This is a genomic window from Corynebacterium guangdongense (assembly GCF_030408915.1).
Taxonomy (GTDB): Bacteria; Actinomycetota; Actinomycetes; order Mycobacteriales; family Mycobacteriaceae; genus Corynebacterium; species Corynebacterium guangdongense.
The window spans coordinates 1,300,663-1,358,333 of record NZ_CP047654.1; the positions used below are offsets into that span (position 1 = coordinate 1,300,663).

Genomic DNA, 57,671 nt, shown 5'->3' on the forward strand with positions numbered 1-57,671 from the left:
GACGCCCAGGTTCAGGACCTCGTGGCGCGTATTCAGGGACTCTGAGAGTACCATTCGCAGAGCTTTAGAGGACAAGAGTTAACCTGAAAGGCCTCCAAATTTTACCTTGGTGATTTAACATGACCGGTCATGGGTACGTGGGATGTCGGGCCTTTCGACAATGACGCCGCGCGCGATCTGCTGACAGATCTGCGCGCCGGTCGCTTTTCCCTCGACCAGCTCCGCTTCGGAATGTCCGGCAACCGGATCGACGCCGACGACGCCGCCGTGGTGGTGGCGCTGTCCGCGCTGTCGAAGATGCCGGCCGCGGAGCTGCCGGCGGGACTGAACCGGGAGCACGTCTCGGAACTGTCCGCCCCCGGCGCCCGATCCTGGCTGCGCAGTCAGTTCAACCACATCCTCGACCGGGAAGCCTCGGCCATCTACGCGCTGTGGGAGCACACCGGTGAACTCGACCAGTGGATCTACCAGGTCGAATCAGTCAAACCCTGAGGCGCCGGGGTCAGTCGCGCCAGGTGTGGACGGGTTCTCCGGTGGCCTGGTTGGCCAGGTAGCGCTGCATCAGCTCCTTGAGGGCGTGGCGGCGCAGGGCCGTCGGGTTCTCCGTCCGGGAGCGCCCGCCCTCAATCCTGCTGAGCGTGCGCAGCTGCCAGGTCGCGCCGTTGATGCCGGTGCGGGCGCGTGCCTCGATGATGCCCATGTAGGTCTCGATGAGTTCGTCGTCGACGCTCAGCATCGCCAGCCCCTCCCGGGCCTGAGGCGCGAGATGGCGGTGGACGAGCTCCGCCACCCCGATACGGCCGATCGTCGGCCAGGTGATGCGGGCGTGGATGCCGTTGCGGGCCGCCTCGACGAAGTTCTCGTGGGCCTCGTGGAACTGGAGGCGCGACCACACCGGGCGGGTCTCCTCGGTGAGGTACTTGACCATCCCGTAGTAGAAGGCGGCGTCGGCGACGATGTCGACCGGCGTCGGCCCGGCGGGCAGCAGCCGTGACTCGACGCGCAGATGGGCGTGGACGGTGCCCGGATCGTAGATCGGCCGGGTCCAGCGCCACACCGTGCCGTTGTGCAGGTTGAGGTAGTGCAGCGAGGGGTTCTCCCCGTGCATTTCCGCGGTGCCGGCGGCCTCCTGGGACTCCGGCAGCAGGGGGGAGAAGTAGCGGACGTTCTCCTCGAAGAGGTCGAAAACGCTGGTGATCCAGCGCTCGCCGAACCACACACGCGGACGCACGCCCTGGGCGACGAGGTCCGGGGTGCGGGTGTCGATGGATTGGCGGAAGACCGGGATACGCGACTCGTGCCACAGCTTGCGGCCGAGGAACAACGGCGAATTGGCCCCCATGGCCACCTGGGCCGCCGCGATGGCCTGCGAGGCGTTCCAGCTGTCGGCGAAGGAGGTCGGCGGCACCTGCAGATGCAGCTGGACCGAGGTGCACGTCGCCTCCGGGGCGATGTCCGCGAACTGGTGGTGCAGGCTCTCGCGGCCCGAGAGCTCGATCCGGATGAGTTCACCGCGGCTGGCGATGACGGCCCTGGACAGCGCCTTGTAGCGGTTCTCCGGGGTCATCCACGAGGGATCCTCGAGCACCTGCTCCGTCATCGTCGGCAGGGTCCCGATCATCGCTATCCGGCATCCGGCGGCCCGCGCGGCGCCGTCGGCCTCCGCCAGGCGGGCGGTGATTCCCTGCTCCAGCGTCAGCAGCCCGTCACCCGAGACCTGGAGGGGTGGATGATTGATCTCGATGTTGAAGGCGCCGATTTCGGTCTGGAACTCGTCGCCCAGGCGCGCCAGCACGTCCGCGTTCTGCAGGGCGGGCGCCATCTGCTCGTCGACGAGGTTCAGTTCCAGTTCGAGTCCGATGCTGCTTCCCTCCTGGAACGGCTGCGTTCTCAGGTGGCGGTCGAAGCGCTCCAGATCCTCGTAGAGCCGTTCCCGGTAGGTGCTGCGTTCGTTCGGGGTGAAGGTGTCGGTTGAAACTGCGTCTCCCATGACTCCAGGGTAGTGCGGTGGGGCGGCGGGGGAGGGTGCGTGCCGGTGGACCAGCCCCTGCGTGGTGCGGCAACTAGGTTCCCCCCGAAACTGACAGTATAATGTCATTTCCATGAAAGTTGGATGGATGCTTGCCGCTGTGGCGGCGGTGGGAATCGGTACTGCGGTCGCCGTCAGCGCACCGGACCCCCTGTACACGGTGGAACGGGTCGTCGACGGCGACACCATCGTCGTGGCCGACCCGGACGGCGGCGAGGCGGTGCGGGTTCGGCTGCTCAACGTGGACACCCCCGAGATGGGCGCGAAGGGCACGCTGGAGGGCTGCTACGCGCAGGAGGCGACTGATTTCCTCACGCAGCGCCTGCCCGCCGGCACCCAGGTGCGGCTGGAACTCGACGAGGAGGAGACGGACAGGTACGGGCGCACGCTGGCCGGCGTCATCGATCCGGAGAGTGACTCGCTCATCAACGCCGACATCGCCCGGGGCGGGTATGGCGTCGCCATGCTCATCGAGCCCAACGGGAAGTTCTATCCGGAGGTGCTGGAGGCAGAGGAGGACGCCCGCCACCGCGGCAGGGGCATGCACGCCCCGTCCCTGGGCTGTTCGCTGTCCGCCCAGGCGGCCCTGGCCGAGCAGGCCCTGGACGACGAGGAGCCCGCAGCGCTCGCCGACGCCGCGGCGCCGGACCTGGATGTGCACCGCTCCCATGTCCGTACGGTGCGTGCGGACGTCGACCGACTGCGCACCCGACCGGGACCGGAGGAGGACGAGGACGGACACGCGGTTCGGCGCCATTACCTCGACGCGGGCCAGTCCCGGGTGGAGGCCTTCGACGCCGAGGCCTCCCGACTGCTCGATGAGATCGACGCGGAGGAGGATCGCCGGGCGGCCGAGGAACGGGAACGACTCGAGCGCGAGCTGGAGCGCCAGCGCGTCGAGCAGGAGCGTCGGGATCGGGAAGCGGCGCAAGCCGCGGAAGCCGCCGCCGCGGCGGAGCGCTCCCGTGTGCAGCGTGAGAGTCAGTACACGGCCCCGCCGGCCCCGCCAGCGCGGCCGGCTCCTCCAGCCCCCGCACCGGCACCGGCCAAGGACACCTACACAGGCTGCCGCGACTACGGCACCCGGACCGCGCCCAACGCCGTCGACGACAAGGGCCGCCCGTACACCCGGATCGACTGCACCACGAAACTGCCGATTTAGATGCCTAGGCTGGGGGCATGAGCATCGACAAGTCCGTACTGCACCCCAACATTGCCCCGGTGGCCTTCCTGATCGGTTCCTGGACCGGCGAGGGCCGCGGTTTTTACCCGACGATCGCCGACTTCACCTACACCGAAACAATCTCCTTCACCGCCACCCCGGGCAAGCCCTTCCTGCGCTACCTGCAGACCACCACGGGCCCGGACGGCGCCCCGATGCACCAGGAGTCCGGTTACCTGCGCCCGGACCCGGCCGGGGGCAGCGCGGAGTTCACCATCGCCCAGCCGACCGGGCAGACCGAGTTGTTGGAAGGTGCCCTGGTCATCGCCGCCGACGGCGCGGTCACGCTCGACCTGGGTCCGTCGTCGGTGCGGAACACCGCCTCGGCCAAGCAGGTCGATTCGACCCGCCGCACCTACGCGGTCACCGCCGGGCGGGCCGAGGTGGCCACCCGCTTCGATATGGCGGCCGTCGGACAGCCCATGCAGCAGCACCTGGCCTCGACCCTGCGAAAGCAGGCCGGATAGGCATTATCATGGGCAGCCATGAAGAAGTGGAACACCGGCCCATTCGACAATGAGGAGGCCCAGGGCCTGCTCGAGGACATCCGAGAGCACGCCGTGCCCCTGGAACAGATCCTGCCGACCAGCGGACAGCGCTACCTGGAGGCGGATCACGGGGCGCTGGTCGTGGCGATGGCGCACCTGGCGGTCGGTGAGCTGCCGGAGGGCGTCACCGCTGAGGACGTCGCTGTGCTGCGCGAGCCGGCCCACCGGGAGGTGCTGCGCCAGTCGCTGGAGGCCGTGCTCGTCGACGGCAGCGTCTCCGGCCTTTACGCCGAGTGGGAGGCGGAGGGCGTCGACAAGCTGCATGAATGGAAGGCGCAGTCCCACGTGTCGCTGAGCTGACCCGCGTCTTGACACGCCTGCCTATCATGGACCCATGGCATTTGCAGGCGAGCACCCGGTCATCCCGCACTCCGAGTTCCGACCCGTCGGAGACGTCGAACGCAGCGACGCGCGGTTCGAGGTCATCAGCGAGTTCCAGCCCTCGGGCGACCAGCCCGCGGCGATCAAGGAACTCGATGAACGGCTCAACCGCGGGGAGGAGGACGTCGTGCTGCTCGGTGCGACCGGCACCGGCAAATCGGCGACGGCGGCGTGGCTGATCGAGAAGCAGCAGCGCCCGACCCTGGTCATGGCGCCGAACAAGACGCTGGCCGCGCAGCTGGCCAACGAGCTGCGTGAGCTGCTGCCCAACAACGCGGTCGAGTACTTCGTCTCCTACTACGACTACTACCAGCCGGAGGCGTACATCGCGCAGACGGACACCTACATCGAGAAGGACTCCTCGATCAACGAGGACGTCGAGCGCCTGCGTCACTCGGCCACCAGCGCGCTGCTCTCGCGCCGCGACGTCGTCGTGGTCGCCTCCGTCTCCTGCATCTACGGCCTCGGCACCCCGCAGTCCTACCTGGATCGCTCCCTGGTGCTGCGGGTCGACGAGGAGATCGACCGCGACCGCTTCCTGCGCCTGCTCGTCGACATCCAGTACGAGCGCAACGACTACGAGTTCAAGCGCGGCACCTTCCGCGTCAAGGGCGACACCGTCGACATCATCCCGGCCTACGAGGAACTGGCGGTGCGCATCGAGTTCTTCGGTGACGACATCGACTCGCTCTACTACATCCACCCGCTGACCGGCGACAAGATCCGGGAGGTCGACGAGGTCCGCATCTTCCCGGCCACCCACTATGTCGCCACCGAGGAGCGCATGGGCAAGGCCATCGAGGGCATCAAGGCGGAGCTGGCGGATCGTCTGGCGGACCTGGAGAACCGCGGCAAGCTGCTGGAGGCCCAGCGCCTGCGGATGCGCACCGAGTACGACCTGGAGATGATTCAGCAGGTCGGCTTCTGCTCCGGAATCGAGAACTACTCGCTGCACATGGACGGCCGTGAACGCGGCTCCGCCCCGGCGACGCTCATCGACTACTTCCCCGAGGACTTCCTCACCATCATCGACGAGTCCCACGTCACCGTCCCGCAGGTCGGCGGCATGTTCGAGGGTGACATGTCCCGCAAGCGCAACCTCGTCGAGCACGGCTTCCGGCTGCCCTCGGCGATGGACAACCGCCCGCTGACCTTCGAGGAGTTCGAGGACCGCGTCGGCCAGACTGTCTACATGTCGGCGACGCCCGGCAACTACGAACTGGCGGCCTCCGGCGGCGAGTTCGTCGAGCAGGTGATCCGGCCGACCGGGCTGGTGGACCCGAAGGTCGTCGTCAAGCCCACCGAGGGCCAGATCGACGACCTCATCCACGAGATCCGCCAGCGCACCGCCCGGCAGGAGCGGGTGCTGGTCACGACCCTGACCAAGCGGATGGCCGAGGATCTGACCGACTACCTCGTCGAGCACGGCATCCGCGTGCGTTACCTGCACTCCGACATCGACACCCTGCAGCGTGTGGAACTGCTGCGCCAGCTGCGCCTGGGCGAGTACGACGTGCTCGTCGGCATCAACCTGCTGCGCGAGGGCCTCGATCTGCCGGAGGTCTCGCTGGTGGCGATCCTCGACGCCGACAAGGAGGGTTTCCTGCGCTCGGCGACCTCGCTGATCCAGACGATCGGCCGAGCGGCCCGCAACGTCTCCGGCGAGGTCATCATGTACGCCGACAAGATCACCGACTCCATGGCCCACGCCATCGACGAGACGGAGCGGCGCCGCGAGAAGCAGGTCGCCTACAACGAGGAGCACGGCATCGACCCCCAGCCGCTGCGCAAGAAGATCGCCGACATTCTCGACCAGGTCTACGAGAACGCCGAGGACGACTCCTACGGGGGCGGCCGGCGCACCGACAAGCCGCAGTCCTCCGCGGCCGGTGACGCGGCGCTCGTCGAGAAGCCCGACACCTCGTCCATGGCCGTCGACGAGGTCCAGCAGCTCATCGACGACATGACCGAACAGATGCGGGCCGCGGCCACCGAGCTCAAGTTCGAGCTGGCCGGGCGCCTGCGCGACGAAATCGCCGACCTGCGCAAGGAACTGCGTGGCCTCAAGGAGGCGGGCATCTGAGCGCCCTAGAGTAGGGGACAAGCCACCCCAAGGAGAATGATGCTCTCGTACACCAACATCGTCGTCGGCACGGACGGTTCCGCAACCTCCCTCAAGGCTGTCCGCACCGCCGCGAGCCTGGCCCGCGTCTACGCCGCGAGGCTGACCATCGTCAGCGCGTACCACGGTGATGGACATTCGCTTCTCGACGCCCGCCAGACCGACGTCTCCGCCCTGCCCGTCGTCAGCGAGACCCGCGCCCGGGAATACCTGGAGGAGGCGAGCCGCATCGCGCGCGACGAGGGGGCCGCCGACATTCAGCTGCGGGCGCGATCGGGCACCGCCGTGCAGATCCTCACCGAAGCGGTGGGCGAGACCGCCGCCAACCTCATCGTCATCGGCAACAAGGGTGTGAACACCATCACCGGCCGGGTGTTCGGCAACATCCCGACCGAGGTCGCCCGGCGCGCCGACGTCGACGTGATGCTGGTCAACACCCGCGAACCTCGCTCCTGAGCCGGCGAAGGTTGCTAACATGGTCCGCATAGGTTCACCTGGCCCAGACCCGGGACAAGACACAGTGGAGAGGCAGCACATGAGCGAGTACTACAAGAAGATCGTTGTCGGCACCGACGGCTCCAAGTCATCGATGCTCGCCGTCGAGCGCGCGGCAAAGATTGCCGCGGCGTTCGACGCGACGCTGATCATCGGTTGCGCCTACTACGAGAACAAGGATGACGCCTCTAAGACCCTCCGCCAGGACTCGGTGACCATCCTCGGTGACGAGCAGGCACAGCAGAACCTCGCCTCCGCGGAAGAGGCCGCCCGCGCAGCCGGCGCCGGGACCGTCGAGACCGCCGTCCGCCCGGGCACCCCGGTCCAGGCGCTCATGAGCATCGTCAACGACAACAACGCCGACCTGCTCGTCGTCGGCAACCGTGGGATCAACTCGCTGACCGGTCGCCTTCTCGGCTCCGTCCCGGCCGACGTCGCCCGCCAGTCCGACTGCGACGTCATGATCGTTCACACGGTCAAGTAGCCGTACCCGGCACAGAAGCGGCCGCCCCCGAACGAGGGGAAGGCCGCTCACCTGCTTTCAACGGGGGTCAGTCGGTCTCCGGAAGCGCGCCGATCACGGTCAGCGACTGTGTCGCCCGAGTGACCGCGACGTAGAGGTCCTGCCACCCCTGGGGGGAGCCCGCCACGATCTGGGCCGGCTCGACGACGATGACGTGGTCGAACTCGAGCCCCTTGATGGTGGCGACGTTGACTTGGTCGATGACCTGCACAAGACCCTCCTCGGCGGTCACGTCGTCGAACGCGAGCGAGGCCGGGTCGGTCCCGGACGGCAGGTAGCTGACCTCGACGCCGGACTCCCGGATCGCCTCGGCCGGGGTGGCGCCGGGGTCGATGACCGCGAGGATGCGGTTGGCCACCTCCATGATCTCGGCGGGAGTGCGGTAGTTCACCGTCAGCTCGTGGGTGCGGAAGCGCCCGCCGACGAAGGGGCCGAGCGACTCCGCCCAGCTGTCGACACCGGCCGGGGCTCCGGTCTGGGCGGTGTCGCCGACCAGCGTCATCCAGCGGGAGGGGGAGCGGCGGAAGACCATCCGCCATTCCATGGGCGTGAGTTCCTGCGCCTCGTCGACGATGACGTGTCCGAAGGCCCAGGTGTGGTCCGCGGCGGCGCGTTCGGCGGTGGTCCGGGCGTCCGTGACCTCCTGTCGGCGCGCCAGAGTGTCGGCGTCGATGACGTCGGAGGCGGAAAGAATCTCAGCCTCGAACTGGTCGTCGTCGAGGTCGGTGGATTCCGAGGAGGCGAGCACGTCAAGCGCGTCCTCGGCATCGGCGACCTGCTGCCGCCAGGCTTCGTTCTCGGCGCGGCGGACCTCCTCCGGATCGGGCAGGCCGATGAGCACCGCGAGCTCGTCGAGCAATGCCGCGTCCGAGGAGCCCCATCCGGAGCCCGGTTCCCGGTGGAGTGCGGCGCGCGTCTCCTCGTCGTAGTCGCCAGCGACGGCGTCGATGGCGTCGGCGTCCTCCAGCAGGGCGCGCAGCAGATCCGTGGGAGTGAGCTCGGGCCACCACCCCTCGACGAGCCTGCTCACCGTCGGATCCTCGGCGAGGTCGTCATGCAGCTGATCGACGTCGGCCTGGGAGAGCAGGTTGCTGCCGCCGAGCGGGTCCGCCCCGATCCGCTCCGCCAGCTGGGTGGCGAGAAGGCCGACGAGACGCTCGGTGAAAAAGACCGCGGCGTCGTTGTGCGGCTTGCGGGAGCGGCGCGCCCGGGTGCGCGCCTCGGCCACCATCTCCGGCGTGATGGTCAGCGTCAGGCTCTCGACGCGCACCTCGACCGGATCCTCCGGGATCTGCTGCTGATGCCGGACCCAGCGCCCGAGGATGGTGGTCATCTCCTCGGAACCCTTGATCTCGCGGGTGAGGAGTGATTCCTCAACCGTCGCCCTGACACCGGGGAAGAGATCACCGACGGTGGAGAGCACCACTCCCGTCTCGCCCAGTTCCGGCAGGACCCGGGAAATGTAGTCGAGGAAGGTCGGGTTCGGGCCGATGATGAGGACGCCGCTCTTGGCGAGCTGATCGCGGTGAGTGTAGAGCAGGTACGCCACCCGGTGCAGCGCCACGGCCGTCTTGCCGGTGCCGGGGCCGCCCTGGACCACCATCACGCCCCGGGAGGGATCGCGAATGATCTGGTCCTGCTCGCGCTGAATGGTCTCGACGATGGAACGCATGTGCCCGGTGCGGGCCCGCTGCATGGCGTGGTGGAGCGCCGATTCGGAACCGACGCCCTGGCGGGTGTGGACGTCGACGTCGCCGGCCAGCACCTCGTCGTCGACGCCGGTGACCGTGCGGCCCCGGGTGCGGATGTGTCGCCGCAGGGTGACGCCCTCGGGCTGGGCGGTCGTCGCCAGATAGAAGGGCCGCGCCATGGGGGCGCGCCAATCGAGCAGCAGAGTGCGGTAGTTGTCGGCGCGATCGTCGAGCCCCATCCGGCCGATGTAGCGACGCTCGAGATCCGGGCGCCCCGGGACCGGCGTCTCCACGTCGTCGGTGGCGATGTCGATGCGGCCGAAGACCAGGCCGAGCTGGGCCAGGTTCAGCCGGTCCAGTTTGGCGTTGAGCCCGTGGTACTCGGTCTCGCGGCGCACCAGGGCGTCGGCGTCCGGGTTCGCCGGGTCGACCTCCAACTGGACCTGGCGGAGGCGTTCGTTGGCCTGCGCCACTTCATCGTCGAGGCGATCGAACAGGCCGTCCACGTACTCCTGCTCGGCGGCAATCTCCCGCTGGAGCTCATCACTCACGAGTGGCCCTACCTTCCCGCCTGGTGTGGCAAAGTCCCTGAAAAGTCCTAGAAGATGACGTTCCACGATAGCAACCGGGAGCGGGTGCGGGGTATTCCGACGCCCACCGCAGCACAGGGGCGGAAACGGGGAAGCCCCGCCCGGCGTGAGCCGGACGGGGTGCGGGCTGACTCCCGACTAGTACTTGGCGACCTTGCGGACCGCGCGGTCGATGGCCTTGTCGGCCTGGTGCTGCAGCCTGGTGGCGCGCTTGGCGGCCCGGTCGTAGCTGCGGCCGGTCGTGGCGTCGGCCTTGTCAATGGCCTTCTCCGCGCGGGTCTGGGCCTTATCGGCGACCTTGACCGCCCGCTTGCCCGCCCCCTTGGCGTCGGCCTGGGCGGCGTCGAGCCAGTCGCGGCCGGTCTTCTCCGCGTCGTGGAACAGGTGGCTGCCGGTCTCCCGGGCCTGCTCCACCCAGGTCGGGGCCTCCTTGCGCACAGTCTCGATGGCCTCCTGCCCGACGGATTTCGCCTGGCCGTACCAGGTGCCGGCGGTGGCCGCGGCGGCCGCTGCGGTCTTCTGCCAGTCGTCCTTGTTCTCGTCGACGAAGGAGGCGACCGCGTCCTGCGCGTGGTGGGTCTTGTCGGAGATCCAGTCGGTGGCCTGGGCGGTGGCCTTTTCGGTCTCCGACTGGGTCGGGAGGGCGGCCTGGACCTTCTTGTTGACGTCATGGCCGGCCCGCTGCGCGCGCCACGCCAGGCCGGGCCTGCCGGCGGTGTCCATGGAGGTGATGCCCAGACCGCCCAGCAGGGCAATCGAGGTGAGGAACCCGTTGCGGCGGGTGGACTTCTCCTCCGTCGTCTCCGCCTCCCAGAAGTTGTGGCGGCCGATGATCGTCGGCACCGCCAGGATCGCCAGCGTGCCGGCAGACAGGCGCGGGGCCTTGCCGAGGGCGAGCAGGGAACCGGCGCCGACCTTGGTGGCGCCGACCGCGCGGGCGACCAGCTCCGGATCGTTGGGGACCTGACGGGCCCAGTCGGCGGGAAGCACGCCACGCAGCTTGGTCAGCACCGTTTCCGTGTTCTTGACATGGCCTTCGGTGTTGACGAGGGTGTCGACCCCGTCGGCGATGTAGACGGAGGCGAGCATGGGTCGGGCGATCTTGCGGATCATCTGAAGCTCCTTGACGTAACTGTTCGTGAGTGTTTCTCCCGCCCACTGTACTCAAGGGGACATGTCAGTACCCTGAACGTTCCTGAACTATTCACTGAGCGGGAGACAAGCGGCCCTGTCTACCAGCGGCGCTTGTGCCACTCCTCGAGGAACGGGCGCTCCGCGCCCAGGGTGGTGGGCTTGCCGTGTCCGGGCCGGACGATCGCCTCGTCCGGGTACTGGTCGAAGACGCGCTCCTTGACGTCGTTGAACAGCCTGAGAAAGTCGGCCTCCGATTCGGTCTTGCCAACTCCACCGGGGAAGAGGCTGTCGCCGACGAAGAGGTTGGTCTCCCCGTCGATCTCCACCGCGACACAGGCTCCGCCCGGGGTGTGGCCGCGCAGGATGAACACTGGCAGTTCGTGGCCGGCGAACTCGATGATCTCGCCCTGGTCGAGCTCCACGTCCACCGGCTGGGGCACGGCAGGCGAGTCGAGGAAGGAGGCAAGGTGCTTGGCTCCGGTGCACCTGAGCACCTCCTCCGTCGCGCGGGTGTGGTCCCAGTGACGGTGGGTGGTCAGGACCATCTCGATCTCGACCCCGGCTTTCTCGGCCATGGCCACAAGTGCGTCGGCGTCGTCGGCGGCGTCGATGAGCAGGCCCTTGCCGTCGGCGGCGAGCAGGTAGCAGTTGTTGTTCATTTCGGAGACGGTGATCTGGTGCAGCGTGATGGGGGTTGTGTCAGTCATGCGGCCATCCTAGTGACTTGGCGCCCGCTCGGATGGTGCCGCTGGCACCGATTCCGACCTCGCTGGTATGTTCGACTGGGTAACCGGGATCTGTCTGCGTTCGTGGAACGCTGGTACTTTGTCCTGCACGCATGCACTTCCCACCATCTGCAAACCGGAGGAACCACTAGTGGCCGACCGCGTCGTTGTCAAAGGTGCCCGCGAGCACAATCTGAAGGGCGTCGACGTCGACCTGCCCCGTGATCAGCTGGTCGTGTTCACGGGCCTGTCGGGGTCCGGCAAGTCCTCGCTGGCGTTCGACACCATTTTCGCGGAAGGCCAGCGTCGCTACGTCGAGTCGCTGAGCTCCTACGCCCGGATGTTCCTGGGTCAGATGGACAAGCCGGACGTCGACTTCATCGACGGGCTTTCCCCGGCGGTGTCGATCGACCAGAAATCGACTAACCGTAACCCGCGCTCGACCGTCGGCACGATCACCGAGATCTACGACTACCTGCGCCTGCTCTTCGCCCGCGCGGGCACGCCCCACTGCCCGGTGTGCGACGCCCGGATCGACCGCCAGACGCCGCAGAAGATCGTGGACAACGTTCTGGCGGGGGAGGAGCGCACGAAGTTCCAGGTCCTCGCGCCGGTCGTGCGGACCCGCAAGGGGGAGTTCGTCGACCTCTTCCAGGACCTGGCCCAGCAGGGCTACTCCCGTGTCAAGGTCGACGGTGAGGTCTACCAACTTGGCGAGGTCCCGCCGCTGAAGAAGCAGGTCAAGCATGACATTGACGTCATCATCGACCGACTTCAGATCAAGGAGTCGCAGAAGCAGCGACTCACCGACTCCGTTGAGACCGCGCTTCGGCTGGCCGACGGACTGGTGGCCATCGAATACGTCGACGTGGAGGACGAGCAGGACCGGTACCAGATCTACTCGGAGAAGATGGCGTGCCCCAACGGCCACACGCTCAACATCGACGAGTATGAGCCCCGCGCTTTTTCCTTCAACTCCCCGTACGGAGCCTGCCCCGCCTGCGACGGCCTGGGCACCCGCAACGAGGTCGACATCGACCTGCTGATCCCGGATCCGGACGCCCCGGCCAGCCGCTCGGTGCAGCCGTGGACCTCCTCACCCAATCGCAACTACTTCGAGAAGCTCATCGAAGGCTTGGCCAAGGAAATGGACTTCGATCCGGAGACCCCGTTCAGTGAGCTGACCAAGAAGCAACGTGAGGCGCTGATCAACGGAACCGACATCAAGGTCGCCGTACGCTACAAGAACAGGTTCGGACGTGTGCGCAACTGGGAGGCGCCTTTCGAGGGCGTCCGCGGCTGGATGCAGCGCAAGCTGGAACAGACGGACTCCGACAGTCAGAAGGAGCGCTTCCTCGCCTACACCCGGGAGGTCGCCTGCCCGACCTGCCAGGGCGCCCGCCTGAAGCCGGAGATCCTGGCGGTCCGCGTCAGCTCCGCAGCTGGAGGGGAGAAGTCCATCGCCGGGGTTTCCGCGCTCTCTATCGGGGACGCCTCCGAGTACCTTGAGCATCTGGAGATGGGCCAGCGCGAGAAGATGATTGCCGAGGCCGTCCTCCGGGAGATTCAGGCGCGCCTGCGTTTCCTCGTCGACGTCGGGCTCAACTACCTGACCCTCGACCGGGCCGCCGGCACGCTCTCGGGTGGCGAAGCGCAGCGTATCCGGCTGGCCACGCAGATCGGGTCCGGCCTGGCGGGCGTCCTCTACGTGCTCGACGAACCTTCCATCGGCCTGCACCAGCGCGACAACCAGCGCCTTATCGCGACGCTCAAGCGTCTACGCGACCTGGGCAACACCCTCATCGTGGTCGAGCACGATGAGGACACCATCCGGGAGGCGGACTGGCTCATCGACATCGGCCCTCGGGCCGGCGAGTACGGTGGCGAAGTCGTCTACCAGGGGCCTCCCAAGGGCATCTTGACGGCGAAGGACTCGCTGACCGGTGATTATCTGGCGGGCCGACGCGTGCTTGGCGTCCCGGACGAGCGCCGTCCGATCGACCGGGAGCGCATGCTCACGGTCGTCGGCGCCCGGGAAAACAACCTGAAGGGAATCGACGTCGATATCCCGCTCGGGGTGCTCGTCTGCGTCACCGGCGTCTCCGGCTCGGGCAAGTCGACCCTGGTCAACCAGATTCTGGCGAAGAACCTCCAGAACACCCTCAACCGGGCCCGCCAGGTGCCCGGCCGGGCCAAGCGCGTCGAGGGCATGGACAACCTGGACAAGCTGATCCAGATCGACCAGTCGCCGATCGGGCGCACGCCGCGCTCCAACCCGGCGACGTACACGGGCGTGTTCGACAAGATTCGTTCCCTTTTCGCGGAGACGCAGGAGTCCAAGGTCCGGGGCTATAAACCGGGACGCTTCTCCTTCAACATGAAGGGCGGCCGGTGTGAGGCGTGCCAGGGCGACGGCACGCTGAAGATCGAGATGAACTTCCTCCCGGACGTTTACGTGCCCTGCGAAGTCTGCGACGGGGCCCGCTACAACCGCGAGACTCTCGAAGTGAAGTACAAGGGCAAGAACATCGCGGAAGTCCTGGACATGTCCATCAGTGAGGCGGCGCAATTCTTCGAGCCGATCACCTCGATTCACCGCTACCTCAACACATTGGCCGAAGTCGGACTTGGATACGTGCGCCTCGGACAGTCCGCGACCACACTGTCCGGCGGCGAGGCCCAGCGCGTCAAGCTCGCCAGCGAACTGCAGAAGCGATCCAATGGCCGGACGATCTACATCCTGGATGAGCCGACGACGGGCCTGCATTTCGAGGACATCCGCAAACTCATGCTCGTCATCCAGGGCCTCGTGGACAAGGGCAACACCGTGCTCATCATCGAGCACAACCTCGACGTGATCAAGGCGGCGGACTGGATCATCGACGTCGGGCCCGAGGGCGGTTCCGGCGGCGGCACAATTGTCGCGCAGGGTACGCCGGAGGACGTCGCCAAGGTTGCGGGCTCCTACACCGGTCAGTTCCTGGCGGAACTGCTCTGACTGGCCTGCCCGGACGGCCGGGACGGTGCGAGTCCTGGTGTTCCCGGCTCCCGAGGTAAACTGACCCGCTGTTCGGCACAGGGCTGAACAGGACAGATCGGGAGCACGCACGACATGGATTGGGCTGGGGGCCGACGTGCGTTCGGTGCACTCACCATGACGGCCCTGGCCGCCGTCACCGTCGCGGGCTGCAGCCCGAGCCAGCGCCCCGCCGACTCGGTGGCCATCGGGGCAACCGTCACCATGGCGCCGACGGGGGAGCGGGAGGTGCGGGAGGCGGCCGAGGTTCTGGAGGATGTGCTTGACGCCGTCGAAGCCGAACACGGCGGCGTGGCGGGGATTTCCGTGGCCACCGAGCACGGCATCATCAATGTCGGCAGTGACGGGCGTTCCCGGGCCTGGTCGACGATCAAGGTGCCCATCGCCATTGCCGCCATGCAGCAGAAGGTGGGCACGGAGTCGATGGTCCGGGCGGCGATCTCCGAATCCAGCAACGAGGACGCCGCGGCCCTGTGGGCGGCCCTGGGGGGAGGCGCGGAAGCCGCGGCGAGCGTCGACTCGCTTCTCTGGCGCTACAACGGAGTGGCCCACACCCGGCCCACCGTTGACGAGTATCCCGATGAGCCCACCCCCATCGGCTGGATCCCCTGGACCCTCAACGGTCAGGCCGGCTTCGCCTCGCGGCTCGCGTGCATCCCGGCGGTTGACGTGGTCTGGGACGCCATGGGCGAGATCGTCCCCTGGCAACAGAGCGGGCTGGGGCGGATTTCGGGAATGCATTTCAAGGGCGGATGGAGCCAGGAGGAGGACGGGCTCTACAGCTACACCTACCGCCAGTTCGGCGCCCTGCCGACGGACGACGGGGTGCTGGGCGTGGCGATCATCGCCCACCCCGAGGACGGGAGACGTGGCACGGCGGAGCGCATGCTCGACGACCTCGCCGACGGGATAAGCAGGAGCGTCGAGGACGGATCGCTCGTCGCGTCCGACCACTGCGTGCTGCCGGACTCGCTCAAAACGACGGAGACGGAAGGTGGCGAACCCGTCGATTTGCCCTGATCCCCCGGGGGTGCTAGTGTTGCCAGCACTACCACCCGAGCCTGCATTTTGACAGGGTCCGGGTCGCAAGTGGAGATACTCCCACCCTTAGCCGCCGTCACGGTTGGTCTCGGGTCAAGTGTGATGATCTCCCGTGTGCCTATGGTTCACGGGATTTTGTGATGCTCGGGGGAGCCTCCTTACTTACGATTCGGTAGCGAATAACATACTGTCTACTTGAGGAGAATCACATCAGCGCTGAAGCTCGCATTAATGAGCGAATTCGTGTTCCGGAGGTCCGCCTGGTCGGTCCTTCGGGCGAACAGGTCGGTATCGTCCGCACGGACGATGCGCGCAAGCTTGCCTACGACGCCGACCTTGACCTGGTGGAGGTGGCCCCCAACGCCAAGCCACCGGTCGCCAAGATCATGGACTACGGCAAGTACAAGTACGAGCTGGCCCAGAAGGCCCGCGAGTCGCGCAAGAACCAGCAGCAGACTGTGGTCAAGGAGCAGAAGTTCCGTCCCAAGATCGACGATCACGATTACGAGACGAAGAAGAACAATGTTATCCGCTTCCTGGAAAAGGGTAACAAGGTCAAGGTGACCATCATGTTCCGTGGCCGTGAGCAGTCGCGTCCGGAGCTGGGCTACCGCCTGCTGGAGCGACTGGCCGATGAGATCGCCGAATACGGCACCGTCGAGGCCAGGCCGAAGCAGGACGGCCGCAACATGACCATGGTCATCGGTCCGACCCGCGGCAAGGGCAAAAAGTAGACACCAGTCAACCGCACATACGGAAGTCAAAGGACTAAAGCCATGAAGGTCAAGACCCACAAGGGCACCGCCAAGCGAATCAAGAAGACCGGCGCCGGCAAGCTGCGTCGCGAGCAGGCCGGCCGTCGCCACCTCCTCGAGGGTAAGGCGTCCACCCGTACCCGCCGTCTGAAGGGCACCGTCGACGTGGCCAAGGCTGACACCAAGCGCATGCGTCGACTGCTCAACGAAGCCTAAGCACCGCTTCGACAATCAAATACCCTCGATAATTTAGAAAAGGAAGTAAGACTGTGGCACGTGTCAAGCGTTCAGTCAACGCCAAGAAGAAGCGCCGCGCGATCCTGAAGTCCGCCAAGGGCTATCGCGGCCAGCGCTCCCGCCTGTACCGCAAGGCCAAGGAGCAGTGGCTGCACTCGATGACGTACGCGTACCGCGACCGTCGTCAGAAGAAGCGTGAGTTCCGCAAGCTCTGGATCCAGCGCATCAACGCCGCTGCCCGCATGAACGACATCACCTACAACCGTCTCATCCACGGCCTGAAGCTGGCCGAGATCGATGTCGACCGCAAGATCCTGGCCGAGCTCGCCGTCAGCGATTTCGCCGCTTTCTCCGCTCTGTGCGAGGCCGCCAAGGCCGCCCTGCCGGAGGACGTCAACGCACCGAAGGTCGCCGCCTAGCGTCGGACCCGAAGCGCTTGCGCACCCGAACTCCCGCCACTGCCACAGTGGCGGGAGTTCTCCTTATGCGCGGCCATTCGACCGGGCGGGGTGGCGTCCACTCCTGTTGTCCGGCGGACGGGATAGGCTGAAGCCTGACTTCAACGCCATCGACCACCAGGAGAATCACCGTGTCCACCCCCTTCGGCAACGACAACCAGGTCTTCTACGACAAGGACGGGCTTCCCATCCCGCCCCCATTCCATCCCGCCGACCGGACGTACCCGGCGCCCGGCCCGCATTACGCACCGATGCCCGGCCGGCCGACGGTGACGTCCCCGCAGTTCGTCTCCGAGAAGTCTCAGGTGGTGGCGGCGCTGCTCGCCTTCTTCCTTGGCACTCTGGGAGTGCACAACTTCTACCTGGGCTACACCCGCAAGGGCGTCACCCAGCTGCTGCTGACCGTCGTCGGCTGGCTGACCTCCCTCCTCCTGATCGGCTTCGTCTTCCTTGCCGTGGTCGGTGTCTGGGCCCTCATCGAGTTCATCCTGATTCTCCTGCGCTCGGGTGCCATGGGCCGCGATGCCCGCGGCCTGCCGCTGAATTAATCACGCTTCCACCCGCCTGAGTCGGGAGACAGGCGGACCCCGCTGCTAGCGTGTTCACCATGGCACTCGATTTCCTGGACCCTTTCACCGAGCGGACCCCGCGCATCGTCAACGCGGCCAAGCTGCACCGCGCGAAGGAGCGTCGGAAAGCGGAACGCTTCCTGGTCGAGGGGGAGAACGCCGTCGACGCCGCCGTCGCCACCGGTGCGGCCACCGACATCTTCGTCACCGAGCAGGCGGCGCAGCGCTTCCGGCACATCGTCCAGGCCGCCGGCCACATGGGCGTTTACACGCACGCCATCGATGAGCGCGCGGCGAAGTCGCTGTCCGACACGGTGACCTCGACGGGCCTGTACGCGATCTGCACGCCCGTGCTGTGGACCACCGGCAAGGCCCTGGGCCGCGCACCCAAGCTGGTCACCGTCCCGGTCGAGACCTCGGAGCCGGGCAATGCCGGCACCCTGATGCGGGTCTCCGACGCGATGGGCGCCGACGCCGTGCTCTTCGCCGGCGAAACCGTCGATCCACAGTCCGGGAAGGCCGCCCGCGCCTCCGCAGGCTCACTTTTCCATGTTCCGGTGGCCCGCAACACCGACGTCAAGGACGTCCTCGGCCAGGTCCGCGCCAAGGGGTTGACCATCCTGGCGACCGCGGCCGACGGGGAAGTGGATCTCGACGACGCCGAGGATCTGCTGGCGCAGCCGACCGCGTGGCTCTTCGGCAACGAGGCCCACGGTCTCGGCGAGGAGCTGCTGGCGCAGGCCGACCACCGCGTGCGCATCCCCATTCGCGGCCGCGCCGAGTCCCTCAACCTTGCGACGGCGGCGGCGATCTGCCTCTACGAGTCCGCCCGCGTGCAGGCCCGTACGTCGGACTGACGCGCCGCGCCCGCTATGCTGGTTCGAGTCCGAAATGTGAACGCCGGGTACTCCACCCAGCAGTGCGATAAGAAGGGTCGGGAAGAGACAAGTCGTGTCTGATCAGCCTGATATTGAATTGACCGAGGCCGCCCTGCAGGCGGCGGCTGACAAGGCGATCGCCGCCTTTGACGCGGCCGCCACCTCCGAAGAGCTCGCCGACGCCCGCCGTGAACACCTCGGTGAGGCCTCCTTCATCGCGAAGGCCCGCCAGGCCATCGGCACCCTGCCGAAGAATGAGCGCAAGGACGCGGGCCGCTTCGTCAACATGGCCCGCGGCCGTGCGGAGAAGCACCAGGCCCAGGTCGCCGATCGTCTCGCGGCCGCCGAAAAGGAGGCGCAGCTCGCGGCCGAAACCGTCGACGTCACGGTCCCGACGACCCGCTCCCAGACCGGCGCGATGCACCCGATCACCACGCTCAAGGAGAACATCGCCGACATCTTCCTCGGCATGGGCTGGGAAATCGCCGAAGGCCCGGAGGTCGAGGCCGAGTACTTCAACTTCGACGCCCTCAACTTCCTGCCCGACCACCCGGCCCGCACCCTGCAGGACACCTTCCACGTCAACGCGGAGGACTCCCAGCAGGTCATGCGCACCCACACTTCCCCGGTGCAGGTGCGCTCCATGCTCGAGCGCGGCGTGCCCATCTACATCGCGTGCCCGGGCCGCGTCTTCCGCACCGATGAACTTGACGCCACCCACACCCCGGTCTTCCACCAGGTGGAGGGGCTGGCCGTCGACAAGGGCCTGACCATGGCACACCTGCGCGGCACCCTCGACCACCTGGCCAAGGTCCTCTTCGGCCCGGAGACCAGGACCCGCATGCGCACCAACTACTTCCCGTTCACCGAGCCCTCCGCCGAGGTCGACGTGTGGTTCCCCAACAAGAAGGGCGGCGCCGGCTGGATCGAGTGGGGCGGCTGCGGAATGGTCAACCCGAACGTCCTGCGCGCCGTCGGCGTGGACCCGACCGAGTACACCGGTTTCGCTTTCGGCATGGGCCTGGAGCGCACCCTGCAGTTCCGCAACGGCCTGTCCGACATGCGCGACATGGTCGAGGGCGACGTCCGCTTCACCCTGCCGTTCGGCGTTCAGGCATAACCACAGGTCACCAGGAAGGAAAAGAGACACTAGATGTACATCGCACGTAACTGGCTGACCGGCCTGATCCGCTCCATGGACGAGGCGCAGCAGGACTGGACCATCGACGACGCCGAGCTCGACGCGGGCTTCGTCCGGGTCGGCTTCGAGACCGAGGGCTACGCCCCGATCGAGGAGACCGCCGGTGACCTCGTCATCGGTCGGGTGTCCCGGATCGAGGAGCTCACCGAGTTCAAGAAGCCGATCCGCTACTGCCAGGTCGACGTCGGACAGGCCAACGGCACCGGTGAGCCGCAGGGCATCATCTGCGGCGCCCGCAACTTCGCCGAGGGTGACCTCGTCGTCGTCGCGCTGCCGGGCACCGTCCTACCCGGCGGCTTCGAGATCGCCTCCCGCGAGACCTACGGCCACCTTTCCAACGGCATGATCTGCTCGGCCGCGGAGCTGGGATTCACCGACAAACAGAACTCCGGCATCATCGTCCTGTCCGAGGAGTACGGCCAGCCGGGCGACGACGCCAAGCCGCTGGTCCAGCTCGACGACACCGTCTTCGAGGTCAACGTCACCCCGGACCGCGGCTACGCCCTCTCCGCCCGCGGCCTGGCCCGCGAGATCACCAGCGCCTTCGACCTGGCCTACGCCGACCCCGCGGAGAACCCGTCCGTCGCCGGCCTCGACCTGGCCGCGGTGCCGGCGGCCGAGGGCACGCTCATCGACATCGACGTCCGTCCCGAGACCAGCACGCTGCGCTTCGGCCTGCGCAAGGTCTCCGGCATCGACCCGGCCGCCGAGTCCCCGTTCTGGCTCCAGCGCGAACTCATGCTGCTCGGCGCCCGCCCGGTCAACGCCGCCACCGACGTGACCAACTACGTCATGTTCCTGCTCGGCCAGCCGATGCACGCCTTCGACGCCGACAAGGTCGCAGGCGCCCTGACCATCCGCAACGCGGTGGCGGGGGAGAAGTTCGAGACCCTCGACCATGTGGTGCGCGAACTCTCCGACGAGGACGTCGTCATCTGCGACGCCGAGGGCATCCAGTCCCTGGCCGGTGTCATGGGCGGCACCACCTCGGAGATCTCCGGGACCACCACCGACGTCTACTTCGAGGCCGCCACCTGGGATCCGCGCACCGTCGCGCGCACCTCGCGTCGCCACAAGCTGACCTCTGAGGCGTCCCGGCGCTTCGAGCGCGGCGTCGACCCGGCCATCGTCGAGGCGGCCCTCGACTACGCCTGCGCCCTGCTCGTGCAGATCGCCGGCGGCACCGTCGAGACCGGTCGCACCCTCGTCGGGGGCGTCGCCACCGCCGAGCCGATCGAGCTGCGCGTGAGCCACCCCTCCGAGCTCATCGGCGTCGACTACTCCCGCGAGACCGTGGTCAAGCGTCTCGGCGAGGTTGGCTGCGCGGTCGTTGATGAGGGTGAGACCCTCTCGGTCACCGCCCCGACCTGGCGCACCGACATCTCCATGGCCGAGGACCTCATCGAGGAGATCGTCCGTCTCGAGGGCCTCGACGACATCCCGCTGATCCTGCCGACCCCCGTCGGCGGCCGCGGCCTGTCACCGGCGCAGAGGCGGGAGCGCGCCATCACCCACGCGCTGGCGCACCACGGCTACGCGGAGATCCTGCCGACGCCCTTCGTCGCCAACGACGTCTTCGACGTCTGGGGCCTGGCCGCCGACGACGAACGCCGCCGGACCGTCACAGTCCAGAACCCGCTGGACTCCGACTACGCCGTGCTGGGCACGACGCTGCTGCCTAGCATGCTCGAGGCCGTCACCCGCAACGTCGCCCGCGGTCGCACGGATCTGAGCCTCTACGGCGTCCAGCAGGTCGCCTTCCACCGGGCGGACAGGACCCCGATGCCGGACGTGACCGTCCACCCGGACGAGGAGACCGTCCGCGAGGTCATCGATTCCCTGCCGTACCAGCCGCTGCACGTGGCCACCGTCGGTGTCGGTGAGATCGTCCGCACCGGCCCGTGGGGCGAGGGTCGGGCCTACGGCTGGGCCGACGCCGTCGAGTCCGCGCGTGTCGTGGCGCGTTCCGCCGGCGTTGAGCTTCAGGTGCGAAACGGTGCCACCCTGCCGTGGCACCCGGGCCGCTGCGCGGAGCTGCTTGTCGACGGCGCCGTCGTCGGCCACGCCGGTGAACTCCACCCGCAGATTCTCAAGGACCTGGGCCTGCCGGAGCGCACCTGCGCCATGGAGCTCGACGTTGACGCCCTGCCGCTGCGGGAGGTGCTGCCGGCGCCGGTCCTGTCCTCCTACCCGGCGCTGCACCAGGACATCGCCCTGGTCGTCGACGAGGGCGTCCCGGCGGAAGAGGTGCGCGCGGTCGTCGAGGAAGGCGCCGGCGAGCTGCTCGAATCCGTCGAGCTCTTCGACGTCTTCCGCGGTGAGCAGCTGGGTGAGGGGAAGAAGTCCCTGGCCCTGAAGCTGCTCTTCCGCGCCCCGGATCGCACCCTCACGGACGAGGAGGCCAACGTCCACCGGCTCGCCGCCGCCGACCTGGCCCAGGAGCGACTGGGCGCCACGCTGCGTGCGTAATGCCCCAGGCCGCTGATACGGGCACCCGCCGGAGCATCATCCGATTCTCCGGCGGATGCATTTTCCGGGGAATGGGGCACATCCTCTTCAGAAGCGCTCTGCCGGGCCATAGGCTGGGCGACAGGCGCCCCGGCAGGTACGCCGGGGCACCAACCCCGCTCCCAGGAGGTACCCGTCATGTCCCGCACCAGAACCCGATTGATTAGGGCAGCGTCGGCAAGCATGGTCGTGCTCGCGGGCACGGCGGCCGTCGGCTCCGAACCCGCCGCCATGGCCCGTCCCGCCGCCGGCGACACCCTCAACTTCAGGAGCGCCACCGGCGACTACGCCTGCTCGGTGACGACTTCGCCGGCCGGGACACACATCCAGTGTGCCGATCCGACGCCGGGTTCCGGCGGGTGCCCCGACTTCTTCGGGATGCCGCAGTTCTTCACCGCCGAAGTCTGGTCGGACGGCCGGACCCTGGACATGTGCACCGGGGTCTACGACTTCCCCGGGGCGGTCCATCTGCGGCCCGGGGAGTTCCGGCGAACCGAGACCGCCGTCGTGTTCGCCGACTGGGGCGGGGGACTGACGGTGCTGAACACCGAAAGCCTCGGGATCGTCCACGCCGGACCGGACGGCGTCCGTACCATGGGTCTGCCGGAAGGATTGAGTTCGGTGATCTCCTCAGGTTCCTCGGCCTGGGCCCTGTGATTCAATGATTCCGAATGCATAATTTACAAGTGTCTGCATAAATGTTAGGGTGGTCGGTATGACAATCAAGGTAGCGGTAGCAGGGGCGACCGGATATGCAGGCGGCGAAATCCTCCGCCTCCTGCTCGGCCACCCGAAGTATCTCTCGGGCGAGCTGGAGATCGGCGCCCTGACCGGAAATTCCAACGCGGGCCAGCACGTCGTGACGCTCATGCCGCATCTGCCGCAGCTCGCCGACCGGGTCATCGAGGAGACCACCCCGGAGACCCTCTCCGGCCACGACGTCGTGTTCCTCGGCCTGCCGCACGGTCACTCAGCGGAGATCGGCAGCCAGCTGCCGGAGGATACGCTGGTCATCGACTGTGCCGCGGACTTCCGCCTCAAGGACAAGCAGGAATGGGACCGCTTCTACGGCGGCACCTGGGCCGGATCCTGGCCCTACGGCATCCCGGAGATGCCGGGCCACCGGGAGGAGCTCCAGAACGCCGCGCGCATCGCGGTTCCGGGCTGCTTCCCGACGGGCGCGACGCTGGCGGTCCTGCCGGCCGTCTCCGCCGGGCTCATCGTCCCGGACATCGCCGTCACCTCCATCACCGGCGTCTCCGGTGCGGGCAAGAAGGCGGCCGTTCCGCTGCTCGGCTCCGAGACCATGGGCAGCCTCAAGGCCTACAACACCGCCGGCAAGCACCGTCACACCCCGGAGATGGAGCAGAACCTTTCGGAGTACACCGATCAGGACGTCACCGTCTCCTTCACCCCGGTGCTGGCCCCGCTGCCGCGCGGCATCCTCACCACGGCGATTGCGCCGCTGGTCGACGGCGTCACCCAGGACGTCGTCACGAAGACCTACCAGGGCTTCTATGAGGGGGAGCCTTTCATCCAGATCCTGCCGGAGGGGCAGCAGCCGCAAACCCAGCACGTCGTCGGCTCGAACCTCTGCCAGATCCAGGTCGAGGTCGACGAGCGGGCCGGCAAACTGCTGATGACCTCCGCCCTCGACAACCTCACCAAGGGCACCGGCGGCGCCGCCGTCCAGTGCATGAACATCGCCCTGGGCTACGAGGAGACCGCAGGCCTCCCCCAGGCCGGCGTCGCCCCCTAACCCCCGCACCCTGAAGGACACCCCAATCATGAGCACCACTGGCGTCACCGCCCCCGCCGGCTTCACCGCCGCCGCCACCGCCGCCGGCATCAAGCCCTCCGGCAACCCCGACATGGCACTCGTCGTCAACGAGGGGCCGGATTTCGGCGCCGCCGCCGTCTACACCCGCAACAAGGTGCAGGCGTCACCGGTGAAGTACTCCCGCCGGGTGCTCGCCGACGGCCAGATCAGGGCCGTCCTGTTCAACGCCGGCAACGCCAACGCGTGCAACGGGGTCCAGGGGGACCGCGACACCGAGGCCTCCGCCGAGGAAGCCGGCCGGGCACTGGGCCTGGGCGCCGCCGACGTCGCGGTGTGCTCCACCGGGCTCATCGGCGAGCCGCTGCCGATGACCAAGCTGCTCGCGGGCGTCGGCCCGCTCGCCCGGAATCTGGGTGATGGCGGCCAGGCCGCCGCCGAGGCGATCATGACCACCGACACCGTCTCCAAGCAGTCCGTCTTCGGCGGCGAAGGATGGACCCTCGGGGGCATGGGCAAGGGCGTGGGCATGATGGCCCCCTCCCTGGCCACCATGCTCGTGCTGCTGACGACCGACGCCGTCGCCTCCCCGGAGGCGCTCGACGAGGCGCTGCGCAAGGCCATGGGCACCACCTTCAATACCCTCGACATCGACGGCGCGACCTCCACCAACGACACCGTCATCATCATGTCCTCCGGCGCCTCGGGGGTGACCCCGGCGCAGGCGGAGCTCGACGAGGCCGTCCTCGCGGTCTGCTCGGATCTCGCCGATCAGATGCAGGCCGACGCCGAGGGCGTGACCAAGCGCGTCGGCATCACCGTCACCGGCGCCCGGGACGAGGAACAGGCCCTCAACGCCGCCCGCACCATCGGGCGCGACAGCCTGGTCAAGACGGCGATGTTCGGCTCCGACCCGAACTGGGGTCGCGTGCTCGCCGCCGTCGGCATGGCCGAGGCCGACATGAACGCCGACAACATCTCCGTCAGTTTCAACGGGCACATGGTCTGCGAGCGGTCCACCGGCACCCCGAACGCCCGCGAGGTGGACCTGTCCGGCCCCGACGTCACCGTCGTCGTCGACCTGGGCACCGGGGGAGCCGGGACCGCCACCGTGCGCACCACCGACCTGTCCCACGCCTACGTCGAGATCAACTCGGCGTACACGACCTAGAGACCCAGGAGTTACCCATGACCACGAACCCCTCCAAGGTGACGGCCGGCCTCACCAGTGAGGTCCGCGCCACCGTGCTCGCCGAGGCCCTGCCGTGGCTGCAGCACTTCCGGGACAAGATCATCGTCGTGAAATACGGCGGCAACGCCATGGTCGACGATGAGCTCAAGGCCGCCTTCGCCGCCGACATGGTGCTGCTGCGCTCCATCGGAGCCAAGCCGGTCGTCGTCCACGGCGGCGGCCCGCAGATCACCGACATGCTCGGCAGACTGGGCCTCGACGGCGAGTTCAAGGGCGGTTTCCGGGTGACGACGCCGGAGGTCATGGAGGTCGTGCGCATGGTGCTCTTCGGGCAGGTCGGGCGCGACCTGGTCGGCCTGATCAACTCCCACGGCCCCTACGCCGTAGGCACCACGGGAGAAGATGCCAGTCTCTTCACCGCCGAGAAGCGCCTCGTCGACGTCGCCGGGGAGATGACCGACATCGGTCTGGTCGGCGACATCGTCGACGTGGACCCGGCGGCCATCATGGGGCTTGTCGACGCCGGTCGCATCCCCGTGGTCTCCGGCATCGCCCCGGGCAGGGACGGCAACGTCTACAACATCAACGCCGACTCCGCGGCCGGGGCCCTGGCGGAGGCCATCGGCGCGGATCGGCTGGTCATCCTCACCAACGTCGAGGGCCTCTACACCGACTGGCCCAACCGCGACTCGCTCGTCTCCAAGATCGAGACCGGCAAGCTGCGCCAGCTCCTGCCTGATCTCGACGCCGGCATGATCCCGAAGATGGAGGCGTGCCTGCGCGCCGTCGAGGGCGGCGTCCACGGCGCCCACGTCATCGACGGCCGCATCGCGCACTCGGTCATCCTCGAGCTGCTGACCATGGGCGGCATCGGCACCATGGTCCTCCCGGACAACTACGACCGGGTCAACTACCCCGACGGCACCGTCTTGAGAAAGGACGACACCCAGTGAGCCACGCACACGACACCTGGCCCGAGGTGTTGATGAACACCTACGGCACCCCGCCCATCGAACTGTCCTCGGGTGAGGGCGCCATCGTCACCGACGCCGACGGCCGGGACTACATCGATCTGCTCGCCGGCATCGCGGTCAACGCCCTCGGCCATGGCCACCCGGCGATCGTCGAGGCCGTCAGCCAGCAGGTCGCCACCCTCGGCCACACCTCCAACCTCTTCGTCACCGCCCCGGCCGTGCACGTGGCGGCGGAGCTCAAGAAGCGCCTGGGCGCCGGGGACTCCACCCGCGTCTTCTTCTGCAACTCCGGCGGCGAGGCCAATGAAGCGGCCTTCAAGCTGGCCCGCTCCACCGGCCGAGCCCGGGTCCTGGCCGCCGTCAACGGCTTCCACGGCCGCACCATGGGTTCGCTCGCGCTGACCGGCCAGCCGGACAAGCGCAAGGCCTTCGAGCCGATGCCCGCCGGTGTCGAGTTCTACCCCTACGGCGACATCGACTACCTGACCAAGCTGGTCGAGGTGAACCCGGGCGACACCGCCGCCATCTTCCTGGAGCCGATTCAGGGCGAGACCGGCGTCATCCCCGCGCCGGAGGGCTTCCTCAGCGCGGTGCGTGAACTCTGCGACGACCACGGCATTCTCATGGTCGTCGACGAGGTCCAGACCGGCGTCGGCCGGAGCGGGCAGTTCTTCGCCCACCAGATCGAGGACGTCATTCCGGACGTCGTCACCATGGCCAAGGGCCTCGGCGGCGGCCTGCCCATCGGCGCCTGCCTGGCAACCGGCGACGCCGCCGAACTTTTCGGCCCGGGCGCCCACGGCACCACCTTCGGGGGAAACCCGGTCTCCTGCGCCGCGGCCGCCGCCGTGCTCGACGTCGTCGACGAGGACTTCTGCGAGGAGGTCGCCGCCAAGGGTGAGCGCTTCATCGACGCGCTCACCCAGCTCGACCACGTCGTCGAGGTCCGCGGTCGGGGACTCATGCTGGGCGTGGTGCTGGACAGCCCCGTCGCCAAGCAGGCGGTCACCGCCGGCTACGAGCACGGCCTCATCCTCAACGCGCCCGCCGACAACATCGTCCGGCTGACCCCGCCGCTGATCATCACGGATGAACAGATCGACGAGGCCGTCACCCGTATCGACGCGACGCTCAACTCTCTCGATTAACGGAAAGAAGCACATGACAATCATCAATGGCGTCCGCCACTTCCTCGCCGACGACGACCTGACCCCGTCCGAGCAGGCCGAGGTGCTTCAGCTGGCCGCGGACCTGAAGAAGGCCCCGCTGTCCAGGCGGCCACTCGAGGGGCCGCTCTCGGTGGCGGTGCTCTTCGACAAGACCTCCACCCGTACCCGCTTCTCCTTCGACGCCGGCATCGCCCACCTCGGCGGCCACGCCATCGTCGTGGATTCCGGCAGCAGCCAGCTGGGCAAGGGCGAGAGCCTGCAGGACACCGGCGCGGTGCTCTCCCGCTTCGTCGAGGCGATCGTCTGGCGCACCTACGCCCAGCAGAACCTCGTCGACATGGCCGAGAACGCCACCGTACCCATCGTCAACGCACTGACCGACGACCTGCACCCGTGCCAGATCCTGGCTGACCTGCAGACCTGCGTCGAGAACATCTCCCCGGAGCAGGGGCCGGCCGGCCTGAAGGGGAAGAAGGCTGTCTACCTCGGCGACGGCGACAACAACATGGCTAACTCCTACATGATCGGCTTCGCCACCGCGGGCATGGACATCTCGATCATCGCGCCGGAGAACTTCCAGCCCAAGGCCGAGTTCGTCGAACGCGCCCGGGCCCGCGGCGCCGAGACCGGCGCCACCGTCACGGTCACCTCCGACACCGCCGAGGTGGCCGGCGCCGACGTCGTCATCACCGACACCTGGGTGTCCATGGGGCAGGAGTCCGACGGCAAGGACCGCCGCACCCCCTTCCTGCCTTACCAGGTGACCGAGGAGATCATGGCGGCCGCCGGCGAGGAGGCGATCTTCCTGCACTGCCTGCCGGCCTACCGCGGCAACGAAGTCACCGGGGAGGTCATCGACGGACCGCGCTCGCGCGTGTTCGACGAGGCCGAGAATCGCCTGCACGCCCAGAAGGCGCTGCTGGTCTGGCTGCTCGCGAACCAGCCGGCGGGGAAGTAGCGGGGGCGAACGTGACCGCACCGACCTCCCGCACGGCCCGGCAGGGCCGGATCACCGAGATCCTGGCGCGCACCCGGGTGAGCTCCCAGGTACAGCTGGCGGAACTGCTCAAGGCCGAGGGCATCGAGATCACCCAGGCGACGCTGTCACGTGATCTGGACGAGCTCGGCGCACGTAAGGTCCGACCGCCCGAGGGGCCGGCCTACTACGTGCTGGCCGGCGCCGCCCAGAGCACGGCGGGGGAGCAGGTGATGGGCGCGGGGACCACCGGCACCCTCGACAAGCTCCACCGCATGCTCGATGAACTGGTGGTCAACGTCGACCACTCCGGCCAGATCGCCGTGCTGCGCACCCCGCCAGGGGCCGCCCAGTACCTCGCCAGCTTCATCGACAGGGTGGGCCTGGACGACGTCGTCGGCTGCATCGCGGGCGACGACACCGTCTTCGTCCTGGCCCGGGAACCCCTCACCGGGGTGCAGCTCGCCCAACGACTGACCCGGCGCTGATGGCGCCACCCCCGCCCCAGTACCCTGGGGCGGGGGAAGAACTGAAAAACTTCACTTCAATACTCATTCTTCAAGGAGAAAAACCATGACTGCACGCGTCGTGCTCGCCTACTCCGGCGGCCTGGACACCACCGTCGCCATCCCGTACCTGGCCAAGATGACCGGCGGAGAGGTCGTCGCCGTCTCCCTCGACCTCGGTCAGGGCGGCGAGGACATGGAGTCCGTGCGCCAGCGTGCACTGGACGCCGGCGCCGTCGAGTCCGTCGTCATTGACGCCAAGGACGAGTTCGCCACCGACTACTGCATGCCGACCATCCGGGCGAACGGCCTGTACCAGGGTGAGTACCCGCTGGTCTCCGCGATCTCGCGCCCGCTGATCGTCAAGCACCTGGTCGAGGCCGCCAAGGAGTTCAACGGCACCCACGTCTCCCACGGCTGCACCGGCAAGGGCAACGACCAGGTCCGTTTCGAGACCGGCTTCACCGACCTGGCCCCGGAGCTGGACATCATCGCCCCGGCCCGTGACTACGCCTGGACCCGCGACAAGGCAATCGCCTTCGCCGAAGAGAACGACATCCCGATCGAGCAGTCGAAGAAGTCGCCGTTCTCCATCGACCAGAACGTCTTCGGCCGAGCCATCGAGACCGGCTTCCTCGAGGACCTGTGGAACGCCCCGACCAAGGATCTCTACGCCTACACCGAGGATCCGGCCATCGGCAACGCCCCGGACGAGGTCATCATCTCCTTCGAGGGCGGCACCCCGGTGGCCATCGACGGCCGCAAGGTCACCCCGCTGGAGGCCATCGAGGAGATGAACCGTCGCGCCGGCGCCCAGGGCATCGGCCGTCTGGACATGGTCGAGGACCGTCTCGTCGGCATCAAGTCCCGCGAGATCTACGAGGCGCCGGGCGCCATCGCCCTGATCACCGCCCACCAGGCCATGGAGGCGGTGACCATCGAGCGAGAGCTCGCCCGCTACAAGCGCACCATCGAGGTCGAGTGGGCCAGCCAGGTCTACGACGGCCTGTGGTACTCCCCGCTGAAGCGTTCCCTGGACGCCTTCATCGACGAGTCCCAGCAGCACGTCACCGGAGACGTCCGCATGGTCCTGCACGCGGGCAAGGCCACCGTCAACGGTCGCCGCTCCAACCACTCGCTCTACGACTTCAACCTCGCCACCTACGACACCGGCGACACCTTCGACCAGACCATGGCCAAGGGCTTCGTTCAGCTGCACGGCCTGTCCTCCAAGATCGCCAACAAGCGCGACCGCGAGGCCCAGTAACCATGAGCGACATCGATAAGCACGGGACGAACGAGGGCGCCCTCTGGGGCGGCCGCTTCTCCGGCGGCCCCTCGGACGCCATGTTCGCGCTGAGCGTGTCCACCCACTTCGACTGGGTCCTGGCACCGTACGACGTGCTCGCCTCCAAGGCCCACGCCAAGGTCCTCAACGCCGCGGGCCTGCTTACCGACGCCGACCTGGCCACCATGCTCGCGGGCCTGGATCAGCTCGGTGCGGACGTCGCCGACGGTTCCTTCACCCCGGATCCCACGGACGAGGACGTCCACGGCGCCATGGAACGCGGTCTCATCGACCGCGTCGGCCCGGAGGTCGGTGGCCGTCTGCGTGCCGGCCGCTCCCGCAACGACCAGGTCGCCACGCTCTTCCGCATGTGGCTTCGCGACGCCATCCGCGACACCGCCCTCGACGTCGCCGATCTGGTCGACGCCCTCGTCGCCCAGGCCGAGGCCCACCCGGACGCGATCATGGCCGGCAAGACCCACTCGCAGGCGGCCCAGCCGGTCCTGCTGGCGCACCAGCTGCTGGCCCATGCCCAGCCGCTGCTGCGCGACCTGGACCGCATCCGGGACCTGGACAAGCGCCTGGCCGTGAGCCCCTACGGTTCCGGCGCGCTGGCCGGCTCCTCGCTGCGGCTCAACCCGGAGGCCATCGCCGAGGAGCTCGGTTTCGACTCCGCTGCGGACAACTCCATCGACGCCACCAGCTCGCGCGACTTCGCCTCGGAGGCGGCCTTCGTCTACGCGCAGATCGCCGTGAACATGTCGCGTCTGGCCGAGGAGATCGTCTACTGGGCGACGCCGGAGTTCGGCTACGTCACGCTCGCCGATGCCTGGTCCACCGGCTCATCGATCATGCCGCAGAAGAAGAACCCGGACATCGCCGAACTCACCCGCGGCAAGACCGGGCGTCTCATCGGTAACCTGTCCGGCCTGCTGGCGACCCTCAAGGCTCAGCCACTCGCGTACAACCGCGACCTTCAGGAGGACAAGGAGCCGGTCATCGACTCCGTCGCCCAGCTGCGCCTGCTCCTGCCGGCAATGACCGGGCTGGTCTCCACCCTGACCTTCCACGAGGACCGCCTGCGCGAGATCGCGCCGATGGGCTACACCCTGGCCACCGACCTCGCCGAGTGGATGGTCCGGCAGGGCGTGCCCTTCCGCGAGGCGCATGAGGCCTCCGGCGAGTGCGTGCGCATCGCCGAGGCCCGCGGCGTCGGCCTGGAGGAGCTCAGTGACGAGGAACTCACGGGCGTCGACAAGCGTCTGACCCCCGAGGTTCGCGAGGTGCTCACCATCGACGGCGCCGTGGCCTCCCGCGCCACCCGTGGCGGCACTGCAGGTCCGCGCGTCGTCGAGCAGCGTGGCCGAGTCGCCGAGGCCAACGCGGCCCACCGCGCATGGGCGCAGATTTCGGTTCGCTAGCTGTCCGTGGGGGAGGGGCCGATCGCCACGATCGGCCCCTGTCCGCTTTTCCGGGGTGGCTCGGCCGCAGTGTCGGTGGGTGGGTACGATGGACAACCATGAGTCTGGACCCGAAGCTTCTTGACGTGCTGGCCTGCCCCAAAGACAAGGGGCCCCTGAAGTATCTGGAGGACGAGCAGGTGCTCGTCAACGAGCGACTGCACATCGCCTACCGCATTGAGAACGACATCCCGGTTCTGCTGATCGATGAAGCCATCGACTGGCCGGCACAGAAAAACGCTTAACACGAGGTAGAGACACACATCATGGCTGACAACATCATCGACGAACTTTCCTGGCGGGGATTGATCAACCAGTCCACCGACCTCGACGCGCTGCGCGAGGCCACCTCCGAGCCGATGTCGCTCTACTGCGGCTTCGATCCGACGGGAAGCTCCCTGCACGCCGGGCACCTGGTCCCGATGATCATGCTGCGCCGCTTCCAGGAGTTCGGCCACCGACCGGTCACCCTGGCCGGCGGCGCCACCGGCATGATCGGCGATCCGCGCGACGTCGGCGAGCGGTCGATGCTCACCGAGGAGACCGTCGCCGAGAACATGGAGGCCATCAAGGGACAGCTGCGTCGCTTCGTCGACTTCTCCGAGGACCGGGAGAACAAGGCGATCATGGTCAACAACGCCGACTGGACCGGCAACCTCAACGTCATCGACTTTCTGCGGGACGTGGGCAAGAACTTCTCGCTCAACACCATGCTCGACCGGGACACGGTCAAGCGTCGCCTGGAGTCCGACGGCATCTCCTACACCGAGTTCTCCTACATGCTGCTGCAGTCCAACGACTTCGTGCAGCTGCGCCGCAACTACGGCGTCATCCTCCAGATCGGCGGGGGCGACCAGTGGGGAAACATCGTGTCCGGCGTCGACCTCAACCGGCGCATGGACGGCGCCAAGGTCCACGGGCTCACCGTTCCGCTGGTCACCGATGCGGAGGGCAACAAGTTCGGCAAGTCGACCGGCGGCGGCAAGCTCTGGCTCGACCCTGCCCAGACCTCGCCGTACTCCTGGTACCAGTACTTCATCAACGCCGGCGACTCAGTCGTCATCGACTACCTCAAATGGTTCACCTTCCTCACCCGGGAAGAGATCGCCGAGCTCGAGAAGGAGGTCGCCGAGCGTCCGTTCAAGCGCGAGGCGCAGCGACGCCTGGCGCAGGAGATGACCGATCTGGTCCACGGGCGGGAAGCGACCACGGCCGTCGAGCTCGCCTCGCAGGCGCTGTTCGGCCGCGCCGAGCTCACCGACCTTGACGAGGACACCCTGGCCTCCGCCGTCTCCGAGACCAAGGTCTTCGAGGTTGAGGCAGGGGAGTCCCGGAACATCCTCGATCTCCTCGTGGGCGCCGGTCTCGCCTCCTCGAAGGGAGACGCCCGCCGCTCGGTCAAGGAAGGCGGCGCATACGTAAACAACGTGCGGGTCGAGTCCGAGGACTGGGAGCCGGCCGAATCTGATCTGCTCCACGGCCGCTGGCTGGTTCTGCGCAAGGGCAAGAAGAACTTCGCCGGCGTGAAGGTCAGCGGATAAACCCGCCATCCTCCCCGGGTGATTCACTGGAAACAGTGAATCACCTGGGGATTTTGCGTTCCGGGCAGGTGTGGGTACATTAATCCAAGTCGCCGAGAGAGCGGGCAGCAGGCCAGACACAGTCTGACCGGGCCGTACGCAGATCAAGGTTGACGGGAAGTAAACACGAAGTTGACTTCGCAAGAAGTTGTGCAGTAACGTTTATATCCAGCCGCGAAAACGACTCCGAGAAAATATCGAGCGTCCGAAGCGTGTGCGGTTGTTGTGTGAGAACTCAATAGTGTGCCAATGTACTTTTGTTTATACATGATCGTGTGATCGTGTGTGGCGTGGGTGTTCTGGCTGGTCTGGTCCCGGTTTGTGGGTCGGTCCGGTCGGGTGGCGTACCTGGGGTGGTGTCCTTCCATATGGGCCCGCCTGAGATGCACGGGATCCGGGTCTTGATGGCCTGTGGTTCCTAGTGTGGTGCGGCATTGCTCATGGTATGCGCGGTCGTGTCCCCTGTTGGGGGGCACGGTTGTGGTTGCGTCGGCCCCGTTCCACCTCGTCGGTGGGGGTCGGCGGTATGAGTTTTATGTTGTGGTTTTTGGACGATGGCAAACATCAGTGATTTTTGTCAGTTGTTCTTTTTTGCCTGGTGTCAGGCTTTTCGCCTGCATTTTTGCAGTTTTTGTGGAGAGTTTGATCCTGGCTCAGGATGAACGCTGGCGGCGTGCTTAACACATGCAAGTCGAACGGAAAGGCCCCCAGCTTGCTGGGGGTGCTCGAGTGGCGAACGGGTGAGTAACACGTGGGTGATCTGCCCCGCACTTCGGGATAAGCCTGGGAAACTGGGTCTAATACCGGATAGGACCATCCTTCGGTGGGTGGTGGAAAGATTTATCGGTGTGGGATGAGCCTGCGGCCTATCAGCTTGTTGGTGGGGTAATGGCCTACCAAGGCGTCGACGGGTATCCGGCCTGAGAGGGTGTACGGACACATTGGGACTGAGATACGGCCCAGACTCCTACGGGAGGCAGCAGTGGGGAATATTGCACAATGGGCGCAAGCCTGATGCAGCGACGCCGCGTGGGGGATGACGGCCTTCGGGTTGTAAACTCCTTTCGACAGGGACGAAGAGGAATTGACGGTACCTGTAGAAGAAGCACCGGCTAACTACGTGCCAGCAGCCGCGGTAATACGTAGGGTGCGAGCGTTGTCCGGAATTACTGGGCGTAAAGAGCTCGTAGGTGGTTTGTCACGTCACTTGTGGAAAACCGGGGCTTAACTCCGGTCGGGCAGGTGATACGGGCTTACTTGAGTGCTGTAGGGGAGACTGGAATTCCTGGTGTAGCGGTGAAATGCGCAGATATCAGGAGGAACACCAATGGCGAAGGCAGGTCTCTGGGCAGTTACTGACGCTGAGGAGCGAAAGCATGGGTATCGAACAGGATTAGATACCCTGGTAGTCCATGCTGTAAACGGTGGGCGCTAGGTGTAGGGACCTTCCACGGTTTCTGTGCCGTAGCTAACGCATTAAGCGCCCCGCCTGGGGAGTACGGCCGCAAGGCTAAAACTCAAAGGAATTGACGGGGGCCCGCACAAGCGGCGGAGCATGTGGATTAATTCGATGCAACGCGAAGAACCTTACCTGGGCTTGACATACACCGGACCGGGCCAGAGATGGTCCTTCCCTTTGTGGCTGGTGTACAGGTGGTGCATGGTTGTCGTCAGCTCGTGTCGTGAGATGTTGGGTTAAGTCCCGCAACGAGCGCAACCCTTGTCTTATGTTGCCAGCACGTGATGGTGGGGACTCATGAGAGACTGCCGGGGTTAACTCGGAGGAAGGTGGGGATGACGTCAAATCATCATGCCCCTTATGTCCAGGGCTTCACACATGCTACAATGGTCGGTACAACGGGTCGCGATACTGTGAAGTGGAGCTAATCCCCTAAAGCCGGCCTTAGTTCGGATTGGGGTCTGCAACTCGACCCCATGAAGTCGGAGTCGCTAGTAATCGTAGATCAGCAACGCTGCGGTGAATACGTTCCCGGGCCTTGTACACACCGCCCGTCACGTCATGAAAGTTGGTAACACCCGAAGCCAGCGGCCCAACCCTTGTGGAGGGAGCTGTCGAAGGTGGGATCGGCGATTGGGACGAAGTCGTAACAAGGTAGCCGTACCGGAAGGTGCGGCTGGATCACCTCCTTTCTAAGGAGATTTTTTGTCAGTCACGCCGGAGGCAGGAATGCCCGGTGTGCGTGCCCGCAGTTGCGGGTGTTGTGGTTGAGTCACCGGTTGTGTGGCTGCCACGTATCTGTTGGGGTGGATGCGCCAGTGCCCCCGGACGTCGATGTCCGGTGGATGCGCGCGCCGCGGCATGGTCGCATGGTGTATGAACGGTTTGGTATGTTGGCGCACTGTTGGGTGTCTGGGGCAACACTGGTTGTTCTGTGACCTTCCCGTGCATGACTGTCTGGATGCTGAAGTCCCGGTGGTTGTGGTGGGTGGGTGTGTTGTGTGAGAACTGTATAGTGGACGCGAGCATCTTTATTTGAAATGGGCGCAGGTCACCTTCGGGTGGTGTGTGTCCGTGTGTGTTTTGTTTGTTCGCCGGCCCGTCACTGTGGTGGTGGGTTGGTGATCGTTCTTAGTGTTGTTTTGTTAAGGGCGTATGGTGGATGCCTTGGCATGCTGAGCCGATGAAGGACGTGTGAGTCTGCGTTAAGCCTCGGGGAGTTGACAACTGAGCGTTGATCCGAGGATGTCCGAATGGGGAAACCCGGCCGTCGTTATGGGCGGTCACCATCATGTGAATTCATAGTGTGGTGGGGGTGACGCGGGGAAGTGAAACATCTCAGTACCCGCAGGAAGAGAAAATAATAATGATTCCGCTAGTAGTGGCGAGCGAACGTGGATCAGGCTAAACCGTGTGTGTGTGATACCTGGCAGGGGTTGTGCATGCGGTGTTGTGGGATGCGATGTGACCAGGCTGCCGGCTGGTCGCGTGCGGCGTGTGGTTAGTGGAACTGGTTTGGGATGACCGACCGTAGTGGGTGAGAGTCCCGTACATGAAGACCAGGCGTCGGGCGTTGTCGTATTCCCGAGTAGCAACGGGCTCGTGGAATCTGTTGTGAATCTGCCGGGACCACCCGGTAAGCCTAAATACTCAGTGTGACCGATAGCGGATAGTACCGTGAGGGAATGGTGAAAAGTACCCCGGGAGGGGAGTGAAATAGTTCCTGAAACCATGCGCTTACAATCCGTCAGAGCACCTCTTGTGTGTGATGGCGTGCCTTTTGAAGAATGAGCCTGCGAGTCAGCGGCATGTCGCGAGGTTAACCCGTGTGGGGTAGCCGTAGCGAAAGCGAATACTAACTAGTGTGTTTAGTGGCATGTTCTGGACCCGAAGCGGGGTGATCTACCCATGGCCAGTGTGAAGCAGCTGTAAGAGGTTGTGGAGGCGCGAACCCACTTAGGTTGAAAACTGAGGGGATGAGTTGTGGGTAGGGGTGAAAGGCCAATCAAACTCCGTGATAGCTGGTTCTCCCCGAAATGCATTTAGGTGCAGCGCCGCGTGTTTCTTGCCGGAGGTAGAGCTACTGGTTGGTTGAGCGGGACTACAATCTTAGTGACGTCAGCCAAACTCCGAATGCCGGTCAAGTTTAGCGTGGTAGTGAGACTGTGGGGGATAAGCTTCATAGTCGAGAGGGAAACAGCCCAGATCGCCGGTTAAGGCCCCTAAGTGTGTACTAAGTGGAAAAGGATGTGCGATCGCGAAGACAGCCAGGAGGTTGGCTTAGAAGCAGCCACCCTTGAAAGAGTGCGTAATAGCTCACTGGTCGAGTGGTTGTGCGCCGACAATGTAGTGGGGCTCAAGTACACCGCCGAAGCCGCGGCATGAGATTTTGTCTCATGGGTAGGGGAGCGTCGTGCATGGGGTGAAGCAGTACCGTGAGGGGCTGTGGACTGTGTGCGAGTGAGAATGCAGGCATGAGTAACGAGAGTAAGGTGAGAATCCTTACCGCTGGATGACTAAGGGTTCCTGGGTCAAGTTCGTCTTCCCAGGGTGAGTCGGGGCCTAAGGCGAGGCCGACAGGCGTAGTCGATGGATAACGGGTTGATATTCCCGTACCCGTGTATGTGCGCCCATGGTGAATCAGTGATACTAACCACCCACAATCGCCGACGTCCGCCTTCGGGTGGTGTTGGTGTGCGTGCGTGGGGCCTGAACTGGTAGTAGCTAAGTGATGGGGTGACGCAGTGGGGTAGCCGTGCCACTTATTGGATTGTGGTGTAAGCGTGTAGGCCGGGGCATAGGTAAATCCGTGTCCCGTGATGGCTGAGACGTGATGCGTAGGACGTGGTCCGATGTCGGTGATCCCGTGCTGTCGAGAAAAGCCTCTAGCGAGTGCATACATGGCCCGTACCCTAAACCGACACAGGTAGTCAGGTAGAGAATACTAAGGCGGTCGGGTGAACTGTGGTTAAGGAACTCGGCAAAATGCCCCCGTAACTTCGGGAGAAGGGGGGCCCGTGCTGGTGACCGGATTTTCTCCGTGAGCTGGTGTGGGTCGCAGAGAATAGAGGGAAGCGACTGTTTATCAAAAACACAGGTCCGTGCGAAAACGTGAAGTTGATGTATACGGACTGACGCCTGCCCGGTGCTGGAAGGTTAAGAGGACCGGTTAGCGACGTTTACGTCGCGAAGCTGAGAATTTAAGCCCCAGTAAACGGCGGTGGTAACTATAACCATCCTAAGGTAGCGAAATTCCTTGTCGGGTAAGTTCCGACCTGCACGAATGGCGTAACGACTTCCCTGCTGTCTCAACCACAGACCCGGTGAAATTGCAGTACGAGTAAAGATGCTCGTTTCGCGCGGCAGGACGAAAAGACCCCGGGACCTTCACTATAGCTTGGTATTGGTGTTCGGTTCGGTTTGTGTAGGATAGGTGGGAGACTGTGAGGCCGTCACGCCAGTGGCGGTGGAGTCGTTGTTGAAATACCACTCTGACCGGATTGGATACCTGAACCTTGGCCCATGATCTGGGTTGGGGACAGTGCCTGGTGGGTAGTTTAACTGGGGCGGTTGCCTCCTAAAATGTAACGGAGGCGCCCAAAGGTTCCCTCAGCCTGGTTGGTAATCAGGTGGTGAGTGTAAGTGCACAAGGGAGCTTGACTGTGAGAGTGACAGCTCGAGCAGGGACGAAAGTCGGGACTAGTGATCCGGCACCTACTTGTGGATGTGGTGTCGCTCAACGGATAAAAGGTACCCCGGGGATAACAGGCTGATCTTCCCCAAGAGTCCATATCGACGGGATGGTTTGGCACCTCGATGTCGGCTCGTCGCATCCTGGGGCTGGAGTAGGTCCCAAGGGTTGGGCTGTTCGCCCATTAAAGCGGCACGCGAGCTGGGTTCAGAACGTCGTGAGACAGTTCGGTCTCTATCCGCCGCGCGCGTTGAAACTTGAAGAAGGCTGACCCTAGTACGAGAGGACCGGGTTGGACGTACCTCTGGTGTGCCAGTTGTTCCGCCAGGAGCAGGGCTGGTTGGCTACGTACGGGAGGGATAACCGCTGAAAGCATCTAAGCGGGAAGCCTGTTTTGAGATGAGGTTTCTGTTGAGGTCCCCCAGAGACGATGGGGTTGATAGGCCAGATCTGGAAGGTGGGTAACCATCGGAGGTGACTGGTACTAATGCACCGACTAAACAACACTATTGTTGTTAACGCAAGCGAAACACAGAGCAGATGAAGTTTGCTCGCGTCCACTATGCAGTGTTTGACACAGCACACCCGTGTCACAGGTCCCCGCCGTAGCCGGCTGGGGTGCCTCTGTGGGTGTGTCGGTGGTTGATAGCGGTAGGGAAACGCCCGGTCCCATTCCGAACCCGGAAGCTAAGCCTACCCGCGCTGATGGTACTGCACCTGGGAGGGTGTGGGAGAGTAAGACACCGCCGACCTAAAACCAAAAAATTCAATAGTGCAACGTCAAGGGAGCGTGGTCGTCCGAGTAGAGCTCAATGCTCCTCGGCGGCCGCGCTCCCTTGACGCATTTTCCTGTCCGGTCATCGACAATGGCTACCGGGCAGTTCTAATCGCATCCCTCCGCGGGGTGCAGGAAGGTCAATTTTCACATGGCTGACAACGACAACCGCGACCACAACCGCCGAGACCGCGATGATCGGCGGCGCAATGCCGACGGGGGCCGTCCCCGCAGCGGGGGCTCCGGTCAGCGTGGCTACGGAGCCGACCGTGGCGGCAACGAGCGTCGGGACTGGGGATCGAAGGAGCGCCGTGGTGAGGGCGGCGATCGACGTTCCTATGGCGACCGGGATTCCCGTGGCGGCGACCGCCAGGACCGGCGCCGTGATGATCGACGTTCCTCCGGCGACCGAGACAACCGACGTGGTGATTCCCGTGGCGACAGCCGCGACAACCGCGGCGGCCGTCGTCCCACCGGTGCGCGTTATGGGCAGCGAGGCGACGACTTCACGGGCGGCCCGCGCAGCGGCCCGGTGCGGCAGGGCTTCCGTGAGGAGCGCATGGACCGTCGGGCTGCTGAGCCGGACCTGCCGGAGGGTCTGGATCTGGCTGATCTGGATCCACTGGTCCGCCAGGATCTTCGGGTCCTGTCCAAGGACAACGCCGAGGCCGTCGGCAAGCACATCTTGATGGCCGCAGAGTTGGTGGACGACGCCCCGGAACTCGCCCTCCAGCACGCCAGGGCGGCCAAGAACCGTGCCGGTCGCGTCGCAGTCGCCCGGGAAGTCAACGGGATCACCGCCTACCGTGCAGGTGAGTGGAAGGAGGCGCTGTCCGAACTGCGGGCAGCCCGTCGCATCGGCGGCGGTCCGGGGATGCTCGCCCTCATGGCCGATTGCGAGCGTGGTCTGGGCCGTCCGGAGAAGGCCATCGAGCTGTCGCGCTCGGAGGAGGTCGCGCAGCTGGACAGGGAGGCGGCCGTCGAGTTCGCCATCGTCATCGCCGGAGCCCGACACGACATGGGGCAGCACGAGTCCGCGGTCCTGACGGTGGAGCGGATGAATCCTGACCGGAAGGACGATTCATTCTCGGGTCTTCGGCTGGCTTACGCCTATGCGGACGCGCTGGCGCAGGCGGGTCGCACCGAGGAGGCGCGGGACTGGTTCGCCCATGTCGTCGCCAAGGACGAGGACGAATGGACGGATGCCGCCGAGCGCCTTGAGGCTCTCGACTAAGGTTGGAGGACATGAGTCTTCTGGAGTTCTACGATGCCCTGCTGCTGGACCTTGACGGAACCGTGTGGGAGGGCGGCCGGGCCATCCCCGGCGCCGTAGAAACCATCACGGCGGCGGGCCTGCCGGCGGTCTACATCACCAACAACGCCTCCCGCGGCCCGGCTTCCGTCGTCGAGAAGCTCGCGGCGATCGGCCTCGAGGTGACGGAGGAGAGTGTCCTGACCTCGGCGCAGGCCGCCGTCGCCATGGGGCTGCAGGATTTCCCCTCCGGGACGAGGGTGTTGGTGGTGGGCACCGAGTCTTTCCGTGATCTCGCGCGGGCGGCGGGTCTCGAGGTGGTCGACTCCGCTGACGAGCGGCCCGCCGTCGTCTTCCACGGCCATAACCCGGAGACCGGGTGGGCGCAGCTGACCGAGGCCGCCCTCGCGATCCGCGAGGGCGCGGTCTACATCGCCAGCAACCTGGATTCGACGCTGCCGATGGAGCGGGGGCTCGCGGTGGGCAACGGCTCCATGGTCGCGGCGGTCATCTCCGCGACCGGCGTCGCCCCGGCGGCCGCCGGTAAGCCGCAACCGACGATGTTCCATCAGGCCGTCGCCACGCTTGGTGCGCAGCGCCCGCTGGCGGTGGGCGACCGTCTCAACACCGACATCGAGGGCGCCAACGCCGCCGGCATCCCCACCTTCCAGGTCCTGACCGGGGTCCATGGCGCCCTTGACCTCATCGAGGCCCCGAAGGAGCAGCGTCCGACCTACATCGGCCGGGACATGCGCGATCTCCACCGGACCGCCGGGGAACTGCTGCCGGGCGCCCAGGGCGGCTTCACCGCGCGCACCAACCGCCGCGACATTCTGCTGGAACGCGGCAACGCGGACGGCACCCCGGAGCAGGCCCTGCGCACCGTCCTGGAGGTGGCGTGGTCGATGCCGGAGCCTCCGGAGCTCATCCGCCCGATGTCCGAGGCGGCCGAAGCCGCCACCGACGCCTGGTAGACCTCTCAGACATCCCCGACCAGAGGAGGGTAAAGTGACTGCTCCGAAGCCATCCGATCCACGTCGTCCGGGCGGCATCACCCCCGGCGAGGTGGATGAGCGCCTGAGCCGCATTCTGGGTACACCCGCCGCTACCCTGGCCGACGAGGCCGAGCAGTTGGAGGCGGCACACGACGTGCTGAACCAGGCTCTGCAGAACAACTAGCCCGTCATCCCCTCCCTCCGAAAGGTTTCTCCCATGGCATCAGGCCGACGCCGCCTCGACGCGGAACTTGTCCGGCGAAAGATCGCCCGCTCCCGCGAGCACGCCGTCGAGATGATCAAGGACGGCCGTGTCACCGTCGCCGGTTTCCTGGCCAGCAAACCAGCCACGCAGGTGGACCCGGGGGAGTCCATCAAGGTCACCGAGGCGCAGGACGACGGGTGGGCGTCGCGGGGCGCGCACAAGCTCCTCGGTGCCCTCGAGGCCTTCGAACCGCAGGGGCTGGTCGTTACGGGCAAAAAGGCGCTAGACGCCGGCGCCTCGACGGGCGGGTTCACCGACGTGCTCCTGCGTCGGGGCGCGGCGGAGGTCGTCGCGGTCGACGTCGGCTACGGTCAGCTCATCTGGCGCCTGCAGGACGACGAACGGGTCCGGGTCCTCGACCGCACCAACATCCGCAACCTCACGCCGACGATGACGGGCGGCCCCTGCGATCTCATGGTCGGGGATCTGTCCTTCATTTCCCTGACCCTGACCCTGCCGGCCATCGCGCAGTGCCTGCGCGACGGCGCCGACCTGCTGCCGATGGTCAAACCCCAGTTCGAGGTCGGCAAGGACCGCCTGGGCAGCGGAGGGGTCGTGCGCAGCCCCGAGTTGCGCGCCGAGGTGACGCGCGACGTCGCCGAGTTCGCCTTCACGCTCGGGTTGAGCTGCCGCGGTGTGGTCGCGTCCCCGCTGCCGGGGCCGAGCGGTAACGTAGAATATTTCCTGTGGCTGGTCAAGGACGGCGGCGCCAGCGCCCCGACGGAAGCGGAGCTGGCCGCCATGATCGAACGGGCCGTCCAGGAGGGACCGCAGTGAGCGAAGCACAGCACGTCACGCAATCTGGGGGACCCGTGCGGCGGGAGATCCTCCTCGTGCCGCACACGGGCCGGCAGACCAATGTCCGGGCCGCCGCCCGCGCCGCCGAACTGCTCGAGGGCGCCGGAATCTCGGTCCGGGTGCTCGTCTCCCACGGCACCGAGCCCCTCGAGCAGCACCCGTCGCTGGCGAAGCTGCCGCGGGTGCGGCACGAGGCGGCCGCCGCCGAAGGCTGTGAGCTCGTGCTCGTCCTCGGCGGGGACGGGACCTTCCTCCGCGCGGCCGACCTGGCCCGTGCCCAGGATCTGCCGGTCCTGGGCATCAACCTCGGGCACGTGGGCTTCCTGGCCGAATGGGAGGCCGCCTCCCTGGACCTGGCGATTCGGCGGGTGATCGACAAGGTGTACCGGGTTGAGGACCGCATGACCATCGACGTCACCGTGACCGACGTCGACGGGGGGCTCATCGGCCAGAGCTGGGCGCTCAACGAGGTGTCGGTGGAGAACATCGACCGCAGGGGCGTGCTCGACGCGATTCTCGAGGTCGATTTCCGCCCGGTGTCCTCCTTCGGCTGCGACGGCATCATCATCTCCACGCCGACGGGCTCCACCGCCTACGCCTTCTCCGCGGGCGGCCCGGTGCTGTGGCCGGAACTGGACGCCATCCTCGTGCAGCCGAACAACGCCCATGCGCTGTTCACCAAGCCGCTGGTGGTCTCGCCCAGCTCGACGGTGGCCGTGGAGTCGGTTTCGACGACGAACCCGGCGCAGGCCGTCATGGACGGTTTCCGCATCGTGCCGGTCCCGCCGGGGGCGCGTGTCGAGGTGACCTACGGTCATCGTCCGGTGCGCTGGGTGCGTCTGGACGAGCAGGCTTTCACGGACCGGCTGGTGACCAAACTGCGCCTGCCGGTGGCGGGCTGGCGCGGACCGCGGGCGGCCGGCCGGTAGCATAGTCCGCATGCTCGCAGACATCTCGATCGCCAATCTGGGCGTCATCACCTCCGCCTCGGCGGAGCTTGCCGACGGCCTGACCGTCCTCACCGGTGAGACCGGTGCGGGCAAAACCATGGTGGTCACCGGGCTTCGCCTGCTCACCGGCGGGCGTGCCGACGCCTCCCGGGTGCGGACCGGTTCCGATCAGGCGCTGGTCGAGGGCCACTTCACGGTCCACACCATGGGGGAGCCGACCCGTCAGGCCCTCACCGCCCTGGCCGAGGAGGCCGGGGTGAGCACCGACGAGAACGGGGAGTACCTCGCTTCGCGTACCGTCAGCGCCAAAGGCCGCTCCCGCGCCCACCTCGGCGGGCGCAGCGTCCCGGCCGCCACCATGCAGGAATTCACCTCCCACCTACTGACCATCCACGGCCAGAACGATCAACTTCGCCTGACCAGCCCGGACGAGCAGCTCGCCGCACTGGACCGTTTCGATCCGGCGATCCCGCCGATCCTGGCCGCCTACCGCGAGGCCTATCGCACGTGGCGGGGTTTGGCCAAGGACCTCAGGGAGCGGACCGGGAAGCGTCGCGAACTGGCCCAGGAGGTCGACCGCCTGGGCTTTGCCATCGGTGAAATAGACGAGATCGCACCGAAGGACAACGAGGACGTCGAGCTGGTCGAACAGATCCGCCGACTGCAGGACGTCGATACGCTCCGGGAGGCGGCGACCCTCGCCCTGGGCGCCATTGACGGGGCCGAGGCCCTCGGCGGTTATGACGACGAAGGGGATCCCGCCTCCACCCTGCTCGGCCAGGCGCACTCCGCTCTCGCCGGCAACGAGGATCCCGAACTGCGGGAGCAGGCGGCGACGCTGGCGGAGGTCATCTCCCAGCTGTCCGACGTCACGGGCACCCTCGGCCGGTTCCTGGCGGACCTGGACGCCGATCCGCAGGCCCTGGAAAAGATGCTGCAGCGCCAGCAGGAACTCAAGTCCTTGACCCGCAAGTACGCCAGCGACATCGACGGGGTGATCGCCTGGCGGACGAAGGCCGCCAAGCGGCTGGCGAAAATCGACACCTCCACCGAGGCGCTCGACAAGCTGACCGCACAGGTCGCGGCCGCGGAAAAGACGATGAAGGCCGCGGCGAAGAAGCTGAGCGCCGCGCGCGCGAAGGCGGCGACCACGCTCGGCGAACAGGTGACCCAGGAGCTGCGCGGACTGGCGATGCCGAAGGCCCGGCTGGAGGTCGCCGTCGACAGGACCCAGCCCGGGCCCGAGGGCGCCGACCAGGTGGAGCTGCGCCTGGCGCCCAACGACGCCATGGCGGCCCGCCCGCTGGCCTCCTCGGCCTCCGGCGGCGAACTGTCCCGCGTCATGCTCGCACTCGAGGTGATCCTTTCCTCGGGGAGCCGGGGCACGACGATGGTCTTCGACGAGGTCGACGCCGGCGTCGGCGGGCGCGCCGCCGTGGAGATCGGTCGTCGACTGGCGCGTCTGGCCACGCACAACCAGGTCATCGTCGTCACTCACCTGCCGCAGGTGGCCGCCTACGCGGACACGCACCTGCACGTCGCCAAGGAGGTGGGGGACGCCACGGTCACCTCCGGGGTGCGCTCGCTCAGCGACGAGGAACGCATCGAGGAACTGGCCCGCATGCTCGCCGGCCTGGACGACACGGAGACCGGCCGCGCCCACGCAACCGAGCTCCTCCACCGTGCGCAGGAGGAAGTCGAGGCGATGCGCTAGGCGCGGAGATTGCTTGGGCGCGCCTTCCACACCGTCGGTCGTGTGCCAGCGACAATGTCGAACTATGAGTGCGTCTGATTCCTCCGCCGCGTCCACCGGTTCGACCGCGGGAACCGGCCCCGTGGTCGGCCCGGACACGTCCGGAGCCACCTCGCCGGTCGTCGGCGCCCTGCGCGACTGGACCTCCGTCGCCACAGGGCGGCGGCGTCTCAACGCCGGCGACATCGCCGTCATCGACGACACGGACCTGAGTCGCCGGGAGGCGCAGGCGCTTCTCGACGCGCGCCCCGCCGCCGTCGTCAACGTCGGACACTTCACCACCGGCGCGGTCCCGAACTTCGGTCCGCTGATGCTGATCGACGCCGGGGTCACTCTCGTGGAGGGGGTCGGGGAGGGGATCCGCTCCGGATTTCGCGACGGCGCCCGGAAGGGGCGGGTGAACCCGGACGGCGCCGTCCTCAACGGCGCGAAGACCATCGCCCAGGGCACGCTGCTCAGCGCCGCGGAGGCCGAGGCCCGCTTCGAGGACGCCCGTGGCACCCTCGACGCGACCGTCAGCGCTTTCGCGGGCAACGCCGTCGAATTCGTGCAGTACGAGGCCCCGCTGCTCATTGACGGCATGGGCATCCCCGACGTCGGCGAGGACATCACCGGCCGCAAGGTGCTCGTCCTCGCCGACGCCGAACGCGGCCGGGACCTGATGCGCAACCTGCGCAATTTCATCCGCGAGTACGAACCCGTCCTCATCGGCGTCGAGGGGGCGGCGGACGTGCTCCTCGCCGCAGGCTACACCCCCGACTTCATCGTCGGTGATCCCGTGAAGGTGGGTACCGATACCCTGCGCAGCGGCGCCCGCGTCATCCTGCCGGCGGATCCGGACGGCCACGCCACCGGCCTGGAGCGCATCCAGGACCTCGGCGTCGGCGCCATGACCTTCCCCGCCGCCACCGAATCCGCGACGGATCTGGCGCTGCTGCTTGCCGAGCACCACGGCGCCACCATGATCGTGCTCGCCGGACGCCCGCTCTCCCTCGCCGACGTCTTCACCCGCCATCCCGACGCTACCCCGGCCACGGTCCTCACGCGCGCGAAGCTCGGACCGAAGCTGGTCGACGCCGACGCCATCATCGGTCTCTACTCGATAGGCTCCGGGCGCGGCCTCGGCTGGCTCTGGGCGGCGCTGGGACTGCTGGTGGCCGTGGCGGCGATCATCCTCGTGATCGGGTTCGGCGGCGACGGAACGTTCCTCAACAACATCATCGACACCTGGAACGGCATGGCGTTGACCGTGCAGGGCTGGTTCCGCTGACGCGGGCCGGAGAGGGGTAGACCATGGCGAAGAAGAAGTCCGGCCGGGCCGGGTACTGGTGGGCGGGTCTCGGGTGGGGCGTGGCTGCCGGCGTCGCCCTCGGCACGCTGCTCCTGGCCCCCAACCTGCCCGGCGCGGGCGCCGGCGGCGGTGCGGCGAGTGTGCAGGCTCAGCTCGATCAGGCCACCCGCGCGGCCGAGATCAACGCGGTCCAGGCTGAGGTCTCCGATGACGCCGTGGGCCAGCTCATCCCCGGGATCGTGGCCGACACGCTCGCGCAGCGTCCGGTGCTGGTGATGAGCACCGCCGACGCCGACGCGCAGGACGTCGACGCGGTGCGCTGGCTGCTCGGCGCCGCCGCGGCGGACGACGCCGGCCACATCCGCCTGACGGAGAAGTTTCTCGACCGCGACCACGCCGATGAACTCAAGACGCTGGTCACGAGCACACTGCCGGCCGGCGCGCAGCTGTCCGAGGATTCGCTCCACCCGGGCACCCATGCGGGGGAGGCGCTGGGGTCCGCCCTTCTGCTCGACCCGGGAACGGCGGAGCCGACCGCCAGCAGCGCGGACCGGGCCGTGGTCCTGCAGTCGATGCGCGAGGCCGGCTTCATCGATTACCCGGACGGCACGATCCGGCCCGCCCAGGTGGTCGTCGTCATCACCGGGGCCAATGACGGTTCCGGGGAGGGTGGCTTCGCCGCCGGCGCCCTGGCCAACTTCAGCATGGCCCTCGACGGGCGCGGCAACGGCGTGGTGCTGGCCGGGCGGGTGGAATCCGCCGCGGACCGGGGCACCATCGGTCTGGTCCGGGCGAACGAGTCTGGGGCGGCCAACGTCTCCACGGTCGATTCCCTGGAGCGGGAGTTCGCCCGGGGCGCGACCGTCCTGGCGGTCTCCGAGCAGCTGGCCGGCGAGGCCGGCGCCTATGGGGCGGCCGCCGAGGCCAACGCGGCGATGCCTGACCCCCGCGGTTGACCGCGGAGGGTGGCGGCGGCGGGGAGCTGATCTAGGATTGGCGGTCATGAGCGCAGGCACACACGAATTCACGGTCACCGGCACCGAGCTGTTGCTGGAGTCCCCGATCCTCGGCGTGCGGCGTGACAGCGTCGTCATGCCCGAGAAGACCAACGCGTATCGCGAGGTCGTCGAGCATTTTGGCGCCGTGGCGGTGGTCGCGGTCAACGACCGGGGGCAGCTGGCGATGGTGCGCCAGTACCGCCACAGCGTGAAGAGCCGTCTCTGGGAGCTGCCCGCCGGGCTGCTGGATATGGCGGGGGAGTCGGAGCTGCCCGGTGCGCAGCGCGAACTCGCCGAGGAGGCCGGCCTGGCCGCGGGGCAGTGGTCCGTGCTCGTCGACATGGTCACCTCGCCCGGTTTCTGCGACGAGGCCGTCCGCGTCTTCCTCGCCACCGACCTCACTGAGGTCGAGCGCCCGCCGGCGGAGTTCGAGGAGGCCGACATGGAGCTGACGTGGCTGGATCTCGCCGACGCCCGCCGGGCCATCCTCGAGGGTCGCATCGTCAACTCCATCGCCATCGCCGGCATCTTCGCCGCCAGCGAGGTTCTCGCCGGGCGGGGCGTCCCGCGGGGGACGGACGCGCCCTTCGAGTACCGCCCGACGGGCCTGGCCGCCCGACGTCGGGAAGCTGGCGTCGGGCCCGACATGAAGAAGATGGGCTGACGCGGCGTGGTCGATCCCCGGGAGCTGGCGGAAACCTGGCTCAACCACCTCGCCGTCGAACGTGGTCTGTCGGCAAACACTTTGAGCAATTATCGACGCGACGTGGAGCGCTACCTCGCCTGGCTCGCCGACGCCGGGCTAGCGGACCTGACGGACGTCACCGCCGGGCACCTGGAAAGCTACGTCGTCGACCTCCGCCGAGGCTCGGCGGACCGGCCCGCGCTGGCCGCCTCCTCGGCCGGGCGGGCCCTGGTGGTCGCCCGCGGTCTGCACAAGTTCGGGACGGCGGAGGGCGAGCTCACCGTCGACGTCAGCGCCGACGTCTCGCCGCCGGCCACCGGCACACCGCTGCCCGACACGCTGTCCGTCGCCGAAGTCGAGCAGCTCATCGACGCCGTCCCCACCGGTGAATCGGCCACGCCCGTCGACATCCGGGACCGGGCGCTGCTGGAGCTGCTCTACGGTACCGGCGCCCGTGTCTCGGAGCTGACCGGGCTGCTCGTCGACGATGTGGCGGGACTGGCCGAGGGCGACACCATCCTCACGCTCAGCGGCAAGGGCGGCCGGCAGCGTATCGTGCCCGTCGGGCGGCAGGCGATCCGGGCGGTCACCGACTACCTGGTTCGCGCCCGGCCGGCCTTCGCCAACGGCAGGTCCCATTCGCTGCTGCTCAACACCCGCGGCGGGTCGTTGTCGCGCCAGAGCGCCTGGGCCGCGATCCGGGCGGCCGCGGAGCGTGCCGGCATCACCAAGGAAGTATCGCCCCACACACTCCGCCACAGCTACGCCACCCATCTTTTGGAAGGTGGGGCGGATGTACGTACCGTGCAGGAGTTGCTCGGTCATTCCTCAGTGACCACGACACAGATCTACACCCACGTCACCGCCGACAATCTCCGCGACATCTGGCGCGAAGCCCACCCCCGTGCCTGATCCCACCCGAATCTCCGGAAGGACATTTATGAATCGCATCACCCGTACCGCCCGCACCTGGGCACTGTCGCTGGCCGCAGCGGGATGCGCCGCCGGCCTGGCGACCGCACCGGTCGCCTCCGCCCAGCTGCCCGCCGGGATGTCCCCGCAGGACGTGCAGTCCGCGATTGCCGCGCCGATCTCGGTGCCCGCGGGCGAGACCGTGACGGTCGATCTCGGGGTCCCCGTGTCCATGAGTCACGCCGGCGACGGCTGGAGCGTCAGCTCCGCCGGCACCTCGGTAACCGTCACCGCGCCAAGCACGCCGGGTGCCCAGGTCAGCGTGCCGGCCTCCGCCCTCGGACAGTCCGCGACCATCACCCTGGTGGCGGAGGAAAACGCCTCCCTGCCCGCCGCGATCGCACCCGAGGCGGGGGCGACGACCGGTGGCGGCGACGGGACAGGAGGCGGCGAGGTGGCCGAGGGCGGGGCAGCGGATCCGGCCCAGGAGAGCGGAACCACCGCGAACCCGAAGGCCGGGCGCGGTGGCGACCCCGCCGGTACTGACCCAGGCTCCGACTCCACCGCGGTGGCCGCCGCTCCCGCACCGGAGCGCACCACGGCGGGAGTGGTGTCCGACACCGAGGCCCGTCACGTCGAGCTCGACGCCGTCATCGAGGGACGCTCGATTTCCGCGCAGCTCGGCCTGGGGCTGGCCGCCGATCTCTACCGGCAGTTCCAGGGCATCGACCAGGAGTCCGTCACGCTCCGTTACGTTGACGTCAACGGTCAGATCATCGAGGGGGTGACCCGGGACGTGGACATGGCGTCGCGCACGCTGACCCTGACCTACCCGGAGGGCCAGACCCCCGACAACCCCTTCATTCTCCAGGTGGTCCGTGACGGGGAAGCCATCCTGGTGGTCAAGCTCGTCGCTGAGGATCAGCCGGTGGCGCGTGCCGACGACTCGGCCGACGAGCCCGTCGAAGCCAGCGCGTCAAGCGACAGCCCGGTACCCGCGGCGGCGGTCATCATCGCGATCGCCGCGCTCGTGGCTATAGTGGCTGTGGTCGCCGCCGTGGCGGCGCGCTCCAGGCGCTCTCGCCAGGGCTAGTGGACCGTCCGGTGTATTTTCCTCCAGTCCGGCGTTGAGGCTTGACTTTCGACGCTCCTGCGGCGGAACTGTAATCTGGACATCGATAATGAATGACATCGGCGTAAGTATCGAAAAGCGCCTGACGCCGGCGGGGACGCCCGTCAGCAGTCGAGGAAGAGGTTGAGACCGTGAGTGATAACGGACTGGTGGATACCCCGGCTGGCGAGGATGACGGCCAGGTGGGGTTGACGGGACGTCCTCTGCGTGAGCTCCCGGAGCCGGTGGAACTGCACCGGCACGGACCGGCCAGGATCATTTCCATGGTCAACCAGAAGGGCGGGGTCGGCAAGACGACGACCACCATCAACCTCGGGGCGTGCCTGGCCGAACAGGGGCGTAAAGTCCTGCTCGTTGACCTCGACCCCCAGGGGGCCCTGTCTGCAGGCCTTGACGTGCGCGTCTCCGAGGACGACATCACCGTCTATGACCTCATGCTGGACAACCAGACGTCGGTGCACTCCGCGATCCGGAACACCAATGTCCCCGGGCTGGACGTCGTCCCCGCCAACATCGATCTGTCGGCCGCGGAAATCCAGCTGGTCAACGAGGTGGGACGCGAACAGACCCTTGGTCGTGCGCTGCGCCCGGTGCGCCGCGACTACGACTACATCATCATCGACTGCCAGCCCTCGCTGGGGCTGTTGACCGTCAACGCGTTGGCCTGCTCCCACGGCGTCATCATCCCGATGGAGTGCGAGTTCTTCTCCCTGCGCGGCCTGGCGCTGCTGACGGACACGGTCGAGAAGGTCCGTGACCGCATCAACTTCGACCTCGAGGTCATCGGCATTCTGGTGACGATGTACGACCGCCGCACCACCCATGCCCGTGAGGTCATGAGCCGCGTGGTGGAGGTCTTCGGCAAGACCGTCTTCGACACGGTGATCACCCGCACCGTCCGTTTCCCGGAGACCTCGGTCGCCGGTGAGCCGATCACGACGTGGGCGCCGACCTCCCAGGGCGCGCAGCAGTATCGCAACGTCGCCCTTGAAGTCATCGAGCGCACCAGCTGACCGTCTCCCCGTGTCGTCGATCGAGAACACCCCGGAACCCACGAAGGCCGTCGCCACCAGTTTCACCGTCGCGCTGGCGAATTTCGAGGGCCCCTTCGATCTGCTGCTACAGCTGATCGGGGCCAGGAAACTGGACGTCACCGAGGTTGCTCTCTCCGCGGTCACGGACGAGTTCATCGCCTACGTCAAGCACCTGGGCGAGGACTCCGACCTGGACGAGATCACCGAGTTCCTCGTCATCGCCGCGACGCTGCTCGACCTCAAGGCGGCCCGACTGCTGCCCCGCGCCGACGTCGACGACGAGAGCGACCTCGAGCTACTGGAATCACGAGACCTGCTCTTCGCCCGGCTGCTGCAGTACAAGGCCTACAAGCAGGTGGCGGACACGTTCGCCGAGTGGCAACGGACCGCGCGCCGCCGCTACCCGCGTGCGGTCAGTCTGGAGCCCCGGTTCGCCGAACTGCTGCCTCCAGTGACACTCGGCCACACGCCGGCGAGTTTCGCGGAGCTGGCGGCGTCCGTCTTCCGCCCGCGGCCGCCGGAGCATGTCGCGATCGACCACATTCACGCGGTGGCGGTGTCGGTGCCGGAACAGGCGGGCAGGATCCTGGAGACGCTGAAATTCATCGGCAGCAACCACTGGCTCAGTTTCGACTCCCTGACCCGGGACTGCACCGCATCCATGGAGGTCGTCGGACGCTTCCTGGCGCTGCTGGAACTCTACAAGGCCAGGGCGGTGGAGACGCGCCAGCCGGAGCCGCTGGGCGCGCTGGAGGTCTCCTGGACCGGGATCGAGGTCGACCCGGCCGTCGTCGCCGCGGCCAACTGGGACTAGCGGTTCGCCCGTGCCGCCCACACCCCACACCCCACACCCCACACCCCACACCCCACACCCCACCGCGACGCCGGCAGCAAGGGCGAAAGCCGAGAGGAAGTAGACGCGCTCGACGGCCGCAGCCAGCGCAACGCCCAGAACGAGGCGGCCCGGCAGCGGCGTTGAGGGCCGGGTGATGAGGGCGACGGCGTCGTCGACAAGCGCGGTCAGCATTCTCGGGCGCAGCAGCAGGTAGCCGACCAGTCCGACGCCCATGAGGACGGTGGCGTCGGCGGGTACGCGACCCCGAGGACGGATATGGCGGCGGCCGGGCTCGAGGACGTCGCCGCCGTGCTGACGAATCTGCAGGCCCGGCATCCGGGGGCGACGCTGCTGGTGGAAGGTGCCGGCGGGCTCCTGGTCCGGCTCGGCAGGGGGTGGACGATCGTGGATCTGGCCCGCCGCCTGGACGCGCCTTTGCTCGTCGTGACCTCGCTGGGACTGGGGAGCCTCAACGCCGCAGACTTGACCGTGACCGTCGCCCGTGACCGGGGCCTGAGGGTACTGGGCCTGACCGGCGTCGAGCTGCTCGCCACCTTGCCCACTGGCGCCGCCGGCCTGGACCGGACGGCGTTTGCGGCGCTGGCGCGCGCCCGCCTCCCGAAGGTGGTGGCGGCGATCCGCGCCGTAGACTGATCGCCATGAGCTCCGACCTGCCCCTGATCAGCCAGCTGCGGGCCCGCATCGAATCCGTGCTCCTCGTCGTCGACACGCCGGTCGACGTCGGGACGCTCGCCCGCACCCTGGGCGCGGCGCCCGCCGAGGTCGCCGAGGTCCTGAGGGCCCTCGCGGCCGAACTCGACGAGCGCGGCTCCGGCATCGACCTGCGGGAGACAGGGGACGGCTGGCGCTTCTACACGCGCCCCGAGAACGCCGGGGCCGTGGAGGCCTTCCTCCTGGACGGCGCCCAGACGAGGCTTTCGAGGGCCGCGCTGGAGACCCTGGCCGTCGTCGCCTACCGCCAACCGGTGACGCGCTCCCAGATCTCGGGCGTGCGCGGCGTCAACGTCGACGGGGTCATGCGCACCCTCCAGCTGCGCGGCCTCGTGCGCGAGGTCGGGGTGGAGGAGACGACCGGGGCACACCGCTACGTCACCACCGAGCTCTTCCTGGAGCTGCTGGGCATCGATTCCCTCGACCGGCTGCCGGACCTGGCCCCGCTGCTGCCCCACGTCGACGACATCCTGGAGGAGTACTAGGCCATCGCCGGGAATGCGGGTTTCCCGCCGGTCTCCGGTAGACTCGCGGACGAAATTTCATACCATCAGATAGGACACGATCACCGTGACCCCACCCGCTCGCCGAGACGGCACACCGGAAAAGAACAGGACCACCGCGCGCGACATCGACGCGACCCTGTCCAACGCGAAGCCGGCGCGTAAGCAGAACATCAACCCCGATGACCACCCGCTGGCTGACGCCTGGTGGGAAACCGGCGCCTCCGGCACGGGCGGCGCCCAAGCGGAGGGGGAGCGCCTGCAGAAGGTGCTCGCCCGCGCCGGCGTCGCCTCGCGTCGCCACGCCGAGAAGATCATCGACGCCGGGCGCGTCGAGGTCAACGGCGAAATCGTCCGCACGCAGGGCCGCCGCGTCAACCCTGCCCGCGACGTCATCCGTGTCGACGGCGTACGCGTCAACGTCAACGAGGACACCCAGTACCTCATCCTCAACAAGCCCCGGGGCGTGCTCTCGACCATGAGCGATGAGATGGGCCGCCCCTGCGTCGGCGACTACGTCTCCGAGCAGATCGCGGCCGGCAACCGACTCTTCCACGTCGGGCGCCTCGACGCCGACACCGAAGGTCTGCTGCTGCTGACCAACGACGGCGAGCTGGCAAACCGCCTGACCCACCCCTCCTACAAGATCAAGAAGACCTACCTGGCCTTCGTCCTCGGCGAGGCGGACCGTGAGCTGGTCCGTGCGCTCAAGGAGGGCGTCGCGCTTGACGACGGCGTCGCCAAGGCGGACTTCGTCCAGATCATCGACAAGCATCAGGGCGAGTCCCTGATCCGGGTGGAGCTGCACGAGGGCCGCAAGCACATCGTGCGCCGCATGCTCAAGGAGGCCGGCTACCCGGTCCAACGCCTGGTCCGCACCAAGATGCACACTGTCCAGCTCGGCGAGCAGAAGCCGGGCAGCCTGCGCTCCCTCAACGATTCCGAGCTGACCTCCCTGTACAAGGCGGTGGGGATGTGACGGTCCTGTCCAACATGCCCGACGGCGGCCTGCTGCTCGCCGTCGACGGCCCCTCCGGCACCGGCAAGTCGACGACCTGCCGCTCCCTGGCCCGCGCCCTTGACGCCAAGTACGTCGACACCGGCGCGATGTACCGCGTCGCCACGCTCGCCGTGCTGCGTGCAGGCGTCGACCCGGCGGACACCCCCGCAGTCATCGAGGCCACCCGCCACCTGCCGCTCGAGGTCAACGACGACCCGGACGCCACCGCGGTCATCTTCGACGGTGAGGACGTCTCGCGCGTGATCCGCGAGGCCGAGGTGACCCGCAACGTCTCCGCGGTCTCCGCGATTCCTGAGGTGCGCGTCAACCTCGTAAACCTGCAGCGGCGCCTGGCCAAGAGCGCCCATCGGGCCATCGTCGAGGGCCGCGACATCGGGACCGTGGTCCTGGCCGACGCCCCCGCGAAGGCCTACCTCACCGCCTCCGCCGAGGTGCGCGCCCGCCGACGCTACGACCAGGACGTCGCCGACGGCCGGGAGGCGGACCTGGAGACCGTCCTGGCCGACGTGCAGCGTCGCGACGAGGCCGATTCCTCCCGCAAGGCCAGCCCACTGCGTCCGGCTGACGACGCAGTCATTATCGACACCTCGGAGCTCACCCGCTCCGAGGTCCAGCAGGCACTGATTGACCTGGTGGAAAGGAGCGCACGATGAGCGAGAACAAGCACAACCCCGAAGAGCAGGAGACGCAGTTCGTCTACCACAAGCTCGGTGGCGGCGAAATGGACGCCGAAGGCGTCTTCGTCGAAGAGGACGTCGAGATCGGTGACTCCCAGTGGGCCGCCGAGGATTTCGAGGCCGAGGACTTCGACTGGGATCTCTCCGACGAGGACTACGACCGACTGGAATCCGCCGCCGAAGGCGAGGGCGAGGACTTCTCCGAGGACGAGTGGGCCGAGGTCGAGCAGGAGCTGGGCATCGTCCGCCCCGACGTCGTGCGCGAGGCCCTGCCGACCGTGGCCATCGTCGGTCGCCCCAACGTGGGCAAGTCCTCGTTGGTCAACCGGTTCATCGGGCGTCGGGAAGCGGTCGTCGAGGACCACCCGGGCGTGACCCGCGACCGCATCAGCTACCTCGCGGACTGGAACGGCCGCCGCTTCTGGGTGCAGGACACCGGTGGCTGGGACCCCAACGTCAAGGGCATCAGCGCCGCCATCGCCCGTCAGGCGGAGAACGCCATGGCTGAGGCGGACGTGATCGTCCTCGTCGTCGACACCCAGGTCGGCGTCACCGAGACCGACGCCATCATGGCCGAGAAACTGCAGCGCGCCGAGCAGCCGGTCATCCTGGTCTCCAACAAGTTCGAGTCGGAGACCCAGTACGGCGACATGGCCGAGTTCTACTCCCTGGGCATCGGCGACCCCTGGCCGGTCTCCGCGCTTCACGGCCGGGGTGGCGCCGACGTGCTCGACGAAATCGTCAAGGCCTTCCCCGAGGTGCCGCGCGCGACCTCGATCACCCAGGGACCGCGCCGCGTGGCGCTGGTGGGCCGACCCAACGTCGGCAAGTCCTCCCTGCTCAACAAGTTCGCCCGGGAGGAGCGCTCCGTCGTCGACAACGTCGCCGGAACCACCGTCGACCCGGTCGACTCCATCATCGAGCTGGAGCAGGCCACCTGGCGCTTCGTCGACACCGCGGGCCTGCGCAAGAAGGTCAAGTCCGCGCAGGGCCACGAGTACTACGCTTCCCTGCGCACCCACAACGCCATCGACGCCGCCGAGGTCTGCGTGCTGCTCATCGACGCCTCCCAGGAGATGAGCGAGCAGGACCAGCGCGTCTTGACCATGATCATCGACGCGGGCAAGGCCCTGGTCGTCGCCTTCAACAAGTGGGACCTCATGACCGAGGACCGCCGCTACTACTTCGACCGCGAGTTCGAGGAGATGTTCGACCGCATCCCGTGGGTCACCAAGATCAACATCTCCGCCGAGACCGGCCGCGCCCTCCAGAAGCTGGAGCCGGCCATGCTCGAAGCCCTCGACAGCTGGGACCGCCGAATCTCCACCGGCCAGCTCAACACCTGGCTGCGTGAGGCGATCGCCGCGAACCCCCCGCCGATGAACAACAACCGCCTCCCGCGCGTGCTCTTCGCGACGCAGGCCTCCACGCGCCCGCCGACCATCGTGCTCTTCACGACCGGGTTCCTCGACGCCGGCTACCGCCGCTACCTGGAGCGCAAGTTCCGCGAGCACTTCGGCTTCCACGGCACTCCGGTGAAGATCGCCGTGCGCGTGCGCGAGCGGCGCCAGCGCAAGCGCTAGACGGAAAACCCCGGGAAAAGGACGCCCCGCGGGCCAGTCTCATGGACTGGCCCGCGGGGCGTGTGGTTTCCGCCGACGGGGCCCGCCGGAGGCGCGAGGGGCAGAGCCCGGGGTCAGGGGCGCTCGCCGGTGGCGCACCAGCGGTAGAAGACCTGCAGGCCGTCGCCGTGGTCCGGGTAGCGGAGCCCGGGACCCTCCCCGAAGGTGAGGACGCATTCACCCGGGATGAGGTCCGGGCTCCGGATGGCGCTGATGAGCTGGACGTCGCAGGATTCATCGCTGCCGTCACGCAGGAATTCGGCGCCGGCGATCATGATCTCATCGTTGGCGCGGAAGCCGCCGTACCGGGCCACCACGTCGAAGTGCATGGTCGCCAGGTCGATGAGATCCTCCGCATTGGGTTCGCCGGTGGTCACCCAGTCCAGGGTGTCGGCGACCAGTTCGTCGATGTCGACGGTGTGCGTGCTTTCAGCCATGTCGACCACCCTACCGCTCCAGGAGGAAGGCGTCGGTCCGGTAGGGGAGGTTGACGGTGGCCCCCTCCGGCAGGCCGGTGTGCTCGTGAAGGTACCAGTCGAGGTTGTCGGTGACCCGCTGACGGATCGAGTCGTCGCTGCGCAGCCAGTAGGAGCGGGTGTGGGTGAGCTCGTGGATCTGCCCGGTGGTCAGTTCGTCATGCCACAGGGTGCGGACCTCGTCGGTGATGCGCCAGGGGGCGGGCACCTCCGGGTAGAAGCCGGGGCGCTGGATGTCGCCGGAGTGCATGATGCGTGCCAGCCGCAGCACCCAGGGATCGCTGGTGTCCAGGGTGTTCCAGGCCAGCACCACGCGCCCGCCCGGACGGAGGATGCGGTCGAACTCGGCGGCGGCGGCCGCGGAGTCGAGCCAGTGCCAGGTCTGGGCGCAGACGACGGCGTCGACCGAGTCCGTGGCCAGGGCGGTGGCCTCGGCGGCGGCGCGCCAGACGGGGACCCCGAGACGTTCACGCAGGACCCGGACCATGTCGGCGGAAGGGTCGAAAGCGAATACCTGCCGTCCAGGGCGCAGGAGGTCCGCGGTGAGTTTGCCGGTGCCGGCACCCACGTCGACGACGACGCGGCAGTCGTCGACAAGCGCAGCGACCTCGGCCGGGTACCCCGGGCGAACGTCGTCGTAGGTGTCGGCGCCGTCAGCGAAGGCGCGCGCGGAGCGAGCGCGGTGGACCTCGCCACGGAAGGTGGGGGCGGCCTTGGTCGAGGCGGGCCGATAGGAGATCGCGGGGTGC

General features: G+C 67.2%; 51 protein-coding genes, 3 rRNA genes and 1 pseudogene (2 of these 55 only partly in view). 49 read left to right on the top strand and 6 right to left on the bottom strand.

Annotated elements, in window-relative coordinates:
- Window positions 1-45, top strand: partial view of a dephospho-CoA kinase gene (coaE, locus tag CGUA_RS06165; RefSeq protein WP_290198198.1) — the final stretch only. The gene continues 552 nt to the left of window position 1, outside the view; the window shows 45 of its 597 coding nt (coding positions 553-597); its start codon lies off the left edge, out of view; the stop codon is at window positions 43-45.
- Between the two features lie 84 nt (window positions 46-129).
- A complete protein-coding gene (locus tag CGUA_RS06170) occupies window positions 130-492 on the top strand; it encodes a DUF4259 domain-containing protein (protein WP_290198199.1) in 363 nt (120 codons plus the stop codon).
- Between the two features lie 10 nt (window positions 493-502).
- On the opposite strand, the gene CGUA_RS06175 is transcribed toward CGUA_RS06170, so the two are convergent.
- Window positions 503-1,990: a glutamate-cysteine ligase family protein gene (locus CGUA_RS06175; RefSeq protein ID WP_290198200.1), complete on the bottom strand. Its 1,488-nt coding sequence runs from the start codon at window positions 1,988-1,990 to the stop codon at window positions 503-505.
- Between the two features lie 112 nt (window positions 1,991-2,102).
- Between CGUA_RS06175 and CGUA_RS06180 the strand changes: the two genes are divergently transcribed.
- The 6 genes from CGUA_RS06180 (at window position 2,103) to CGUA_RS06205 (ending at window position 7,281) form a co-directional block, all read left to right on the top strand.
- On the top strand, window positions 2,103-3,191 hold the full coding sequence (locus tag CGUA_RS06180) for a thermonuclease family protein (protein ID WP_290198201.1): 1,089 nt from the start codon (window positions 2,103-2,105) through the stop codon (window positions 3,189-3,191).
- A gap of 17 nt (window positions 3,192-3,208) precedes the next feature.
- Window positions 3,209-3,718, top strand: a complete 510-nt coding sequence (locus CGUA_RS06185) for a heme-binding beta-barrel domain-containing protein (protein WP_290198202.1) — start codon at window positions 3,209-3,211, stop codon at window positions 3,716-3,718.
- Between the two features lie 18 nt (window positions 3,719-3,736).
- Complete coding sequence (locus tag CGUA_RS06190) at window positions 3,737-4,099, top strand: DUF4259 domain-containing protein (protein WP_290198203.1); 363 nt, start codon at window positions 3,737-3,739, stop codon at window positions 4,097-4,099.
- Window positions 4,100-4,133: 34 nt separating this feature from the next.
- Complete coding sequence (gene uvrB / locus CGUA_RS06195) at window positions 4,134-6,263, top strand: excinuclease ABC subunit UvrB (protein WP_290198204.1); 2,130 nt, start codon at window positions 4,134-4,136, stop codon at window positions 6,261-6,263.
- 36 nt (window positions 6,264-6,299) lie between these two features.
- On the top strand, window positions 6,300-6,758 hold the full coding sequence (locus CGUA_RS06200; RefSeq protein ID WP_310169144.1) for a universal stress protein: 459 nt from the start codon (window positions 6,300-6,302) through the stop codon (window positions 6,756-6,758).
- A 79-nt stretch (window positions 6,759-6,837) separates the two neighbouring features.
- Window positions 6,838-7,281 (top strand): universal stress protein, encoded by a 444-nt coding sequence (locus CGUA_RS06205; RefSeq protein ID WP_290198205.1) that lies wholly within the window; start codon window positions 6,838-6,840, stop codon window positions 7,279-7,281.
- A gap of 67 nt (window positions 7,282-7,348) precedes the next feature.
- Here CGUA_RS06205 and CGUA_RS06210 read toward each other — a convergent pair whose 3' ends face one another.
- From CGUA_RS06210 to CGUA_RS06220, 3 genes are all read right to left on the bottom strand, one after another.
- Window positions 7,349-9,562 carry a HelD family protein gene (locus CGUA_RS06210; RefSeq protein ID WP_290198206.1) on the bottom strand — a complete coding sequence of 738 codons (2,214 nt, stop codon included), beginning with the start codon at window positions 9,560-9,562 and terminating at the stop codon, window positions 7,349-7,351.
- 177 nt (window positions 9,563-9,739) lie between these two features.
- The gene (locus tag CGUA_RS06215) at window positions 9,740-10,714 is read right to left on the bottom strand and encodes a DoxX family protein (RefSeq protein WP_290198207.1); all 975 of its coding nucleotides are present in this window, start codon (window positions 10,712-10,714) and stop codon (window positions 9,740-9,742) included.
- Window positions 10,715-10,833: 119 nt separating this feature from the next.
- Window positions 10,834-11,442 carry an MBL fold metallo-hydrolase gene (locus CGUA_RS06220; protein WP_290198208.1) on the bottom strand — a complete coding sequence of 203 codons (609 nt, stop codon included), beginning with the start codon at window positions 11,440-11,442 and terminating at the stop codon, window positions 10,834-10,836.
- A 169-nt stretch (window positions 11,443-11,611) separates the two neighbouring features.
- On the opposite strand from CGUA_RS06220, the gene uvrA reads away from it, so the two are divergent.
- The 41 genes and pseudogenes from uvrA to der all read left to right on the top strand — a co-directional run bounded on the left by uvrA (window position 11,612) and on the right by der (window position 56,407).
- Window positions 11,612-14,458, top strand: coding sequence for an excinuclease ABC subunit UvrA (gene uvrA / locus CGUA_RS06225; RefSeq protein ID WP_290198209.1), 2,847 nt, complete (start codon window positions 11,612-11,614; stop codon window positions 14,456-14,458).
- Window positions 14,459-14,572: 114 nt separating this feature from the next.
- Entirely contained in the window at window positions 14,573-15,517 is a 945-nt protein-coding gene (locus CGUA_RS06230) for a serine hydrolase (protein ID WP_290198210.1), read from the top strand.
- 200 nt (window positions 15,518-15,717) lie between these two features.
- Window positions 15,718-16,272 (top strand): translation initiation factor IF-3, encoded by a 555-nt coding sequence (infC, locus tag CGUA_RS06235; protein WP_290198329.1) that lies wholly within the window; start codon window positions 15,718-15,720, stop codon window positions 16,270-16,272.
- Between the two features lie 42 nt (window positions 16,273-16,314).
- On the top strand, window positions 16,315-16,509 hold the full coding sequence (rpmI, locus tag CGUA_RS06240) for a 50S ribosomal protein L35 (RefSeq protein ID WP_290198211.1): 195 nt from the start codon (window positions 16,315-16,317) through the stop codon (window positions 16,507-16,509).
- 53 nt (window positions 16,510-16,562) lie between these two features.
- Window positions 16,563-16,949 (top strand): 50S ribosomal protein L20, encoded by a 387-nt coding sequence (gene rplT / locus CGUA_RS06245; protein ID WP_290198212.1) that lies wholly within the window; start codon window positions 16,563-16,565, stop codon window positions 16,947-16,949.
- Window positions 16,950-17,119: 170 nt separating this feature from the next.
- The gene (locus CGUA_RS06250) at window positions 17,120-17,536 is read left to right on the top strand and encodes a TM2 domain-containing protein (RefSeq protein WP_290198213.1); all 417 of its coding nucleotides are present in this window, start codon (window positions 17,120-17,122) and stop codon (window positions 17,534-17,536) included.
- A gap of 59 nt (window positions 17,537-17,595) precedes the next feature.
- The gene (locus CGUA_RS06255) at window positions 17,596-18,414 is read left to right on the top strand and encodes a TrmH family RNA methyltransferase (RefSeq protein ID WP_290198214.1); all 819 of its coding nucleotides are present in this window, start codon (window positions 17,596-17,598) and stop codon (window positions 18,412-18,414) included.
- Window positions 18,415-18,508: 94 nt separating this feature from the next.
- The gene (gene pheS / locus CGUA_RS06260; RefSeq protein ID WP_290198215.1) at window positions 18,509-19,555 is read left to right on the top strand and encodes a phenylalanine--tRNA ligase subunit alpha; all 1,047 of its coding nucleotides are present in this window, start codon (window positions 18,509-18,511) and stop codon (window positions 19,553-19,555) included.
- 33 nt (window positions 19,556-19,588) lie between these two features.
- Window positions 19,589-22,105 (top strand): phenylalanine--tRNA ligase subunit beta, encoded by a 2,517-nt coding sequence (gene pheT / locus CGUA_RS06265; protein ID WP_290198216.1) that lies wholly within the window; start codon window positions 19,589-19,591, stop codon window positions 22,103-22,105.
- A gap of 222 nt (window positions 22,106-22,327) precedes the next feature.
- Window positions 22,328-22,801 carry a hypothetical protein gene (locus tag CGUA_RS06270; protein WP_290198217.1) on the top strand — a complete coding sequence of 158 codons (474 nt, stop codon included), beginning with the start codon at window positions 22,328-22,330 and terminating at the stop codon, window positions 22,799-22,801.
- A 58-nt stretch (window positions 22,802-22,859) separates the two neighbouring features.
- Window positions 22,860-23,903 carry an N-acetyl-gamma-glutamyl-phosphate reductase gene (argC, locus tag CGUA_RS06275; protein ID WP_290198218.1) on the top strand — a complete coding sequence of 348 codons (1,044 nt, stop codon included), beginning with the start codon at window positions 22,860-22,862 and terminating at the stop codon, window positions 23,901-23,903.
- Between the two features lie 28 nt (window positions 23,904-23,931).
- Entirely contained in the window at window positions 23,932-25,092 is a 1,161-nt protein-coding gene (gene argJ, locus CGUA_RS06280) for a bifunctional glutamate N-acetyltransferase/amino-acid acetyltransferase ArgJ (protein WP_290198219.1), read from the top strand.
- A gap of 17 nt (window positions 25,093-25,109) precedes the next feature.
- A complete protein-coding gene (gene argB / locus CGUA_RS06285; RefSeq protein WP_290198220.1) occupies window positions 25,110-26,066 on the top strand; it encodes an acetylglutamate kinase in 957 nt (318 codons plus the stop codon).
- 32 nt (window positions 26,067-26,098) lie between these two features.
- Window positions 26,099-27,235 (top strand): acetylornithine transaminase, encoded by a 1,137-nt coding sequence (locus tag CGUA_RS06290; RefSeq protein ID WP_374725068.1) that lies wholly within the window; start codon window positions 26,099-26,101, stop codon window positions 27,233-27,235.
- A 13-nt stretch (window positions 27,236-27,248) separates the two neighbouring features.
- Window positions 27,249-28,214: an ornithine carbamoyltransferase gene (gene argF, locus CGUA_RS06295; RefSeq protein WP_290198222.1), complete on the top strand. Its 966-nt coding sequence runs from the start codon at window positions 27,249-27,251 to the stop codon at window positions 28,212-28,214.
- Between the two features lie 11 nt (window positions 28,215-28,225).
- Window positions 28,226-28,720, top strand: coding sequence for an arginine repressor (locus CGUA_RS06300; RefSeq protein WP_290198223.1), 495 nt, complete (start codon window positions 28,226-28,228; stop codon window positions 28,718-28,720).
- Between the two features lie 85 nt (window positions 28,721-28,805).
- Window positions 28,806-30,005, top strand: coding sequence for an argininosuccinate synthase (locus CGUA_RS06305; RefSeq protein WP_290198224.1), 1,200 nt, complete (start codon window positions 28,806-28,808; stop codon window positions 30,003-30,005).
- An 11-nt stretch (window positions 30,006-30,016) separates the two neighbouring features.
- Window positions 30,017-31,447 (top strand): argininosuccinate lyase, encoded by a 1,431-nt coding sequence (gene argH, locus CGUA_RS06310; protein WP_290198330.1) that lies wholly within the window; start codon window positions 30,017-30,019, stop codon window positions 31,445-31,447.
- 98 nt (window positions 31,448-31,545) lie between these two features.
- Complete coding sequence (locus CGUA_RS06315; protein WP_290198225.1) at window positions 31,546-31,731, top strand: Trm112 family protein; 186 nt, start codon at window positions 31,546-31,548, stop codon at window positions 31,729-31,731.
- Window positions 31,732-31,752: 21 nt separating this feature from the next.
- Window positions 31,753-33,027: a tyrosine--tRNA ligase gene (tyrS, locus tag CGUA_RS06320; protein WP_290198226.1), complete on the top strand. Its 1,275-nt coding sequence runs from the start codon at window positions 31,753-31,755 to the stop codon at window positions 33,025-33,027.
- A 669-nt stretch (window positions 33,028-33,696) separates the two neighbouring features.
- Window positions 33,697-35,217 (top strand): 16S ribosomal RNA (locus CGUA_RS06325).
- A gap of 443 nt (window positions 35,218-35,660) precedes the next feature.
- Window positions 35,661-38,724: ribosomal RNA gene (locus tag CGUA_RS06330) — 23S ribosomal RNA — on the top strand.
- A 126-nt stretch (window positions 38,725-38,850) separates the two neighbouring features.
- A 5S ribosomal RNA gene (gene rrf / locus CGUA_RS06335) occupies window positions 38,851-38,968 on the top strand.
- Together the 16S, 23S and 5S rRNA genes form the textbook arrangement of a ribosomal RNA operon.
- Before the next feature lie 174 nt (window positions 38,969-39,142).
- Complete coding sequence (locus CGUA_RS06340; RefSeq protein WP_290198227.1) at window positions 39,143-40,225, top strand: hypothetical protein; 1,083 nt, start codon at window positions 39,143-39,145, stop codon at window positions 40,223-40,225.
- Window positions 40,226-40,236: 11 nt separating this feature from the next.
- Entirely contained in the window at window positions 40,237-41,217 is a 981-nt protein-coding gene (locus CGUA_RS06345) for an HAD-IIA family hydrolase (RefSeq protein WP_290198228.1), read from the top strand.
- 34 nt (window positions 41,218-41,251) lie between these two features.
- Window positions 41,252-41,422, top strand: a complete 171-nt coding sequence (locus CGUA_RS06350; RefSeq protein WP_290198229.1) for a hypothetical protein — start codon at window positions 41,252-41,254, stop codon at window positions 41,420-41,422.
- Between the two features lie 33 nt (window positions 41,423-41,455).
- Window positions 41,456-42,280, top strand: coding sequence for a TlyA family RNA methyltransferase (locus tag CGUA_RS06355; RefSeq protein WP_290198230.1), 825 nt, complete (start codon window positions 41,456-41,458; stop codon window positions 42,278-42,280).
- A 35-nt stretch (window positions 42,281-42,315) separates the two neighbouring features.
- Entirely contained in the window at window positions 42,316-43,230 is a 915-nt protein-coding gene (locus CGUA_RS06360) for an NAD kinase (RefSeq protein WP_290198331.1), read from the top strand.
- 10 nt (window positions 43,231-43,240) lie between these two features.
- Window positions 43,241-44,965, top strand: a complete 1,725-nt coding sequence (gene recN / locus CGUA_RS06365; RefSeq protein WP_290198231.1) for a DNA repair protein RecN — start codon at window positions 43,241-43,243, stop codon at window positions 44,963-44,965.
- 64 nt (window positions 44,966-45,029) lie between these two features.
- Window positions 45,030-46,274, top strand: coding sequence for a putative cytokinetic ring protein SteA (gene steA, locus CGUA_RS06370; RefSeq protein ID WP_290198232.1), 1,245 nt, complete (start codon window positions 45,030-45,032; stop codon window positions 46,272-46,274).
- A 23-nt stretch (window positions 46,275-46,297) separates the two neighbouring features.
- The gene (locus CGUA_RS06375; RefSeq protein ID WP_290198233.1) at window positions 46,298-47,251 is read left to right on the top strand and encodes a copper transporter; all 954 of its coding nucleotides are present in this window, start codon (window positions 46,298-46,300) and stop codon (window positions 47,249-47,251) included.
- A 46-nt stretch (window positions 47,252-47,297) separates the two neighbouring features.
- Complete coding sequence (locus tag CGUA_RS06380; protein WP_290198234.1) at window positions 47,298-47,957, top strand: NUDIX domain-containing protein; 660 nt, start codon at window positions 47,298-47,300, stop codon at window positions 47,955-47,957.
- Between the two features lie 6 nt (window positions 47,958-47,963).
- Window positions 47,964-48,890 carry a site-specific tyrosine recombinase XerD gene (locus CGUA_RS06385; RefSeq protein WP_290198235.1) on the top strand — a complete coding sequence of 309 codons (927 nt, stop codon included), beginning with the start codon at window positions 47,964-47,966 and terminating at the stop codon, window positions 48,888-48,890.
- 28 nt (window positions 48,891-48,918) lie between these two features.
- Window positions 48,919-49,983 carry a hypothetical protein gene (locus tag CGUA_RS06390; protein WP_290198236.1) on the top strand — a complete coding sequence of 355 codons (1,065 nt, stop codon included), beginning with the start codon at window positions 48,919-48,921 and terminating at the stop codon, window positions 49,981-49,983.
- 170 nt (window positions 49,984-50,153) lie between these two features.
- On the top strand, window positions 50,154-51,035 hold the full coding sequence (locus tag CGUA_RS06395) for a ParA family protein (protein ID WP_290198237.1): 882 nt from the start codon (window positions 50,154-50,156) through the stop codon (window positions 51,033-51,035).
- A gap of 10 nt (window positions 51,036-51,045) precedes the next feature.
- Window positions 51,046-51,870, top strand: a complete 825-nt coding sequence (locus tag CGUA_RS06400) for a segregation and condensation protein A (protein ID WP_374725029.1) — start codon at window positions 51,046-51,048, stop codon at window positions 51,868-51,870.
- Between the two features lie 237 nt (window positions 51,871-52,107).
- Window positions 52,108-52,545: pseudogene (gene bioD / locus CGUA_RS06405) on the top strand (ATP-dependent dethiobiotin synthetase BioD); the annotation flags it as partial.
- A 5-nt stretch (window positions 52,546-52,550) separates the two neighbouring features.
- Window positions 52,551-53,108, top strand: a complete 558-nt coding sequence (scpB, locus tag CGUA_RS06410) for an SMC-Scp complex subunit ScpB (protein WP_290198238.1) — start codon at window positions 52,551-52,553, stop codon at window positions 53,106-53,108.
- A gap of 85 nt (window positions 53,109-53,193) precedes the next feature.
- Window positions 53,194-54,105, top strand: a complete 912-nt coding sequence (locus CGUA_RS06415) for a pseudouridine synthase (protein ID WP_290198239.1) — start codon at window positions 53,194-53,196, stop codon at window positions 54,103-54,105.
- Window positions 54,106-54,119: 14 nt separating this feature from the next.
- Complete coding sequence (gene cmk / locus CGUA_RS06420; RefSeq protein ID WP_290198333.1) at window positions 54,120-54,800, top strand: (d)CMP kinase; 681 nt, start codon at window positions 54,120-54,122, stop codon at window positions 54,798-54,800.
- On the top strand, window positions 54,797-56,407 hold the full coding sequence (gene der, locus CGUA_RS06425) for a ribosome biogenesis GTPase Der (protein WP_290198240.1): 1,611 nt from the start codon (window positions 54,797-54,799) through the stop codon (window positions 56,405-56,407). The genes cmk and der overlap by 4 nt, the downstream gene beginning before the upstream one ends.
- A gap of 113 nt (window positions 56,408-56,520) precedes the next feature.
- Here der and CGUA_RS06430 read toward each other — a convergent pair whose 3' ends face one another.
- Together CGUA_RS06430 and CGUA_RS06435 are read right to left on the bottom strand one after the other, a co-directional pair.
- Window positions 56,521-56,883: a hypothetical protein gene (locus CGUA_RS06430; RefSeq protein ID WP_290198241.1), complete on the bottom strand. Its 363-nt coding sequence runs from the start codon at window positions 56,881-56,883 to the stop codon at window positions 56,521-56,523.
- A 10-nt stretch (window positions 56,884-56,893) separates the two neighbouring features.
- Window positions 56,894-57,671 carry the 3' portion of a class I SAM-dependent methyltransferase gene (locus CGUA_RS06435; protein ID WP_290198242.1) on the bottom strand. It continues 23 nt past the right edge of the window, so the window shows 778 of its 801 coding nt (coding positions 24-801); the start codon falls outside the window, past its right edge; its stop codon occupies window positions 56,894-56,896.

Bases quoted from the DNA above. Each gene is read 5' to 3' on its own strand.
- CGUA_RS06170 (WP_290198199.1), top strand. From the start codon at position 130: ATGGGTACGTGGGATGTCGGGCCTTTCGACAATGACGCCGCGCGCGAT.
- CGUA_RS06175 (WP_290198200.1), bottom strand. From the start codon at position 1,990: ATGGGAGACGCAGTTTCAACCGACACCTTCACCCCGAACGAACGCAGC.
- CGUA_RS06180 (WP_290198201.1), top strand. From the start codon at position 2,103: ATGAAAGTTGGATGGATGCTTGCCGCTGTGGCGGCGGTGGGAATCGGT.
- CGUA_RS06185 (WP_290198202.1), top strand. From the start codon at position 3,209: ATGAGCATCGACAAGTCCGTACTGCACCCCAACATTGCCCCGGTGGCC.
- CGUA_RS06190 (WP_290198203.1), top strand. From the start codon at position 3,737: ATGAAGAAGTGGAACACCGGCCCATTCGACAATGAGGAGGCCCAGGGC.
- uvrB (WP_290198204.1), top strand. From the start codon at position 4,134: ATGGCATTTGCAGGCGAGCACCCGGTCATCCCGCACTCCGAGTTCCGA.
- CGUA_RS06200 (WP_310169144.1), top strand. From the start codon at position 6,300: ATGATGCTCTCGTACACCAACATCGTCGTCGGCACGGACGGTTCCGCA.
- CGUA_RS06205 (WP_290198205.1), top strand. From the start codon at position 6,838: ATGAGCGAGTACTACAAGAAGATCGTTGTCGGCACCGACGGCTCCAAG.
- CGUA_RS06215 (WP_290198207.1), bottom strand. From the start codon at position 10,714: ATGATCCGCAAGATCGCCCGACCCATGCTCGCCTCCGTCTACATCGCC.
- CGUA_RS06220 (WP_290198208.1), bottom strand. From the start codon at position 11,442: ATGACTGACACAACCCCCATCACGCTGCACCAGATCACCGTCTCCGAA.
- CGUA_RS06230 (WP_290198210.1), top strand. From the start codon at position 14,573: ATGGATTGGGCTGGGGGCCGACGTGCGTTCGGTGCACTCACCATGACG.
- rpmI (WP_290198211.1), top strand. From the start codon at position 16,315: ATGAAGGTCAAGACCCACAAGGGCACCGCCAAGCGAATCAAGAAGACC.
- CGUA_RS06255 (WP_290198214.1), top strand. From the start codon at position 17,596: ATGGCACTCGATTTCCTGGACCCTTTCACCGAGCGGACCCCGCGCATC.
- pheT (WP_290198216.1), top strand. From the start codon at position 19,589: ATGTACATCGCACGTAACTGGCTGACCGGCCTGATCCGCTCCATGGAC.
- CGUA_RS06270 (WP_290198217.1), top strand. From the start codon at position 22,328: ATGGTCGTGCTCGCGGGCACGGCGGCCGTCGGCTCCGAACCCGCCGCC.
- argC (WP_290198218.1), top strand. From the start codon at position 22,860: ATGACAATCAAGGTAGCGGTAGCAGGGGCGACCGGATATGCAGGCGGC.
- argJ (WP_290198219.1), top strand. From the start codon at position 23,932: ATGAGCACCACTGGCGTCACCGCCCCCGCCGGCTTCACCGCCGCCGCC.
- argB (WP_290198220.1), top strand. From the start codon at position 25,110: ATGACCACGAACCCCTCCAAGGTGACGGCCGGCCTCACCAGTGAGGTC.
- CGUA_RS06290 (WP_374725068.1), top strand. From the start codon at position 26,099: ATGAACACCTACGGCACCCCGCCCATCGAACTGTCCTCGGGTGAGGGC.
- argF (WP_290198222.1), top strand. From the start codon at position 27,249: ATGACAATCATCAATGGCGTCCGCCACTTCCTCGCCGACGACGACCTG.
- CGUA_RS06305 (WP_290198224.1), top strand. From the start codon at position 28,806: ATGACTGCACGCGTCGTGCTCGCCTACTCCGGCGGCCTGGACACCACC.
- CGUA_RS06315 (WP_290198225.1), top strand. From the start codon at position 31,546: ATGAGTCTGGACCCGAAGCTTCTTGACGTGCTGGCCTGCCCCAAAGAC.
- tyrS (WP_290198226.1), top strand. From the start codon at position 31,753: ATGGCTGACAACATCATCGACGAACTTTCCTGGCGGGGATTGATCAAC.
- CGUA_RS06340 (WP_290198227.1), top strand. From the start codon at position 39,143: ATGGCTGACAACGACAACCGCGACCACAACCGCCGAGACCGCGATGAT.
- CGUA_RS06345 (WP_290198228.1), top strand. From the start codon at position 40,237: ATGAGTCTTCTGGAGTTCTACGATGCCCTGCTGCTGGACCTTGACGGA.
- CGUA_RS06355 (WP_290198230.1), top strand. From the start codon at position 41,456: ATGGCATCAGGCCGACGCCGCCTCGACGCGGAACTTGTCCGGCGAAAG.
- recN (WP_290198231.1), top strand. From the start codon at position 43,241: ATGCTCGCAGACATCTCGATCGCCAATCTGGGCGTCATCACCTCCGCC.
- steA (WP_290198232.1), top strand. From the start codon at position 45,030: ATGAGTGCGTCTGATTCCTCCGCCGCGTCCACCGGTTCGACCGCGGGA.
- CGUA_RS06375 (WP_290198233.1), top strand. From the start codon at position 46,298: ATGGCGAAGAAGAAGTCCGGCCGGGCCGGGTACTGGTGGGCGGGTCTC.
- CGUA_RS06380 (WP_290198234.1), top strand. From the start codon at position 47,298: ATGAGCGCAGGCACACACGAATTCACGGTCACCGGCACCGAGCTGTTG.
- CGUA_RS06390 (WP_290198236.1), top strand. From the start codon at position 48,919: ATGAATCGCATCACCCGTACCGCCCGCACCTGGGCACTGTCGCTGGCC.
- scpB (WP_290198238.1), top strand. From the start codon at position 52,551: ATGAGCTCCGACCTGCCCCTGATCAGCCAGCTGCGGGCCCGCATCGAA.
- cmk (WP_290198333.1), top strand. From the start codon at position 54,120: ATGCCCGACGGCGGCCTGCTGCTCGCCGTCGACGGCCCCTCCGGCACC.
- der (WP_290198240.1), top strand. From the start codon at position 54,797: ATGAGCGAGAACAAGCACAACCCCGAAGAGCAGGAGACGCAGTTCGTC.
- CGUA_RS06430 (WP_290198241.1), bottom strand. From the start codon at position 56,883: ATGGCTGAAAGCACGCACACCGTCGACATCGACGAACTGGTCGCCGAC.